This is a genomic window from Erwinia typographi (assembly GCF_000773975.1).
Classification (GTDB): domain Bacteria; phylum Pseudomonadota; class Gammaproteobacteria; order Enterobacterales; family Enterobacteriaceae; genus Erwinia; species Erwinia typographi.
In genome coordinates this window covers 1-57,671 of record NZ_JRUQ01000041.1, presented here as the reverse complement: position 1 = coordinate 57,671, position 57,671 = coordinate 1, and the positions used below count along the sequence as shown (strand labels likewise).

53 protein-coding genes and 1 pseudogene (1 of these 54 running past the window's edge) are annotated in these 57,671 nt (G+C 54.6%); 22 read left to right on the top strand and 32 right to left on the bottom strand.

What is annotated here, in order from left to right:
- The 10 genes from NG99_RS14530 to NG99_RS14490 form a co-directional block, all read right to left on the bottom strand.
- Positions 1-752, bottom strand: the 5' portion of a protein-coding gene (locus NG99_RS14530) for an ABC transporter permease (RefSeq protein WP_034894233.1). Its footprint begins 286 nt before the window's first position; the window shows 752 of its 1,038 coding nt (coding positions 1-752); it begins with the start codon at positions 750-752; the stop codon falls past the left edge of the window.
- Positions 749-1,762, bottom strand: a complete 1,014-nt coding sequence (locus tag NG99_RS14525; RefSeq protein WP_034894230.1) for an ABC transporter permease — start codon at positions 1,760-1,762, stop codon at positions 749-751. Before NG99_RS14525 ends, NG99_RS14530 begins: the two co-directional genes overlap by 4 nt.
- A 68-nt stretch (positions 1,763-1,830) precedes the next feature.
- The gene (locus NG99_RS14520; RefSeq protein ID WP_232298306.1) at positions 1,831-2,874 is read right to left on the bottom strand and encodes a HoxN/HupN/NixA family nickel/cobalt transporter; all 1,044 of its coding nucleotides are present in this window, start codon (positions 2,872-2,874) and stop codon (positions 1,831-1,833) included.
- 66 nt (positions 2,875-2,940) lie between these two features.
- Positions 2,941-3,417: a nitrile hydratase accessory protein gene (locus NG99_RS14515; RefSeq protein ID WP_052130714.1), complete on the bottom strand. Its 477-nt coding sequence runs from the start codon at positions 3,415-3,417 to the stop codon at positions 2,941-2,943.
- A gap of 10 nt (positions 3,418-3,427) precedes the next feature.
- On the bottom strand, positions 3,428-3,781 hold the full coding sequence (locus NG99_RS30220; RefSeq protein ID WP_269745683.1) for an SH3-like domain-containing protein: 354 nt from the start codon (positions 3,779-3,781) through the stop codon (positions 3,428-3,430).
- On the bottom strand, positions 3,778-4,095 hold the full coding sequence (locus tag NG99_RS30215) for an SH3-like domain-containing protein (protein WP_269745682.1): 318 nt from the start codon (positions 4,093-4,095) through the stop codon (positions 3,778-3,780). The genes NG99_RS30220 and NG99_RS30215 overlap by 4 nt, the downstream gene beginning before the upstream one ends.
- Positions 4,096-4,106: 11 nt before the next feature.
- On the bottom strand, positions 4,107-4,715 hold the full coding sequence (gene nthA / locus NG99_RS14505; RefSeq protein WP_034894227.1) for a nitrile hydratase subunit alpha: 609 nt from the start codon (positions 4,713-4,715) through the stop codon (positions 4,107-4,109).
- Positions 4,716-5,139: 424 nt separating this feature from the next.
- Positions 5,140-5,733 carry an ANTAR domain-containing response regulator gene (locus NG99_RS14500; RefSeq protein ID WP_034894225.1) on the bottom strand — a complete coding sequence of 198 codons (594 nt, stop codon included), beginning with the start codon at positions 5,731-5,733 and terminating at the stop codon, positions 5,140-5,142.
- 25 nt (positions 5,734-5,758) lie between these two features.
- Positions 5,759-6,922 carry a transporter substrate-binding domain-containing protein gene (locus tag NG99_RS14495; protein WP_052130729.1) on the bottom strand — a complete coding sequence of 388 codons (1,164 nt, stop codon included), beginning with the start codon at positions 6,920-6,922 and terminating at the stop codon, positions 5,759-5,761.
- A gap of 18 nt (positions 6,923-6,940) precedes the next feature.
- A complete protein-coding gene (locus NG99_RS14490) occupies positions 6,941-8,653 on the bottom strand; it encodes a nitrilase-related carbon-nitrogen hydrolase (RefSeq protein ID WP_198138785.1) in 1,713 nt (570 codons plus the stop codon).
- A 428-nt stretch (positions 8,654-9,081) separates the two neighbouring features.
- Here NG99_RS14490 and hutC point away from each other — a divergent pair, with 428 nt between their 5' ends.
- From hutC to NG99_RS14460, 6 genes are all read left to right on the top strand, one after another.
- On the top strand, positions 9,082-9,900 hold the full coding sequence (hutC, locus tag NG99_RS14485) for a histidine utilization repressor (RefSeq protein WP_052130713.1): 819 nt from the start codon (positions 9,082-9,084) through the stop codon (positions 9,898-9,900).
- 272 nt (positions 9,901-10,172) lie between these two features.
- On the top strand, positions 10,173-11,012 hold the full coding sequence (locus NG99_RS14480) for an ABC transporter substrate-binding protein (RefSeq protein ID WP_198138784.1): 840 nt from the start codon (positions 10,173-10,175) through the stop codon (positions 11,010-11,012).
- A 32-nt stretch (positions 11,013-11,044) separates the two neighbouring features.
- Positions 11,045-11,842: an amino acid ABC transporter permease gene (locus NG99_RS14475; RefSeq protein WP_198138783.1), complete on the top strand. Its 798-nt coding sequence runs from the start codon at positions 11,045-11,047 to the stop codon at positions 11,840-11,842.
- On the top strand, positions 11,832-12,626 hold the full coding sequence (locus NG99_RS14470; RefSeq protein WP_052130712.1) for an amino acid ABC transporter ATP-binding protein: 795 nt from the start codon (positions 11,832-11,834) through the stop codon (positions 12,624-12,626). The genes NG99_RS14475 and NG99_RS14470 overlap by 11 nt, the downstream gene beginning before the upstream one ends.
- Before the next feature lie 54 nt (positions 12,627-12,680).
- A complete protein-coding gene (locus NG99_RS14465) occupies positions 12,681-13,640 on the top strand; it encodes a cucumopine synthase-related protein (RefSeq protein WP_034894222.1) in 960 nt (319 codons plus the stop codon).
- Positions 13,641-13,852: 212 nt separating this feature from the next.
- Positions 13,853-14,659 (top strand): phytanoyl-CoA dioxygenase family protein, encoded by an 807-nt coding sequence (locus NG99_RS14460; RefSeq protein WP_034894219.1) that lies wholly within the window; start codon positions 13,853-13,855, stop codon positions 14,657-14,659.
- A 269-nt stretch (positions 14,660-14,928) separates the two neighbouring features.
- On the opposite strand, the gene NG99_RS14455 is transcribed toward NG99_RS14460, so the two are convergent.
- Positions 14,929-16,077 carry a uroporphyrinogen decarboxylase/cobalamine-independent methonine synthase family protein gene (locus NG99_RS14455; protein WP_084110542.1) on the bottom strand — a complete coding sequence of 383 codons (1,149 nt, stop codon included), beginning with the start codon at positions 16,075-16,077 and terminating at the stop codon, positions 14,929-14,931.
- A gap of 269 nt (positions 16,078-16,346) precedes the next feature.
- On the opposite strand from NG99_RS14455, the gene NG99_RS14450 reads away from it, so the two are divergent.
- The 3 genes from NG99_RS14450 to NG99_RS14440 all read left to right on the top strand — a co-directional run bounded on the left by NG99_RS14450 (position 16,347) and on the right by NG99_RS14440 (position 20,361).
- On the top strand, positions 16,347-17,732 hold the full coding sequence (locus tag NG99_RS14450; protein WP_034894216.1) for an aminotransferase class I/II-fold pyridoxal phosphate-dependent enzyme: 1,386 nt from the start codon (positions 16,347-16,349) through the stop codon (positions 17,730-17,732).
- 35 nt (positions 17,733-17,767) lie between these two features.
- The gene (locus NG99_RS14445) at positions 17,768-19,270 is read left to right on the top strand and encodes a class I adenylate-forming enzyme family protein (RefSeq protein ID WP_034894214.1); all 1,503 of its coding nucleotides are present in this window, start codon (positions 17,768-17,770) and stop codon (positions 19,268-19,270) included.
- A 125-nt stretch (positions 19,271-19,395) separates the two neighbouring features.
- Positions 19,396-20,361: a DMT family transporter gene (locus tag NG99_RS14440; protein WP_034894211.1), complete on the top strand. Its 966-nt coding sequence runs from the start codon at positions 19,396-19,398 to the stop codon at positions 20,359-20,361.
- 42 nt (positions 20,362-20,403) lie between these two features.
- Here NG99_RS14440 and NG99_RS14435 read toward each other — a convergent pair whose 3' ends face one another.
- Together NG99_RS14435 and NG99_RS14430 are read right to left on the bottom strand one after the other, a co-directional pair.
- Positions 20,404-21,282, bottom strand: a complete 879-nt coding sequence (locus tag NG99_RS14435; protein WP_034894209.1) for a LysR family transcriptional regulator — start codon at positions 21,280-21,282, stop codon at positions 20,404-20,406.
- Between the two features lie 605 nt (positions 21,283-21,887).
- A complete protein-coding gene (locus tag NG99_RS14430; RefSeq protein ID WP_034894206.1) occupies positions 21,888-22,424 on the bottom strand; it encodes a single-stranded DNA-binding protein in 537 nt (178 codons plus the stop codon).
- Between the two features lie 303 nt (positions 22,425-22,727).
- Here NG99_RS14430 and uvrA point away from each other — a divergent pair, with 303 nt between their 5' ends.
- Both uvrA and NG99_RS14420 read left to right on the top strand, forming a co-directional pair.
- The gene (gene uvrA, locus NG99_RS14425) at positions 22,728-25,559 is read left to right on the top strand and encodes an excinuclease ABC subunit UvrA (protein WP_034894202.1); all 2,832 of its coding nucleotides are present in this window, start codon (positions 22,728-22,730) and stop codon (positions 25,557-25,559) included.
- A 303-nt stretch (positions 25,560-25,862) separates the two neighbouring features.
- Complete coding sequence (locus NG99_RS14420) at positions 25,863-26,921, top strand: NAD(P)-dependent alcohol dehydrogenase (protein WP_034894199.1); 1,059 nt, start codon at positions 25,863-25,865, stop codon at positions 26,919-26,921.
- Positions 26,922-27,007: 86 nt separating this feature from the next.
- Here NG99_RS14420 and NG99_RS14415 read toward each other — a convergent pair whose 3' ends face one another.
- Positions 27,008-27,652 (bottom strand): TenA family protein, encoded by a 645-nt coding sequence (locus NG99_RS14415; protein ID WP_034894196.1) that lies wholly within the window; start codon positions 27,650-27,652, stop codon positions 27,008-27,010.
- Positions 27,653-28,498 (bottom strand): BtpA/SgcQ family protein, encoded by an 846-nt coding sequence (locus NG99_RS14410; RefSeq protein ID WP_034894192.1) that lies wholly within the window; start codon positions 28,496-28,498, stop codon positions 27,653-27,655.
- Positions 28,499-28,525: 27 nt separating this feature from the next.
- On the opposite strand from NG99_RS14410, the gene NG99_RS14405 reads away from it, so the two are divergent.
- Positions 28,526-29,386 (top strand): ribokinase, encoded by an 861-nt coding sequence (locus NG99_RS14405; protein ID WP_034894189.1) that lies wholly within the window; start codon positions 28,526-28,528, stop codon positions 29,384-29,386.
- 36 nt (positions 29,387-29,422) lie between these two features.
- Here NG99_RS14405 and NG99_RS14400 read toward each other — a convergent pair whose 3' ends face one another.
- Positions 29,423-30,376 carry an ABC transporter substrate-binding protein gene (locus NG99_RS14400; protein ID WP_034894186.1) on the bottom strand — a complete coding sequence of 318 codons (954 nt, stop codon included), beginning with the start codon at positions 30,374-30,376 and terminating at the stop codon, positions 29,423-29,425.
- Between the two features lie 363 nt (positions 30,377-30,739).
- Between NG99_RS14400 and NG99_RS14395 the strand changes: the two genes are divergently transcribed.
- From NG99_RS14395 to NG99_RS14370, 6 genes are all read left to right on the top strand, one after another.
- Positions 30,740-31,753, top strand: a complete 1,014-nt coding sequence (locus tag NG99_RS14395; RefSeq protein WP_408606408.1) for a LacI family DNA-binding transcriptional regulator — start codon at positions 30,740-30,742, stop codon at positions 31,751-31,753.
- Positions 31,754-32,129: 376 nt separating this feature from the next.
- On the top strand, positions 32,130-32,876 hold the full coding sequence (locus NG99_RS14390) for an ATP-binding cassette domain-containing protein (RefSeq protein WP_198138789.1): 747 nt from the start codon (positions 32,130-32,132) through the stop codon (positions 32,874-32,876).
- A 19-nt stretch (positions 32,877-32,895) separates the two neighbouring features.
- Entirely contained in the window at positions 32,896-33,897 is a 1,002-nt protein-coding gene (locus tag NG99_RS14385; RefSeq protein ID WP_198138790.1) for an ABC transporter permease, read from the top strand.
- A gap of 3 nt (positions 33,898-33,900) precedes the next feature.
- A complete protein-coding gene (locus tag NG99_RS14380) occupies positions 33,901-34,980 on the top strand; it encodes a phosphotriesterase family protein (protein ID WP_034894175.1) in 1,080 nt (359 codons plus the stop codon).
- A gap of 12 nt (positions 34,981-34,992) precedes the next feature.
- Positions 34,993-35,748, top strand: coding sequence for a glutamine amidotransferase (locus NG99_RS14375; protein ID WP_034894171.1), 756 nt, complete (start codon positions 34,993-34,995; stop codon positions 35,746-35,748).
- A gap of 88 nt (positions 35,749-35,836) precedes the next feature.
- Positions 35,837-36,979, top strand: coding sequence for a M20 family metallopeptidase (locus NG99_RS14370; RefSeq protein WP_034894169.1), 1,143 nt, complete (start codon positions 35,837-35,839; stop codon positions 36,977-36,979).
- On the opposite strand, the gene NG99_RS14365 is transcribed toward NG99_RS14370, so the two are convergent.
- Positions 36,944-37,276: an MmcQ/YjbR family DNA-binding protein gene (locus tag NG99_RS14365; RefSeq protein ID WP_034894166.1), complete on the bottom strand. Its 333-nt coding sequence runs from the start codon at positions 37,274-37,276 to the stop codon at positions 36,944-36,946. The two genes, NG99_RS14370 and NG99_RS14365, sit on opposite strands and share 36 nt — an antisense overlap.
- A 230-nt stretch (positions 37,277-37,506) precedes the next feature.
- Between NG99_RS14365 and NG99_RS14360 the strand changes: the two genes are divergently transcribed.
- Positions 37,507-38,313, top strand: a complete 807-nt coding sequence (locus tag NG99_RS14360; protein WP_052130728.1) for a sugar phosphate isomerase/epimerase family protein — start codon at positions 37,507-37,509, stop codon at positions 38,311-38,313.
- Positions 38,314-38,320: 7 nt separating this feature from the next.
- Here the strand turns inward: NG99_RS14360 and NG99_RS14355 are convergent, their stop codons facing one another.
- From NG99_RS14355 to dnaB, 8 genes and pseudogenes are all read right to left on the bottom strand, one after another.
- Entirely contained in the window at positions 38,321-39,301 is a 981-nt protein-coding gene (locus NG99_RS14355; protein WP_034894160.1) for a LacI family DNA-binding transcriptional regulator, read from the bottom strand.
- Positions 39,302-39,387: 86 nt separating this feature from the next.
- Positions 39,388-40,539: pseudogene (locus NG99_RS14350) on the bottom strand (Gfo/Idh/MocA family protein).
- 1 nt (position 40,540) lies between these two features.
- On the bottom strand, positions 40,541-41,605 hold the full coding sequence (locus NG99_RS14345) for a sugar phosphate isomerase/epimerase family protein (RefSeq protein ID WP_034894157.1): 1,065 nt from the start codon (positions 41,603-41,605) through the stop codon (positions 40,541-40,543).
- A gap of 16 nt (positions 41,606-41,621) precedes the next feature.
- Positions 41,622-42,860: an MFS transporter gene (locus NG99_RS14340; protein WP_034894153.1), complete on the bottom strand. Its 1,239-nt coding sequence runs from the start codon at positions 42,858-42,860 to the stop codon at positions 41,622-41,624.
- A 214-nt stretch (positions 42,861-43,074) separates the two neighbouring features.
- Positions 43,075-43,491 carry a secondary thiamine-phosphate synthase enzyme YjbQ gene (locus tag NG99_RS14335; RefSeq protein WP_034894150.1) on the bottom strand — a complete coding sequence of 139 codons (417 nt, stop codon included), beginning with the start codon at positions 43,489-43,491 and terminating at the stop codon, positions 43,075-43,077.
- A gap of 23 nt (positions 43,492-43,514) precedes the next feature.
- On the bottom strand, positions 43,515-44,708 hold the full coding sequence (locus tag NG99_RS14330; RefSeq protein WP_198138782.1) for an amino acid aminotransferase: 1,194 nt from the start codon (positions 44,706-44,708) through the stop codon (positions 43,515-43,517).
- 170 nt (positions 44,709-44,878) lie between these two features.
- Positions 44,879-45,343 carry an Lrp/AsnC family transcriptional regulator gene (locus tag NG99_RS14325; RefSeq protein WP_034894144.1) on the bottom strand — a complete coding sequence of 155 codons (465 nt, stop codon included), beginning with the start codon at positions 45,341-45,343 and terminating at the stop codon, positions 44,879-44,881.
- Positions 45,344-45,476: 133 nt separating this feature from the next.
- The gene (dnaB, locus tag NG99_RS14320) at positions 45,477-46,892 is read right to left on the bottom strand and encodes a replicative DNA helicase (RefSeq protein WP_034894141.1); all 1,416 of its coding nucleotides are present in this window, start codon (positions 46,890-46,892) and stop codon (positions 45,477-45,479) included.
- Between the two features lie 99 nt (positions 46,893-46,991).
- On the opposite strand from dnaB, the gene NG99_RS14315 reads away from it, so the two are divergent.
- A complete protein-coding gene (locus NG99_RS14315) occupies positions 46,992-47,972 on the top strand; it encodes a quinone oxidoreductase (protein WP_034894137.1) in 981 nt (326 codons plus the stop codon).
- Positions 47,973-48,199: 227 nt separating this feature from the next.
- On the opposite strand, the gene pspG is transcribed toward NG99_RS14315, so the two are convergent.
- The 6 genes from pspG to NG99_RS14285 all read right to left on the bottom strand — a co-directional run bounded on the left by pspG (position 48,200) and on the right by NG99_RS14285 (position 53,897).
- On the bottom strand, positions 48,200-48,430 hold the full coding sequence (gene pspG / locus NG99_RS14310) for an envelope stress response protein PspG (protein ID WP_198138781.1): 231 nt from the start codon (positions 48,428-48,430) through the stop codon (positions 48,200-48,202).
- A 184-nt stretch (positions 48,431-48,614) separates the two neighbouring features.
- Positions 48,615-49,610: a tRNA dihydrouridine(20/20a) synthase DusA gene (gene dusA / locus NG99_RS14305; RefSeq protein WP_034894132.1), complete on the bottom strand. Its 996-nt coding sequence runs from the start codon at positions 49,608-49,610 to the stop codon at positions 48,615-48,617.
- A gap of 164 nt (positions 49,611-49,774) precedes the next feature.
- Positions 49,775-51,103, bottom strand: a complete 1,329-nt coding sequence (locus tag NG99_RS14300; RefSeq protein ID WP_084110532.1) for an MFS transporter — start codon at positions 51,101-51,103, stop codon at positions 49,775-49,777.
- Positions 51,104-51,152: 49 nt separating this feature from the next.
- Positions 51,153-52,007 (bottom strand): NAD(P)-dependent oxidoreductase, encoded by an 855-nt coding sequence (locus NG99_RS14295; protein WP_034894129.1) that lies wholly within the window; start codon positions 52,005-52,007, stop codon positions 51,153-51,155.
- 28 nt (positions 52,008-52,035) lie between these two features.
- Complete coding sequence (locus NG99_RS14290; protein ID WP_034894125.1) at positions 52,036-53,037, bottom strand: transketolase family protein; 1,002 nt, start codon at positions 53,035-53,037, stop codon at positions 52,036-52,038.
- Complete coding sequence (locus NG99_RS14285; protein WP_034894122.1) at positions 53,034-53,897, bottom strand: transketolase; 864 nt, start codon at positions 53,895-53,897, stop codon at positions 53,034-53,036. The genes NG99_RS14290 and NG99_RS14285 overlap by 4 nt, the downstream gene beginning before the upstream one ends.
- 220 nt (positions 53,898-54,117) lie before the next feature.
- Between NG99_RS14285 and NG99_RS14280 the strand changes: the two genes are divergently transcribed.
- On the top strand, positions 54,118-55,020 hold the full coding sequence (locus NG99_RS14280) for a LysR substrate-binding domain-containing protein (protein ID WP_084110530.1): 903 nt from the start codon (positions 54,118-54,120) through the stop codon (positions 55,018-55,020).
- A gap of 206 nt (positions 55,021-55,226) precedes the next feature.
- On the opposite strand, the gene NG99_RS14275 is transcribed toward NG99_RS14280, so the two are convergent.
- A complete protein-coding gene (locus NG99_RS14275) occupies positions 55,227-56,468 on the bottom strand; it encodes a conjugal transfer protein TraF (RefSeq protein WP_034894119.1) in 1,242 nt (413 codons plus the stop codon).
- Positions 56,469-56,962: 494 nt separating this feature from the next.
- Between NG99_RS14275 and zur the strand changes: the two genes are divergently transcribed.
- Entirely contained in the window at positions 56,963-57,478 is a 516-nt protein-coding gene (gene zur, locus NG99_RS14270) for a zinc uptake transcriptional repressor Zur (RefSeq protein WP_034894116.1), read from the top strand.
- Positions 57,479-57,671: the final 193 nt, after the last annotated feature.

Below are 57,671 nucleotides of genomic sequence, written 5' to 3'. Positions count from 1 at the left end.
CCATCCGAGTAGCCGGTCAGCAGCGCGCCGCCCAGCGCGGCGCACAGGCCGCTGAGCGCATAGGCGACAATCGTTATCTTACTTACCGGAATGCCGCTAATCCCTGCTGCCCGAGCGTTACCGCCAAGCGCGTACAGATAGCGCCCAAACAGGGTCCGCCCCTGGATTAACAGTGCAATCAGGCTAAAAACGATAAAAAACAGCAGAATACAGGGAACACCAAGCCAGCTGCCCTTCACCAGCGTTGACAGCATCGGCGGTGAGGAACCCAGCGTGCTGCCGGACGTTGCCCCCAGAGCCAGTGACCCGACGATGATGCCGGACCCCATCGTCATGATGAAGGGAGGAATACGCAGGAAGGTAATGCCGATGCCGCTCACAGCGCCAATCCCTGCGGCGGACAGCAGAATAAAGGGAAACATCCACAGCGTGTTTTCCCCGCTGCTGCCGATCATTCCGGCCGTCATCACTCCGCCGTACATAAAGAGTGAGGCAACGGACAGATCCATCCCGCCAGACAGGATGACCAACCCCTGACCAAATGCCACCACCAGCAAAAAGGAAGCGAGGGTAAAAATCATCATCACCTGAGACCAGGAACCTAATGCCGGACTTATCAGCCCTGATGCGAGGATCATCGCTACCGTGAGAACCAGCAGCAATACCGGGGCAATCAGATCGGCGTCCAGCCGGCTCCCGCTTCGCCGATCCGGTCTGGCGATATCACCGTTGGTCAGAATGGATTTGTTCATGATGACGATCCTTTCACGGCAGTGCCTTTATTAAGCAGGCGACTACAGATAATTGAGACGATCAGCAGCACGCCCTGGAAAAAGCCGATATAGAAAGAGGACACGCCGAGTGCAAACAACATTTTTTGCATCAGGAGTAGCACCGCTGCCCCGACCATTGAGCCAAAGGCTCCACCGCGCCCGCCACTGAGACTGGTGCCGCCTAACGCCACCGCAGCGAATGAGAGGAGCAGGAACGGCTGGCCTGAATTTGGATCGCCTGTTGAGGTTTGCGCGCTGAGCATAAAACCCGCCGCGCCATAGAAACATCCCGCCAAAATAAAAGCCTTACAGCGCGTCCAGCGCACCGGTATCCCCGACAGCGCCGCAGCCGTTTCATCCGCACCGATAGCATAGATAGCCGTGCCGGTATCCGTACGCTTTATGACCAGCCAGATGAGTGCGAATACCGTCAGAAACAGGCCTGAAATCGGCAGGACCTGCCACAGTGAATCGGTGAGCGTATCGCTGATAAACTCCGACACGCTGCCGCCCGGAACCGGCAGCAATAACAGTGCGATGCCCTGGCTAACAATCATGGTGCCAAGCGTCGCAGCAATGCTCTGAATGCCATGCCAGGCAATCAGATAACCATTTATCAGCCCAATCAGCGCCCCCACGCCAATGCACATCCCCAGACTCAGACAGGCGCCGAGCGGTCCCTCGAACGGGAAAACCGCCGTCAGCACGTTGGCTATCGAAATAACCCCAACCAGCGATAAGTCGAAGCCTTTTGACAGCACAACTAAGGTCTGCCCCGCCGCCGCCAGCGCCAGGGGAGCCGCATTATTCATCAGGTTAGTCACTGAATAAGCGCTGAATGCGTCCGGCTCTGACCAGCCGTACAGAAAATACATCAGCAGATAAACTATTACGGCCAGCACAGCGCCGTTGAGGGCGAAAAAACCTCTTTTTTCAGGCCGAAGGGAGCCCATGGTCTTGTGACCAAGACTCTGCGATAGAGAATTCATAACCGAGCATCCTTTAAATAAGGGAGAACGCGGAGCTACCCGTTATCTGATGGGCTGCCTCGCGGCAGCTATTCAAATTTTATGTCAATCTCGTCGTAACCTTGCAGACGATAAATGACGGCGGAAATACCCCAACAGAGCAGGAAGAGCGCAATGATGACGTAACCCAGCGTATTAAAGTGTTCCGTAAGCGCCTGGATGTCTTGCCAGAAAGTCCCGGTAAAGGACATTTTTTCCGACAGCAAACTAAGCACTTCGATTCCTCCAATAAAGAACGCTACGACAACGGACATCAGGGTAATTGAGAGGTTGTAATACAGTTTTCGGATCGGCCGCACGAATGCCCAGCGATAGACTCTTACCATTAAAATCCCGTCCAGCGTATCGACTAATAACATCCCGGCGGTAAAAAGCGCGGGCATTACCATGATGCTGGAGAAGGAAATACCGCCAACCGCTTGTGCTGAGGACAAACCAAATAACGCGATCTCGGTTGCGGTATCAAAACCAATTCCGAAGAGAAAACCGATGGGAAATAAGTGCCAGCTGCGTGAAACTAACCGGAACAAGGGGCGGAATAACCGGGCCAGAATGCCGCGTTTATTCATTAATATATCCAGGTCTTCTGAAATGAGGGTGCCGCTCTTTTTGGCCTGGCGGAATGTTTTCCATACTGAAACCAGGATGGCCAGGTTGGCGAACGCCAGGATCAGCATAAATCCTGCTGACACCATCGTACTGATCAGTCCGCCGATTTCCTTCGCGTCGCCCAGCGCCTTATCCAGTGCGCTGGCGGTTAAGGCGACAAACAGGCAGCTGATGATGACGACCGAGGCATGCCCAAGGGAGAAGAAAGCGCCAGCGCATTCAGCCGATTGGTTCTCCTGCAACAGTTTACGGGTGGCATTATCAATGGCAGCGATATGATCGGCGTCCACGGCATGGCGTAAGCCGAACATATAGGCCAGTAACGCGGTCCCCATCAACGCAGGCTGGGAGCCGAATTCAAAATATGCCCAGCACCAGGCCAGAAGGTTTATCGTGACAATACCGAAACACAGCCCTTTCATGCGACCGGAATAAGGTACCGCGGGGGGATTGATTATATTCATCTGCTTCACCTGCATCAAAAGTTAACGACACGGCCGTTGAGCCGCCGTCCATAGCGGCATCGAACGTCATTGAATCCCGGCATCCACGGCTATCGGCACCGGCGACAGGCCATGATGGTGATGATGATGGTGGTGAGGATGAGCCTCCTCCACCCCTTTCAGAGCCATGCAGGGATCGACAATGTGCGCGACCCGCTGCAACAACACCGGTTGTCCATGCGGCGTGTTCAGGTAAGCCAGATGCCAGAGCGCCTGCCGTGCCTCCACATCCTGCTCATCCAATAGCGCTTTTTCCTTCAGCACGATTTCCAGCGCAGTGAGCCACTGTCGGTAATAGGCGTCCCCGATGCTTTCATCCCTACGCTGCGGCTGTTCACTAATCACGCCAGAAAATGTGTTGACCCACTCGCTCCAGGTAAACGCGCCGTTCTGCGACAGCTGCAAAGTCGTGGCAAAGGCTTCCGCTTGCCAGGGTTCGCCAAACGCCATTTCAGGCTCTTCAAGCGCCACACCCGGCAGCAGCTTCATTGAGATAGTTGTCATCGCATGCTCCTCAGACCAAAGGCTCAATGTAGTCATCCCAAAGGTCGAGATAGACCGCCGAGTTTTCGACGGCCGCCTCTCCCCACAGCTCACTCGATTCAAACCTCACGCTGTACAGATGCTGAGGTTTTTCGCCGTTACCGTGGGCGTAAGTGTCCGGGAACACGAAGGAGCCGTGATACTGCACGACGGTGCCGATGCGGCCGCGCACGTAACGCGGCAGCCGGGTGTGGCCAGTCGGGTTAATATTTTTTGCGAGGACGCGATCGCCAGGGGCAAAACGCACCGGCAGGCCGGTTGGGCGGACATACACCGGGTTAGTTTTTACCGCGGTATAAACCCGATCTTTTTCTAAAATGTTCATACCTGTGCCTCCTGTTCCGCTAACTGTTTTACTTTGGCTTCCAGTTCATCCAGGGTGAAAAGCCCGTTGTTAATGCCAAGCGTCTCCATCGCGTGGAACCAGTGAACGTAGTAAGGCGTGCTGAGATATTCCGCAGGATCCATTACCTCAATAGCGTGTCGAAACTCATCAATGGGACAGAGCCCACCGGCAAAATAAAGACCAATGGTAGAAAAGACCTGTTTTTCCCATTCCGCTTTAAAAACCGGCTCGTTGAGATCGATTTGAACAGGGCCCAGGTTATGCATACCACCAACATCATGAATAGAATTCATCAGGCGACTCCTCAGGATTGCACGGCAGGTAAAATATCTGTACCAATCATGGCATTACGGGTGACCAGCTCAGCCAGTTCCTCTGCGTTCAGGTGTTCGCTCCCCGCCGGGCGCAGCGGCAGCACCATATAGCGAATTTCGGCGTTACTGTCCCAGACGCGAATTTCAACATTGGCGGGAAGCATGACGTTAAACTCTGCTAATACTTTTCGCGGTTCGATAACCGCGCGTGAGCGATACTGGGGGGCTTTATACCAGGTCGGCGGCAGACCTAGCGTTGGCCACGGGTAGCATGAGCACAAGGTGCAGACAACCATGTTGTGCACACTTTCTGTATTTTCCGTTACGAACATATGGGCGCCTTCCAGACCGCTGAACCCCAGTTCAGCAATAGCGGCCGTTGCATCGCTTAACAGTCGGGCTTTATAGGCCGGATCGGTCCAGGCTTTGGCGACAACTTTAGCGCCATTTTTGGGTCCAAAACGGTGCTCGAAAATATCAATAATTTCATCAATCGCATCGGCTTTGATGTAACCTTTTTCCATTAACAAAGACTGGATCGCTTTAATCCGCAGTGTCGGAATATTCGGCGGTGTCGTAGGTTCGGTGATATCACTCATAATATTTCCTCATCAATGATTGGCGACTGTATTTCTGCATAATTCAGCAACATCAGGCAGCCCTTGATTGTTTAACGCAAAAAAAAAGCCCCTTAACTCATTTCGAGTTACAGGGGCATCGTTGCCAGTGCTATGTTGTCAATGCAGTATTAAGGATATTCACTTGCTGGAAAGCGCTATCTGTAAAACAGGCAACCGGCAGCATCCCATTAATAAAGCAATATGTATGCCACATTCATATTGAAATTAAATCACTTTTATCGGTTGAAAAACAACGCGTTAGTAACAAGCCTGTTTAAATCATTAAAAAAACACCTGTCGGGGTACATAAATGCTTTTATTTAGTGCATCCCCATCCCTTTTTTGGTGCGAACGATCGACTTAAATCTGACCAAAACGCGAAAAAAACTGCCTTTAATTACAGTCATTTAATATATTTTCGCCATTTCTCCGGGTTTGATAAAAACGTCACGCAGAATTCCTCCACTGATTTTTGCTGATTGGTTGCCAGTCGACGGAGTAATTCATAAGAATCATTCTCGCTATAATCAAATTCTCTAATTAATAACATCTGTGCGGATAACAAAAAACGCCTGAGCTGATGTCGCCGCTGGTGTTGCTCAAGCTTATCATTTAATTCTGTCTGGCTTCTGAAATGATGGCGTGCCAGAATCACGGTGGATAAAATCCCTTCTGCTTTAACCGGCTTTCGCAGAAAGGCATTCACCCCCTGTTCAATTACCCAGGCTATACGCGAAGGCGTTTCCATTCCCATTAGCGCTATTTTAGATAAAGTGGGCCATGTGTTATGCGTTTTGACATTAATAAGATCGCGATTATCCGAATCGAAAATCATACAATCATAAGGCACATCAAAGATTGCCGTTTCATAGTCGCTAAAGCTATCGCCGTGAATACCCAAACGCTGAAACTGTAGCAAAAGCGCTTTCTCATCCCGGGGTGCGCAGCCAATTAACGCAATACGTAATCCTTTGACCATTAGCAGTTGTTTATGCATTTGACCCTCCCCTTTCAACCATGAGCTAGCGTGACAAATCGGACCAGGTTAACCAGGGATCTGGTGATACCGGAGAGGGAGCCTGCCATAAGAGATGGAACTTACCATCGGCCCCGATGCGAGCCAAACGCGGCGTCAGGCTGGCATGATTGTTCTCACGATTAATTCGGGTTTTCCCATTCGGCGCGTCCAGCTCAATACCGTAAACCGCTTCGCGCACCAAAGGCGGATCGTCGCTACCGCTTGCCTGAATGCCTTTAGCCAGAAATTGTCCGCTCATCCAGGCGGCTTCCGCATCAACAGTGGGAACAGCGTGCTCACCAAAACGCTGGCGGTAGCATGATGCAAACTTCTGGTTCTGCACATTATCGATGCTGTGGAAGTAAACGGCCGACACCAGACAACCTTCAACCGCCTCCGCGCCAATCATCGCCACTTCCTGCTCGCACAGCGTTAAGCTGAGGCGCGTTGGCGCGGCTTCACGCAGGAAAGCGTATTCGACTGACATCGCCTTCCATACCTGATAAAAACGATAGGCCGAGATGCCCACAAGGGTGATCAAAATGACCGGTGGCCGACGCGCTAAAATATCAAGAATAATTGGCGTTACGTCCGTTTCCCCCAATCCCATAAAGCGACTGGCGACCATTTTTCCCTCGTGCATATCCAGCATGTCACGGGTGATACGGTCAATTTCCTCAGACCAGATGTAGTTGGAACCAACATGATAAACTTCCGGCCGCTCGTGCTTCAGTACGTAATCCAGCATCGGCAAAACATGCTGATTAGGAACGGCCCCCATGTAAATCACATGATCGCTGCTCTCATATCCCTCATAGCGCGCGGTGTGCCATAACATGGCATTGGTCCCTTCAATAAGGGGAAGGATCACTTTCCTTGATGCCGAGGTGTAACACCCCACAATGTGCTTAACGCCATGACGATAAAGCAGCTCGCGGCAGTAGCGATAGTAGTTTTCCAACTGGCAGCCAGGATCGTAAATAACCGGAGCCAGAGTAAAATCCATCGCCTCATTCGCGTTAACTTCTTCGATAGCCAACATAATACCGTTGAGCATTTCCCGGCCGATGCCACCGTACTGCTCGGATACGGAATAGAGGATGCCAACGGGAATAGTTTGTTTGCAACGTCGCTCGGGCGGCGTGAAAGATGGCTCTTTTGCTAACATACGCTTGCGCTCCTCCATTCAGTCACTATCCGCCGTTTTAATCAGCAACGAGTAATAGTGCGGTTGACGCATAGCGACCAAATCTTTACGCCGTACAACGTTCGTCGGGTAACCGCAATCAAGATTGCTGGTATCTATATCGAGTTGCGCCAGTGCCTGTGTGTCGGTAATCAGCGTTTCCACCCGCGGCCAGGCGAAGGTTTCCGGACCAAAGATCCCGCTAAGACCGCTGGAATGCGCGTTGGCATAGCAAAGATAAACGTTGTTTTCCCCTGCCCGCACCCGTGGCAGAAGCCAGTGGTATTGTGAGGCCGCAGTGGAAATGGGGTAGTTATGGGGGATTTTGGTGCCGGGATGCGACATCGAAGCCGGTAACTGTAGCGTGGATGGACAGACGATAATATCGCAGCCTTGCATCGCCAGCACCCGCCCAGCTTCGGGGAACAACAAATCCTCACCCAGCAGTAGCCCGACTCGCCCGCATGGCAAATCGAAGATTTTCCAGCTATCTCCCGCACTGGCCCACAGGCGGCTATCGGCGCTGAGATGCGTCTGCCGATAGTGGCCGACGACCCCATCAGGGCCTACCAGCAGCGCAGTATTGTATAACTCACCGGCCGCCGTTTTTTCTACCATTCCGACTACCAGATACAATCGCAGGCGGGCGGTCAGCGCCATCAGCGTGCTGATGGATTTGTGCTGCTGGCTGATAGCAGATTCGGCCGAGCGGTAAGGCCCCGTCAGACTAAATTCGGGCAAAGTCAGCAGTTCGACCCCGTTTTTAGCGGCGGCCTCCGCCCAATGAGTAATATGCCTCACATTAGTGCTGAGGTCGGTCGAGGGTTCGAATTGCGCAACGGCAAGGCGTGAACGTTTGCCTGGTGGCAGCGGAGATTTACTGTAAAGACCAAAGAAATCAAGAGGATTCCACATAAAGGTCTGCGTCATCAGGCTTTTGTACAGATCCGGCCGTCGCGTGGTTAATTGCGAACGCAGTACGGCCTTTGGCTGTAGCGATCCATAAACAATACCGTCGCCACTGTCTCGCCAGGCTTGCACCTCGCCATCCGGATTAATAATGCAGCTGCCACCACTAAACTGAACGCCCCGCTCTTCCCCCCAGCGATTGCTTTCAATTAAGTAGCAGCCGTTTTCGTAAGCACGGTTGATCCAGTAAGGCGCAGGGGTCCGCTCCGCCAGCCAATTGCTGATGTGGCAAATGACGTCCGCCTCTTGCACACAGGCCAGACGGGCAGTTTCAATAAAATGAATATCCATACATATCAACAGTGCAATATTGCCAATGGGCGTGGTAAAAACCTGATGGCCCAGTTCACCATTGGCGGCCCATTTAGGCTCAGAAATATACGGATGCGTTTTACGATGTTTGCCAATCACTCCTTCCGGGCCGATAAGCACAGCAGTGTTGTAATAAAGGCCGCTGACCATATCGACTTCTGGCATGCCCAGCACAAAATAGCAATCATGGCTGGCAGCCATTTCGGTGAAGCGTTCCGTGGTGTGTCCCGGCACTGATTCGACATAAGGGGCTATTTCCTCTCTGTCCAACCAGCAATAACCTGTAGTGCCCATCTCGGGCATTACGATGAGTTTAGCGCCATGGTGAGCGGCATCCTGCGCCAGAGTCAGCAAGCGTTGGATATTTTCCTTTTTACGAAACTGCTCTGGTTCAAACTGAATGGCGGCTACGGATAAAGGGCTTGTTATCATTGTCTTGCTCCATGGAAAAAAAAAGCCCCATCGCCGGTTAGGGTCAATGGGGCATCTTTGCCTGAAAAATGTTGTCATCTCAGCTGTTGCCTGCTCGATAAATTATCCAGCATGAGAATTCATTATCAGGCAATATCCACGCCAACTTTATCTTTTAAGCGCCAGCGCTCACTTTTAATATTTAAATCATACAGTTAAAATTCACCTGTAATCTCAATAAAAGAAAGTTATCCCTTTTTATGCATTAATGGTGCATTCACCGGAGCGAGCGCACCATTAGGGGGCGAAAGCCGATACCGTTGTTAGCGTAAAATTGCAGCCAGTTTTCCCTGCCAACCATAGTCCATTCGTATATTTACAACAGTACCCAGCATTCCATGATAGATTTGTATAGACTTATTGGGTGAACGATTACTAAAAGGGACAAGATGAAACACGATAACTCCCCGGTCAACACTACGCCTCAGCCGGACTCGAAAAGCGATATTGTCAAACGATCCAGAGTCAAAGGTATGCCCATTCATCAGGAAATACAGAGTGATATCAAAAATAAAATTCTGAGCAATGAGTGGAATCCCGGCGCTCGCGTCCCCACAGAACAAGAGCTGATGGAGATCTATCAATGCTCCCGTATGACGGTGAACAAGGCCCTTTCGACCCTGGTAGCATCGGGTATGGTTGTACGTAAGCGGCGCAAAGGGACATTTGTGGCGATGCCCAGAGCTGACGAGCCGCTGCTGGCGATTCAGGATATTCGTGCCGAAGTTCTTGCCACCGACAGCATGTACAGTTTTACCCTGCTATATCGCGACATTCGGACCATCACCGATACGGTCGAGGCTTCCCATATTGGCGTTCCAGTCAATGCCAAAATGTTATGCCTTGACGTAATGCACTACGCCGACAATCTGCCCTTTGCCCTCGAATCGCGCCAGATTAATTTGGCCGTGGTGCCTGACGTAGCCAATGAGGAATTTACCGATATCCCGCCCGGAAGCTGGCTGTTAAACAACGTCCCCTGGTCCGAAGGAGAACATTCGTTACGGGCCATCACCGCCGATGACGTGCTGGCCAAACAGCTGTCAGTCTCGCCCGGCACAGCCTGTATCTCTATTGCGCGGCGCACCTGGCTTTCCGGTGAACTGATCACCTTCGTCCGCTTGATTTATCCTGGTGAACGACACCGTTTTCTGGTGCGCTTCGGGCCTGGACCCGCCGCAGGCCAGTGGGCTCCTCCCAAACGATAACCTCTCCTTTCCCCCACTTCCCCCTCTCCCTATAAAAGCCCGAACCGGGCATTTACCTCTATTCGAAATCAAATCAACATCTTATAAAAAAGCACATCAACCTGAACAAACTTTGACCATACAATAAACTTATTTGTATATACATATATTGACGAGTGAACAGACGGGTTGTATCTTGCAGTTGTGAGTAAGTGACGGAAGTGTTAACGGCCAGGATGCCTGGCTCATGGAAAAGGGGTTATTGATACGAATCAATTTGTCAGGAGAACAGGGTGGATAAAAAGCACATCGTTAAGAGCGCAATGTTAAGCATCTCACTGGCTCTTATTTCACAATTTGCATTTTCTGACGTCACTGCGCCCGCCGGGATCAAGAGCAAAGGGCAATTAACTTTTTGTTCCGATCTGGAAAATCCACCAGCGGAAGGCATCGCGGATGACGGCAAAACCCCCAGCGGCGTTGCGGTTGACGTTATGAACGCGCTCGGCCCGCTGATGGGCGTTAAAACCCGCATCGATAATTATCAGTTTTCAGGCATTTTTGCCGCGTTGGATACCGGTAAGTGCGATGCCGTAGTGGCGAGCGTTGCCAAAACACCGGAGCGCAGCGAGCGTTACGGGTTAATTGATTACTGGAGCGTTAAATCAGGGTTGCTGGTAGTCAAAGGTAATCCTCTGCATCTGGATAAATTCGAGGATCTCTCCGGACGCCGTGTCGCCGCCCTGTTAGGCAGTAGCAATGAGGCAAGGGTTAAACAGATCGGTAATAAACTGGTCAGCGAGGGTAAAGCTGGCATTACCCTTGTGTCGCTGAACTCCTATGTCGCTGCCTTCCACGATCTCTTACTGGGAAGAGCGGATGCCATGGTCGGTGACTCCGTCGTCTTAAATTATTATATGTCGAAAGCGCCAAATAAATTCCAGACTGCGGATATGCACGTCCCGCCAAAAACCTGGGTTATCGTCACGCTTAAAAATAATAACGAGGTGCGGCAGGCTCTACAGAGTGCTCTGGATGAATTAAATACCTCTGGAGAAATGAAAAAGATCGTCAGTAAATGGGGAATTGAAAAGGGTGTGGAGCTGTGTAGCAGCAGCGCCCAGTGTGGCTAGACGTCTACTATTTCCCTGAAGAGGATAACAACGTGCTTACACATATCCAGTTGCAATTCAATACGGAGTTTTTCCTTAACTTTGTTTTTCATCCCCAACCCTTTTTGTTACAAGGTTTAGGTCTGACTATTATTGCCGCATTGTTATCGCAGATCATAGGCACCGTATTGGGAATACTGCTGGCGATGGCCGGAATGAGCCGATATCTTTTATTAAGATCAATTAATCAAGTTTATCTTTGGCTTTTTCGCGGCACGCCGGTATTAGTCCAACTGGTTTTAATTTATTTCGGGCTTCCCTATTTACTGGGGTTTGATCTTTTTCCGTCGGAAATGACGGCAGGCCCGCTATCTGTTCCAGGCGCGCTGGTTGCCGGAATTATTTCCTTCGGCCTCCATGAGGCCGCCTATATGAGTGAGATCACCCGTTCTGGTATTCTTGCCATTGATTATGGTCAAACCGAGGCGGCAAAAGCGTTAGGAATGCCACCCCGTCTGTTAATGCGCCGGATTATTCTTCCGCAAACCATACCCGTTATATTTCCGGCGTTGGGAAATCAGTTCAATAATATGCTGAAGACCACGGCGCTGCTCAGTATCATCGGCGTTTCGGAAATGTTCCGGGTTGCAGAGCAATTACAGGCCGCGACTTTTATGACCTTTGAAGTCTACATGGGCGTGTCGATATATTATCTGCTGTTAACGGCCGGATGGACGCTTATCCAGATGCTGCTGGAAAGAAAGCTGGGACGCCATTTATCGGGCAGAAGCGTAAAAAGCAGTAAACAGACCTCGCTGAATCAAATGACGGAGCTGGCCGATGAATCTTAATGAATCCGCTTCGCGCCCCGATGCAGTGACTTGCCTGGATGTCACCAAATCTTATGGTGATACGCCAGTACTGCGTAACGTGTCGCTGACCGTTAAAACCGGTGAAACGCTGGTCATTATCGGCCCATCAGGGTCCGGAAAAACCACGCTGATCCGCTGCATCAATCATTTGGAAAAGATCCAGCAAGGTTCCATTCACGTCGGCGGTACGCTGGTCGGCTACCATCTGAAGAATGGTCGCCTGATTGAAGACAGCGAGAAAAACATTGCGCTGGTACGTCGCCGGATTGGCATGGTATTTCAACGCTTTAATCTATTTGCTCATATGACCGCCCTGGAAAATGTCATGGAAGCCCCGATCAGCGTGCTACATCATGATAAGGCTTCCGCGAAGCGCCGGGCAGAGGAGCTGCTGGAGCGAGTCGGGCTGAAAACCAAGCTGACCTATTACCCATCGCAATTGTCCGGCGGACAGCAGCAGCGGGTCGCTATTGCCCGCGCGCTGGCGATGGAGCCAGAAGTCATGTTATTCGACGAACCCACCAGTGCATTGGACCCGGAGATGGTGGGGGAAGTCCTGAGCGTCATGCAGGGCCTGGCGTCTCAGGGAATGACCATGATTGTCGTAACGCATGAAATGGAATTCGCCCGTAATGTAGCCGATACGGTGGTGATTATGGATAGCGGGCAAATTATTGAAAAAGGGCCGCCGCATAAAATATTCACCGCGCCAGAAAATCCGCGTACGCGAGTATTTTTGAATAAAGTTCTGCACAAAATCTAACTGTGTCTGAAACATTGTAATAAGACAATGTTGTCAAAGTGATGAGGAATGAAAATGGGACGTTTGATTGATATTAGCTGGCCAGGTCTTGGTGTCACCGTGGTTGCCGAATTGAATGATGAAAGGAACCCTGAGCTTTGTGAAGAGTTCTGGCAGCATCTGCCCTTCAAGATATTACAGGCTCATCCGGTTGTATCCGGTGCGTCAATGTACGCCTGGACGCCAATTGTAAGCAGTGCCCCGGTCCACCACCGCGAAATGATCACCGATTGCCCGGTAGGCCGCCTGCGTTATTCACAATCTACCGGCAATAAGATGTCCATCCAATATGGCGTGGGACTGGAACCGCTGGCACAGCCCGTGCTGGGACAGGTATTAGAAGAATACTGTCATTTATTGCCCGACGTAGGCAAAGCGGTATGGAACAACCTGTTCTGGCAAAAAGACCTGATTTTTGTCGAAGTTTCTGCTCATGACAAAGCCGCGCCGGCCGGTGAACTGAAGAAAGTAAAAGCTACGACTGACACAGCACAGTGCTTCCTGGACGCTGCTGAACGCTTTCTGCTGACCGAGCCGGAGGATTTACGTAATATTCGCCTGGGTCGGGTGGAATCAACTGGCACCTACGGGCAATATTTTACCGCCTGGGATTTCGCTAACGGTATGCTGCGCGATTATATTATGTATACCCTGTATCCGCTGCTAACGCTGAGCAAAACATTGTCCGTCAGTGATTTCTCCAAAACGCTGAATGAATTTGATGTGCCCTATTCCAGTTATCTTGGCGTAAGCGGTCTGTATCAACTGGAAGAATATGCGGGAATGTTACGTACTGCTATTGCAGCCGCAGAAACAAAAGAAGAGATCCAGGAATTATTACGGGCGTTTATTAAATATGGCAACCGCTTGTGCGCCTGGTCTTATCAATATTTCCCCTGGTATCTTGGCATGTTTTACAATCGCCAACTAGGTGGGCAGGAGTTCCCGGGGCGCTGGAATGCTGAAAAAGTCTGAAGATGAATAAATAAATCACAGATGATGAATTATCTTTTTTTTAAAGCATTTCAGCATTTATTCTGACGGCACAAACTCTACTCCGCCTGTAATGACGGAGGACTATCTTATCTTTGTGAACAGGCAGAATGTAACTTGCTGCGGGCCCTGATACCCTGACGCCGGTAGGATGGCCCGCAGCTAATAACAGCCAAAATCCTTAAGGAGAAACTATGTTTGAAATTTCCCAGCAGGACAGAGAGGAATTTGAGCGCGATGGTGTAGTCATTATTCGTGGGGCATTCTCAGGTGAATGGCTCGAAAAAGTTAAACAGGGCATTATGTTTAATGTTAATGCGCCAAGCGATCACGGTCGCTTTATGGACCCAGAAACAAGAACCTTTTTCCAGGACAGTGACAACTGGCGGCGAATTGACACTTTCCAGGATTTTGTTTTTAATTCACCGGCAAAAGAAATTGCCGCAGCCCTGATGGGCTCCCGCAAAGTTAATTTTCTGCACGACCACGTTTTATCTAAATCAGCCGGAGCCTCTCAGCGTACGCTGTGGCATCAGGATCAACCCTACAGCCCGGTAGATGGCAACGACTATTGTACGATGTGGATGCCTGTCGATCCCGTGAATAAAAATACCGCGCTGGAGTTTGTCGCCGGGTCTCATCGCTGGGGAAAATGGTTCCGGCCCCAGATGTTCTCTACTGGCGAACTACGCGCAGGGGATGATGAAAAATGGGCGATCCTGCCTGATATCGAGGCAGACCGCGCGCGGTATCCCATTATCAACTGGCAGTTGGAGCCTGGCGACTGCGTGGTTTTCCACGGACTGACGCTTCACGGTGCACCCGGTAACGCTAGCGCCTCGCCCCGAAGGGTATTGTCTACCCGCTGGACCGGCGATGACGCCATTTTCCGCCGTCGTAGCGGAAAAACCTCTCCGCCAGAACCCGCTTCCGGCGGCCCGGAAAATGGCTGTCCACTCGACAGCACCGCCTTCCCGGTAGTCTGGCGAGCGCAAGAGTGAGCCGGCAAAGGCTTACAGGCCACGCCGCTCGACATTCAGGTCAGCGACACCACGGAGGCTCAACACGTTGTTTATGCGTGAGGCCAGGGCCGAAAGTGAAGCGCGTCCGCGTGCGCTGCCGGTCGATATCAAAGCCGGCGAAACGGGTTCAATCCGCGTGCTGTAAGATCAGCTGCTGCGCATTATCGCCATGGGCGAAGGCGCGGCGGCCTCACTGTTCGGCTTTAGTCTGGCCGATCCTGCCGTGTGGTAGCAGGATAAGGACAGTTTTAGCCCCAGAGTTTCTTGCTGGCGATATCAGCCCCGGCGCGCATAGCGCGGAACTTCTCACGTACCACGGTGGGATGCACTTCCGGTTTGTAAGTTGCCTGTGAGGAGAAACCACAGTCAGCACCCGCGATGACATTTTCTTTACCCACGCGATCGGCGAAGCGAATTAAACGTTCGGCAATCAGCTCCGGATGTTCAACGGTGTTGCTGGCGTGACAAATAACGCCGGGAATCAATCTCTTGCCTTGCGGTAATTTAACTTCTTCCCAGATGTGATATTCATGCTCATGGCGCACGTTTCCGGCCTCAAATGAATAATCAGACACGTTAATGCTCAACATGTAGCGCACAAATTCAATGAAGGGTACATCGTGGATACGCGGACCTTCGTTGATGCTGTAACAGGTGTGATAGCGGATTTTCTCAGCGGGAATACCACGAAGCGCATGATTGAGAATATCAATATATTCATTGGCTTTGGCAATGATTTGCCCGTTATTCAGCTGCGGATCGGCAAAAAGGTCAGGCAGGAAAGGATCGTCGATTTGCAGACCAAACCCGGCATCAACGATCGCCTTATATTCCACACGTAACGCCTCGGCCACAGCCGAGATGTAATCCCCTTCGCGCTCATAAAATTCATTTGTGCCAACGCCTGTCGGCGCCACAGAGGGCACAAATGCGCCGAAAGCATTGGCGGCTTTAGCGGCGTCACTCAGGTTCGTCAGATCACGTTGCAGCTGTGCCACACCATGATAGGCAATCGGGCTGGTGCAGGCGACGGGCACAAAAGGAACCAGGTTGCCGCCGAGCATCGCTTCGCCAAAATAGTGTTTGTAGTACTCAGGGAAGGCATTCACCTCGGCATCAAAGGCGCTATAGCCCTGTCCCGGCCGAGGTTCAAAACCCGCGATTCTGTCGCGAACATAAGCGAAAAAGCCGATTTTTGACATTTCACCATCTGCGACAATATCTATGCCATCGGCAACCTGCTGTTGCACGGATTCAAATACCGCGCCGCGTATCTCACTTTCCAGCTCGGCATGATTATCAGCGCCCTGGATATTGGCTTTCATTACGTCAAGAAGTTTGACCGGGCGGGCCAGGCTGCCTACGTGAGTGGTTAAGATTCGATTTTCAGCGGACACGGCGTTCTCCATGAAAAATGTGGGTTTACAAATGGAGCCGTTAGCATAAGGCATCCATCCTTCGTTTTGGTCACCCTACCTGAATACAAAATGGGAAACATGTCAAGGCAGGCCGGGAAAAGCATAAGGAATAATCGTTTCACAGCCTACCTTCAGCTGTCAGAGGCATCATCATCAACGCTGATAGCTTAATCAGAAAATACAAATATTCATTAAGGAAGGACGGAGGCATATTTCATCCACACACAGCATGATGCAGAGGAATAATAATGAACGCCAGAGTTATTAATTTGACCGGGGCTACGCCCGTTCTGAGCAAGCTGAAAGACCTCAGTGATAAAAATATTTTTTCATTTCACGCGCTCCCGATATCAAGTTATGGTAAAAGCGATGTTGTTGGTGACCCACGAGCCGCAATATCAGAATGCCATGAAGGTTCGGCCACTGGTGAACTTTTTGACAATTTTTTTTTCGCATCCGGCGTTATTTCAGAATCGCAGAAACTTACGGCCGGACTTTATAATGCTGGTGCGTCCTTCTATATTACCAGCGGAACCAGTACGGCTAACCAGATCGCCATTTCAGCCCTCTATGAAAAGGGGCTGCGCATTCTGGTTGACCGGAATTGCCACCAGTCGGTGCATTTTCACACGCAGGCCATCGGTGCAGAGGTTCACTATCTCTGCCCGGACCTCCGCACGAAGGACGGTGAAATCAGCGCATGGTCATATGATCACCTTGAACAGACCCTTCTGAACCTGCAGAGGAGCGGAAAAGCCTGCGATATGGTTATTCTCACAGCTCAGTCCTATGAAGGAATTATTTATGATATTCCCGGAGTTCTGGAGAGACTTCTGGCGAACGGCATCAACACACGTCGGTTCTTTATTGATGAAGCTTGGGGCAGCCTGAATTATTTCAGTGAAGACACCCAGCCCCTGACGGCAATGAATCTCAGTCCATTGCTGGATAAGTATCCAGATCTGGACGTTGTCTGCACCCATTCAGCTCATAAATCCCTTTTCTGCCTCCGGCAGGCTTCAATTATCCACTGCCGCGGAACCAGCACCTTGGCAGACAGAATTGAAACAGCAAAATACCGCATTCATACCACCTCACCAAGTTATCCCATCGTCGCCTCGCTCGACGCCGCGCAGGCGATGATGACCGGACACGGAAAAGCCCTTGCTGCACACTCCCGCAGACTAGTGAGTGAATTCATTACCGGTATTTCTTCGCTAAAAAGTCTGGGCGGGGAGGCGGTCTGCCGGGGAATTTTCAGCTCACACTGGCACATTCATTGCGACCCAACAAAAGTGATGCTTGACGTGTCGCCACTCGGGACAGGCGCACAGATTAAACAGCTCCTCTGCAATGAGAACATTTACGTGAAAAGATTCATTAATGACGTGCTTCTCTTTAACTTTCACATCGGTATAAATGGCCAGGCAGTTTCCACACTCCTTTATGCGCTGAATAAAATCAGTCAGGAAAAACACGGCCACATTGGTTCGAAAACGGAGGTCTCGGATAAATTCATTATTCCCTATCCTCCCGGAGTTCCACTTGTTTTTCCGGGTGAAATTATTGATAACGAAATAAGAAATAAAATTCATGAATACCGTAAAAACGGTTTTCTGATTATCGCTGCCTGAATTTACATCCCTTTTATACTCACAGGATATTTATCATGATTACGCTCAGCAGACTGAATGAGATTGCCGCCTTACACGGCAATCAGATTTGCATTACCGATGATAACAGAAAGTACACCTGGAATGAGATTGTCCGCGAGACAGAATCCCGCGTGGTATTCCTCCATCGCGCCTTCAACGAGGAGCATTTGCGCTCAGCCTGCTACCTGTCAAAAAACAGCGCAGAACTCGTCTGCTGGCTGGCGGCATTCGCCACGCTGGGCATCTCGGCCAGCGGACTGGACTACTCGCTGCCGGTAGGAACTCTCAGCGCACTAATCGGCCGGATAAGGCCCGGGCTGCTGCTTATTTCCTACAGCCTGTTTACACCCGATGAGCTCAGCAACCTGAATACCAGCGGAACCAGCATGCTGCCCATAGATTCCCCCACAGATCCAGTGATCCGCGATATCGGGGAACTGCACCTCCCCGAGCTAGACAACCTACTGTCCACGCGCACCACCCCTCCCCCCCCGTTCCGTGCAGTTTCCCTGACGTCGGGGACCAGTTCTGTACCCAAAATTGCCCTACGCTACCGCTCTTTTGATGCCCGTCGTTTCGCCTGGTTTACTCGACGATTCGGCTTCAGCGACGCGGATGGTTTCATGCTGATCCTGCCTCTTTACCATGCAGCTGGCAACAGCTGGGCACGAATGTTTATGGGACTGGGGGCCCCCTTGTATCTGGTGGATCAGGACGACGAGTCGGCCCTTGAGCGCACGCTTGCCACGGACAACGTCCGCGCCACGGTGATGACGCCAAATCTGGTTGTCAGGATGACGGGCCTTGCCAGCCGGAAAGCCTTCTGCCATCACCTGCGGTGGGTGCTCGTTGGTGGCAGTTATTTCCCGATGAAAAACAAGCTAGTCGCCCGCGCCGCCTTCGGGGATATTTTCTATGAATACTACGGCTGTACGGAAACTGGAGTAAACGTACTGTCAGAGCCGACAGACCTGCTGGCCTGCCCTGCGAGCGTGGGCCGCCCCTTTGATGGTAACCGGGTGATGATCCTTGATGAGGGCAATAGACCGCTCGGAACCGGAGCAAAAGGCAGGGTGGCAATCTCCAGCTATATGCTCATGGATGAGTACGGTGACGGAAGCAGACCGTTCATCACGATCGGGGATGAACGCTACTTCCTGATGGCCGATTACGGTTATCTTGATGACAGTGGCAGACTGTTCCTGATGAACCGCAACGGTGAAATCCGTGACACCCATGATGTTTACCGCATTGAGGAAAATATCCGCTCACTGCCCTGTATCACGGACGTGGCCCTGGTCACCGTACAACTTCAGGGAGAAAATCACGTCCGATGTATATTTAGCACCGACCAATACAGCAAAGAGAAATTCATCCGATTGATTGAAAAAATAAATGAGCAGGTCGCAAAAAATGGCGTCATTCATTTCTCCGCTCACAGGGTGGATAAAATACCCTACAGCCCGAGCGGAAAAGTCCGCTTCGGTGAAATCATCCGTATTCTGGAGGCGGCATAAATAGCCGGTATCAATATTCCTGATACCGAAATAAAAACCTATGAATAGTTATTCTGTTCCCCCTGTGAAAATATAAATACACAATATCTGCAATGATTTTCTGACTATAAAAGGAAGGCGACTCAATGAATATTTATCTGAAAGGGCTGCTCTGCTGCCTGCTGGCGACGGTGTCATGGGGTGCCATGTTTCCCGTTATGACATCCGCCCTTACCCGGATCGATCCATTTAATTTTACGACGCTTCGTTACGGTATTGCTGGCATCGCTTTCGCACTGCTACTGCTGTTTCGCGAGGGGCTCCCAGCCTTCCGATTGCAGGGAGAACGTTGGGGACTGGCCTGGGTATTTGGGACACTGGGGTTCGCCGGGTTTGGTTTCCTGGTGTTCCTCGGTCAGCATCTTGCCGGGCCGGGCGGAGCACTGACCGCATCCATCATGATGGCTACCATGCCGATGCTGGGCCTCCTCACTATTTGGGCGCTGAAAAAGGTCCGCCCGCGGGCCAGCACCTTCGGGTTTATCCTGCTGTCCTTTAGCGGCGTAGTGCTGGTCATCACCAACGGTAACATAGCGGCAGTGCTGCACTCTCCGGTCAGTCTGACAGCCAACCTGCTGCTGATTGCTGGCGCACTCTGCTGGGTTTTGTATACCATCGGCGGAAGCTATTTCCCGGACTGGAGCCCGCTACGCTACACCACGCTGACCACGCTGCTGGGTATGATAAGCGTGGCCGCCACGGATCTGCTGCTGCTGGCAACAGGCATCATTGCAGTCCCGAATATCGCCACGATCACATCAGTGATTCCGCACCTGCTTTATATGGCACTGGTTGCCGGACTGATGGCGGTACTGTGTTGGAACATCGGTAATCGTATCGTCACACCCACCAACGGCGTGCTCTTTATGGACGTTGTTCCCGTGACAGCCTTTATTGTCTCGGCACTGAACGGCGTGGTGCCGACACAGGTACAGATTGCTGGTGCCGCAATCACTGCCACGGCGCTGGTGCTCAACAACCTCAGCCAGCGTAAGCTGACCCGGCAGGCCATACAGGCCGCGGTACTGAAAACCGCTATCGCCCGCAAGTGAGCCCCGTCCGGCCCTCTCCATGAAGGGGGGCTGTAAAAAGTCTCAGCCGGGAACCTGCCAGATATCCCTCACTGTATCGATCAGCGCGGCCACGACGGGAGAAGTTTCTTTCTCACGATCCCAGAGAAAACAGAGCTGGCTTACCGTTTTATCCCCAGGCCAGATATACAGCTCTTCATTATCCTGAAGGACCTGGGCAATATCCTCGCGCATGAGAGTGATACCGGCCTCCAGGGCGACCAGTTCAGCCAGCGTTTTTTCCTGATCGGCGACGATGGCTGGCTGTACACTCACTCCGTGACTCTTCAAAAAATCCCGCGTGATGGTGCTGAAAGAACACTTTTCCGGCGTAACAATCCAGGGGAACTCCTGAAGTTGCCCCCATCCGGCAGCCTCAAGCCGTGTCTTCCAGGCCCAGGGACCGACTATGCACAGGGTGATTGGTGAGATCGTAATCGCGCCCAGCCGGGCTTCATTCACCTCCCCGATGATGAAGCCCGCATCCAGCTCTCCGGCGAGCAAACTGTCAATGATATGACCGGAAATATTCTGCCTGATCGTCAGACTGACGTTTTGGTGCCGCTGACGCAGCTGGGAGAGCACCAGCGGCAGGTTGAGGATCACGGGGACGGAGATGGTTCCGAGCGCGCAGGTCCCGGACGCGTGAAGCGAACGGGCCCGACTCACAAATTTGCTGGCGGCGTCAAGCGCGAGACTAGCTTCGTCCCGCATGATCAGACCGGATGAGGTAAGCTCCATGCCGCGCGGCGTACGCCTGAAAAGCCTGACATTGAATTCCGTCTCAAGCGACTTGATATGGGCGCTCACCGCTGGCTGGCTAAGAAAAAGAAGGCGGGCCGCTCGGGTCAGGCTCGCCGTTTCTGCGACGGTAACAAATGTTCTAAGCTGGTTTAGATCCATTGAGTTTCCTGCCTCATTCGGTTGAAAAATGCATAAGCCATTTTCACCAGGCTGTACTTACATTAATCATTATTCTCTTACGTTTCTATGCACGATGCATAAATCCTTCACTGTGACCGAAGGACCGAACCCGAAACATACACACGGCACACGCACCCAGATCCGGATCGTCCTTTTTCTGGATAGCCGGGTTTTAACAAATGAAGTGGACGCTATACAGGAGTCGTTGTCAAAATGAAATATATAAACGCAGGATTTTTGCTTTTGATCAATATTGCTTGACCTGCCGCCAGTATTAGATACAACCGTCAGTTAGTAATATCGGTTTATTGTCTGATGCAATATGAGAAGTCTAACGGCATGCAGTAACAGCGAGGGTTATCTATTAGTCCGGTATCTCATTATCGTCGACAAACATGGGGGGCTCTCTCCACCAGAAAAATTGAATGGTTAACCTTGCCCATTACCGACGCCAGACATAATTAATAAAATTGTTATGTAATCGAGCCAGGATAATTCAGAAGTCCTACTCAACATCTGAAAAAAACCTCCGATAAATCGGAGGTTTATAATGGAATAATTGACGATTTTATCTTAGGTCGACTTTAGAACGGAATATCGTCGTCGAAGTCCATTGGCGGCTCGTTGTTCGCCGGTGCGCTGTTCTGCTGAGGCTGTGCCTGCGGACGAGACTGCTGTCCGCCGCTGAACTGGCTGCCGCCGCCCTGCGGCTGCTGCGGCTGGCCCCAACCGTTGTTGTTGCCCTGCCCGCCGCCTGCCTGCGCGCCGCCCTGACGGCCACCCAGCATCTGCATGGTGCCGCCAATGTTGACCACTACTTCGGTCGTGTATTTCTCAACGCCAGCCTGATCGGTCCATTTACGGGTTTGCAGCGCGCCTTCAATATACACCTGAGAGCCTTTACGCAAGTATTCGGCCGCGACTTCCGCCAGTTTGCCAAACAGCACTACGCGGTGCCATTCGGTTTTTTCTTTGGTTTCGCCGGTCTGCTTGTCACGCCAGCTTTCGGACGTGGCCAGGGTGATGTTGGCAACGGCGCCGCCATTTGGCATGTAGCGAACTTCCGGGTCTTGACCCAGGTTGCCCACCAGGATCACTTTGTTTACGCCTCTGCTGGCCATGTTCGTGTCTCCGATAATTGTTCTGCTTTAAGTCTAAGCTGGAAATTCTAGCATGACACACCCTTAGATCCTACTTTCAGATCGGCCTCGCAAAGGGTTTATCTGGCTTACAGCGTTGCGGCTCGCGGCCTGAGAAGGATCGAGAATTTTTACGCTCGGCAACCGGACCGGCTCCTTAGCCTGCCGTGCTATTGCGGCAAAACACTGTATATCCATTCAGGTTATTTTGTGCCATAATAACAGGCTTCATTCTGACCATGCCGGGCAGGTATGGTGAGGTCTGTGTTAATCCGGGAAATGTGAATGGATAAGATCGAAGTACGGGGTGCCCGCACCCATAATTTGAAAAATATCAGCCTGATCATCCCTCGCGACAAACTGATCGTTGTCACCGGCCTGTCAGGTTCCGGTAAGTCTTCGCTGGCGTTTGACACACTCTACGCCGAAGGGCAGCGCCGCTATGTGGAGTCTCTCTCCGCCTATGCGCGCCAGTTTCTCTCCCTGATGGAGAAGCCGGACGTCGATCATATAGAAGGGTTGTCGCCCGCTATCTCGATCGAGCAGAAATCAACTTCACACAACCCGCGCTCCACCGTGGGCACCATCACCGAGATTCACGACTACCTGCGCCTGCTGTTTGCCCGCGTGGGTGAGCCTCGCTGCCCGGATCACGACGTGCCGCTGGCCGCGCAGACCGTCAGCCAGATGGTGGATAACGTGCTGGCGCAGCCAGAGGGCCGCAGGCTGATGCTGCTGGCGCCGATCGTCAAAGAGCGTAAGGGCGAACACACCAAAACGCTGGAGAACCTGGCCTCGCAGGGCTATATCCGCGCCCGTATCGATGGCGAAGTGTGCGATCTGTCGGATCCGCCGAAGCTGGAGCTACAAAAGAAGCACACCATTGAAGTGGTGGTCGATCGTTTCAAAGTCCGGGAAGATCTCCAGCAGAGGCTGGCCGAATCGTTTGAAACGGCGCTGGAGCTCTCCGGCGGAACGGCCGTCGTGGCGGATATGGATGATGAAGCGGCGGAAGAGCTGCTGTTCTCCGCTAACTTTGCCTGCCCAATCTGCGGCTACAGCATGAGCGAGCTGGAACCGCGCCTGTTCTCGTTTAACAATCCGGCAGGTGCCTGTCCAACCTGCGACGGCCTCGGCGTGCAGCAGTATTTCGACCCCGACCGCGTGGTGCAAAACCCCGAGCTGTCGCTGGCGGGCGGCGCTATTCGCGGCTGGGATCGCCGCAACTTCTACTATTTCCAGATGCTGCGCTCACTGTCAGAGCACCTGAAATTTGATATTGAAGCGCCGTTTGACTCGCTGAATGAACACACGCGTCAGGTGATCCTGTACGGCTCCGGCAAAGAAAACATTGAATTTAAGTACATTAACGATCGCGGCGATACGTCCGTTCGCCGCCATCCGTTCGAAGGCGTGCTGCACAATATGGAGCGCCGCTATAAGGAAACCGAATCTTCCGCCGTGCGCGAAGATCTGGCGAAATTTATCAGCAACCGTTCGTGCACCAGCTGCCACGGCACGCGCCTGAAGCGCGAAGCGCGCCATGTGTTTGTGGAAAACACCACGCTGCCGACCATTGCGGATATGAGCATCGGCCATGCGCTGGAATTTTTCCATAACATGAAGCTGAGCGGCCAGCGGGCGCAGATCGCCGAGAAAGTGCTGAAAGAGATTGGCGACCGCCTGAGGTTCCTGGTCAACGTCGGCCTGAACTACCTTTCGATGTCCCGATCCGCAGACACCCTGTCCGGCGGGGAAGCGCAGCGCATTCGTCTGGCAAGCCAGATCGGCGCCGGACTGGTCGGCGTAATGTACGTGCTGGACGAACCGTCGATTGGCCTGCATCAGCGCGATAACGAACGCCTGCTGGAAACGCTGATCCACCTGCGTAACCTTGGCAACACGGTAATCGTGGTCGAACACGATGAGGATGCGATCCGGGCCGCCGACCATGTGATCGATATTGGTCCCGGTGCCGGCGTGCACGGCGGTCAGGTAGTGGCCGAAGGCACCGTTGACGATATCATGGCGGTGGAAGAGTCCCTTACCGGCCAGTTTCTCAGCGGCAAACGCGGCATTGCTATTCCGAAAGAGCGCGTAAAGGCCGATCCGGGCAAAGTGCTGAAGCTGTCGGGCGCGAAGGGTAACAACCTGAAGGATGTCACGCTGACGCTGCCGGTTGGGTTGTTCAGCTGCATTACCGGCGTGTCCGGCTCGGGTAAATCAACGCTGATAAACGATACGCTGTTCCCGATTGCCCAGCGCCAGCTTAACGGCGCGACCATTGCCGAAGCCGCGCCCTATCGCGAAATCACCGGTATGGAACACTTCGATAAAGTGATCGATATCGACCAGAGCCCAATTGGCCGCACGCCGCGATCTAACCCGGCGACCTACACCGGCATCTTCACCCCGGTGCGCGAGCTGTTTGCTGGCGTTCCCGAATCGCGCGCGCGGGGCTATACCCCGGGCCGCTTCAGCTTTAACGTGCGTGGCGGCCGCTGCGAGGCCTGCCAGGGCGACGGCGTGATCAAGGTTGAGATGCACTTCCTGCCCGATATCTACGTGCCCTGCGATCAGTGCAAGGGCAAGCGCTATAACCGCGAAACGCTGGAAGTGAAGTACAAAGGTAAAAGCATCCATGAAGTGCTGGAAATGACTATTGAAGAAGCGCGTGAGTTCTTCGATGCCGTTCCGGCGCTGGCGCGTAAGCTGCAAACGCTGATGGAAGTCGGCCTTTCGTACATTCGTTTGGGCCAGGCGGCGACCACGCTTTCCGGCGGCGAGGCCCAGCGCGTGAAGCTGGCGCGCGAGCTGTCCAAACGCGGCACGGGCCAGACGCTGTATATTCTGGATGAACCGACGACCGGCCTGCATTTCGCGGATATTCAGCAACTGCTGCAAGTGCTGCATCAACTGCGCGACCAGGGCAACACCATCGTGGTGATTGAGCACAACCTTGATGTGATCAAAACCGCCGACTGGATTGTTGATCTGGGGCCGGAAGGGGGCAGCGGCGGCGGTCAAATCCTCGTATCAGGTACGCCAGAAACGGTGGCGATGTGCAAAGAGTCGCATACTGCACGTTTCCTGAAACCGTTGCTGAATCTCGACTAAGATTAATGGGCGGAGACATCCGCCCTTTTTATTACGCGTCTGAAGAGCGCGGTATCGTGCGCTTCAGGTAACCTGATAAAGTCCTTTCGCTTCAACAAATCACCTTGTTTTTCCCGTTCTTTTTGTCGCTTCAGAGAAATTTATGCAGGATCAGGCAAGATTTAAACAGGTTCCGGCATACCCGCTTTGCGTTTAGCTAACTATCCTTAGTGTTCTCTGATGCTACTCAGATTCTGTCGGCTTGCTCCGGCAGAACATCCCCAAAGCATTACGTTCAAGACATTTTCAATGACTGGAGATACCATGAATATTACCCATGCCTATGCCGCACAGGACGCAAAATCAAAGCTGGCCCCGTTTGAGTACCAGCCGCGCGAACTGCGTGAACACGATGTCCAGATTGAAGTGATGTACTGCGGCGTTTGCCACTCTGACCTTCACCAGGCCCGCAACGAGTGGAAAAATACCGTTTTTCCTGTCGTCCCTGGCCATGAAATTGTTGGCCGCGTAACCGCCGTTGGCGGTCATACCCATAAATATAAAGTTGGCGATATCGTTGGCGTTGGCTGTCTGGTTGACTCCTGCCGCGAGTGTGACAGCTGTAAAGAAGATCTTGAGCAGTACTGTGAGAACGGTTTTACCGGCACTTATAACGGCCAGGATCGCGTTACTGGCGAGATCACCTACGGCGGCTACTCAACCCAGGTCATCGTTAACGAAGACTTCGTGCTGCGTATCCCGGAAAATCTGGACCCGGCAGGCGCCGCACCGCTGCTGTGTGCCGGTATCACCACCTTCTCTCCGCTGCACCACTGGAAAGTTGGTCCTGGCAAGAAAGTTGGCATCGTCGGTCTGGGCGGTCTGGGTCATATGGGCGTGAAAATCGCGCACGCAATGGGCGCGCACGTCGTGCTGTTCACCACCTCGCCTTCCAAGATTGAAGATGGCAAGCGTCTGGGTGCCGATGAAGTGGTGATTTCCAAAGATGCTGAGCAGATGGCGCAGCATACCAACACCTTCGACTTCATTCTGAACACCGTTGCGGCTCAGCACGATCTCGATCAGTTCATCACCCTGCTGCGTCGCGATGGCACCATGACGCTGGTTGGCGTTCCTGAACATTCCCATCCGTCACCGCAGGTGTTTAACCTGATCTTTAAGCGCCGTAGCATTGCCGGTTCCCTGATCGGCGGCATCAAAGAAACCCAGGAAATGCTGGATTTCTGCGGCAAGCATAATCTCACCTCCGATATTGAGATGATCAAAATGGATGAGATCAACGAAGCCTATGAACGTATGCTGAAAAGCGACGTGAAATACCGCTTTGTCATCGACATCGACACGCTGCGCGCGGCTGGTTAAGACCTTCAGGGTTACCTGATGCTTCTCAGGTAGCGCAGTCACGACCCTCAGGGCGGAAACTCTTTTCCGCCCTTTTTTCTGCACGGTTATTCAGGATAGGCCGCGCTATGGAAATCAATTTCCCACTTCAGCACCTTGCCATAAAGCGCTGAGAGAGTAAGCTTCTGCTCTGAGCTCAAGGCTGACGCACAGCGATCCAACTCGGTCTTTAGCCAGCTGGCCTGCTGATAAAACTCCTCTTCGGCATGAAGCTCCACCCAGCGGCGCAGATCCTCATCACTCTGAGTATTAAGGCTGACGCGTTTGCACCAGTGGTAATACATCCATTCTGCGCCAAACATCAGCGTGACGATCTCCTCATAGCTGCCGCTCTGCGCCACGTTTAACATCCCGTCACGAAAGCGCCTGACGCCCGGCAGATCGTCCGGATAGTCGACAGAATCTATCCCACGTTTAGCCAGCACCGTTTCAAACCAGGCGATTTGCGTATCTACCAGCGCATTGAGCACGCCAATCAGCCAGCGCTGCTGGCGGATATCGGGCGCTTTGCTAACGCCAAGCGCAAATATAGCAATGGCGGTGGCAACAAAATTACCTTCGAACACCAGGTAGCGGTTGAATACCTCCTGCGGCAAGACGTCCTGCTCAATCTCGCAGACGAAACGGTGCTGCTGCATCGCCTGCCAGGCACCCTGATGCTCGCGCAGCAGACGATCGCTGAAAGCTTCCATCTATTCAGCCTCCAGCGCGGAACGGGCCGCCGCCATAAAATGCTGCACGCGGGCGAGTTCAACCTCATTCCACCAGACGCCATCAACTTTCAGCGCGCTGGCGACAATCACCCCCTGAGTCCGCGACAGGATCTGCCCAACGTTGTCCGGCGTCACGCCCGATCCCACCAGCAGCGGCAGCTCGGTTGCGCCACGAATTTCATCAATCTCACCCAGCGTTGCGCTATCACCGGTGCGCTGCCCGGTGGCGATCACCGCGTCGGCTTCAAAAAAATCCACGTCGCGCGTCAGTTCCTGAATCGACCGGTCGGCGACAATCGCATGGCTGCCGTGCTTTACATGGCTGTCGGCAAAAACCCGGATGTGATCGGCGCGCAGCTGGTTGCGGTAGCGCAGCGCCTTAGCCGCCGCCCCTTCGATAAAACCTTCATTGGCGATGTAGGCATTGGCCCACTGGTTAACCCGCACAAAATCCGCGCCGCCTGCCAGCGCGGTAGCCAGAGCAGGAATAGCGGCATTCGCCAGCACGTTAATCCCCAGCGGCACGTTAAACCGGGTGCGGACTTTATCAGTAATCACCGCCATCAGCGCCGCTGTTTCAGGGCCGATATCTTCAGGTTTAGAAAAGGGAATATCGCCATGATTTTCAATTATCAAACCATGAACGCCGCCAGAAATATAATTATCCGCATCACGAATCGCCCGTTCAATTATATCCCCCACCGATCTACCACGGTATTTTGGCGAGCCGGGAAACGGGTCACAATGAATAACGCCAATAACTGCCTTCTTACGTGAAAAAATAGCTTGTATTGCGTCTGTTTTTTCTGCTGATATAGAAACCATCTTATTCATCCTGTTCAAGGAAACACTATGCGTGTTTATGTCACCGGTAATATCGCCGTCGATGAAACCTGGGCGATACCCGATATTCCCACGAAAGGCTCATCCATTCATGGCAATAAAACGTCACAAGATATCGGTGGCAAAGGAGCCAATCAGGCAATTTTACTTTCCCGCTGCGGCGTAGAGACGGTGCTCATCGCCGCGGTCGGAAATGACAGTAATGGCCGCTGGATCAGAGAGAAAATGCGTGCTGAACCGCTGCGGCTGTTGCCGGATTTTTTATTCCCCTGTCACAGTGATACCTCAATTATTTTCAATAGCGCGGACGGTGATAATGCCATTATCACCACCACCGTTGCCGCTGATTCTCTGGGACTGCCTGATATTACTCAGGCCCTGACCGACGCGGCGCCCGGCGATGTCTTATTGCAGCAGGGGAATTTCTCGCTGGAAAAGACCCGCAGCCTGTTCGAACTGGCCAAATCTCGCGGAATGACCACTGTTTTTAACCCCTCGCCGGTGAAATCTGGCTTTGCTCAGCTCTGGCCTCTGGTGGATATTGCCATTCTGAACCAGCATGAAGCGGCGCTGCTCAGGCCCGCTGGCGTAAAAATGTTAGTGGTTACTCACGGTGCTCAGGGTGCCTGGCTGAATACCCTTGATACTCAACGCTTTTGCCCAGCAACATCCGCCGCCGTGGTCGACACCACTGGCGCGGGAGATACCTTTCTCGCCGTGATGCTCGCCTCCGCCCTGCTACGCGAAACTCAGATAGACGAGTTAGCACTTACTCACGCCAGCAAGGCCGCTGCTATTACCGTCAGCCGACCGGGCACCTTCAGCGCCTTTCCAAAAGCAGCGGAGCTCAGCGCGTTACTGCACGGCTAAACAGAGCGGCCCACCCATTTGGGCGGGCCGTCGCGGTTATTTAAACAGCGGACGATAAGGGTCAACGTTCTCCTTAGTGACCACGGTAGCAGGCACCAGAATTCTCTTCGCTACGGTTTTTCCTGCGGTAATGTCATTAAGCGCTTTTAACGCTTCTTCACCCATTTTTTCGGGGTCCTGTTGCAGTACTGCCGCCACGAAGCCGCCGTCGATTCCGCTAATCGCTTTTGCCGTCAGATCCCAGCCAAAGACTTTAATATCTTTCTGCCGCCCCTGATTTTCCACCGCCGCGATAGCCCCCAGCAACGCTGGCTCGCCGGTGGCGTAAATAGCCGTTAAGTCAGGGTTGCCGGTGATCAGGTTTTCCGCCGCCGTCATGGCGTTATCCTGAATATTACGGCCATCCACTACGTCGGCGACGGTGATCTGCTTATTGGTTTTTATCGTCTCTTCAAACCCTTTCTGACGATCGTTCTGGATAGCCGAGTTCAGCGCGCCGACAATGCCAACGCGGGCCTTGCCGTCACTATTTTTCTTAACGTAATCAAGGAAGTATTTACCAAGAATTTTACCGCCTTCAATGTTGTCCACGCCAACCTGCGCCGCCTGCGGCCCGTCAGGCAGCACCGCATCAATAGCGATAACCGGGATCTTCGCCTTAGCCGCTTCGGCAATGGCCGGCATGATGCCGTTGACGTCAATCGCATCAACCAGAATGCCTTTCACGCCCTGCTGAATATAGTTTTCAATGGCGTCATTCTGCGCTACCGGATTATCCGTAGCGTTAAAGACCACCAGATCTTTACCGCTGGCCTTCGCGGCGTCCTGCGCCCCTTTATTCATCAGGTTAAAAAACAGCGCCTGCTGGTTAATCTGCACTAAAGCATAAGTGGGGGCCGCAGCAACGGCCGACGCTATATAGCTGCCTGAAGCCAGTAATGCCGTTGCCAGCGCGACAATACGCAATTTCCCGGTGTTAAATAACATCATCAGAGTCCTCAGTGGGATTGAGTGATAACCAGCGTAGCCATAGCGTAAAATACGCCTGGCGGAGTTATTGTTGGCGGGGCAAATAGTCGCGTGGTGATAACGCTCTGCGAAAATAAGCAGAGGGGTCAATCGATGCCGGGAAAAAACATTTTTGCAGCCGGTCCGTTTCGGCGCGTTGATAAAATGCTCTTTAGCGGTTGGGAATCTGTTCCCGGATAATGCAGGTAAACTGCCTATTACAATTCTCCGTTGGCGTTTTTTTGTCAAGCGCTATTTTTCAGCCGACTAAACGGTATAAAAAAGTGGTATAACAGCGGCGCTTAACTATGTTACAGATACCTCTCTTTCTCTGATGTGGCCCGCATGATGATAAAAAAACGCGTTCTGCTCTCCGATGTGGCAACCCTGGCTGGTCTGTCCAAAGCGACGGTTTCCCGCTACATGAATAACAGCATCGTGCTGCCGCAGGAGACCATCACGCGTATCGAAACCGCCATTGCCCAACTGGATTATCGCGGCAACAGCCTGGCTCGTCGGTTGAGCAAGGGCGGCAGCGAAACGCTGGGGCTGGTGCTGCCGGATATCACCAACCCCTTTTTTGCCGAGCTGGCCGATGCCGCAGAAGAAGCCGCCTTCGAACATGGCTATAGCCTGGTGCTGTGTATCACCCGCAATAATCCGGAGAAAGAGAGCCAGTTTATTCGCTGGCTGGATACCTGTCAGGTGGACGGCCTGCTTTTCACCACCAACCGGCCCGATAACGGCCTGTTACGTAAAGAGATTCAGCGCCACCAGCGCATCGTACTGCTGGATGAAGATATTCCCGGCAGCCAGGCGCCGAAGGTTTTTGCCGATAACGTTCAGGGCGGCATGATGGCGACTCAGCAACTGATTGCGGCCGGACATCGGCACATCGCCTTTATCGGCGGCCCGGACGAACTGATGAGCGTGCGTGAGCGCTATCAGGGATTTTGCACCGCGCTGGCGCAGGCCGGATTGCACTGTCCTGCGGAATGGGTGATGTATGGAGACTATCAGCGCGAGTTTGGTCAGCAGGCCCTGCGCCAGCTGTTCAGCCACGATCGGCGGCCAACGGCGGTGTTTGCCGCCAGCGATTTTCTGGTCCTCGGGCTGCTGGATGGCCTGCGCGAGCTGGGGCTGCACGCCCCGCAGGATCTCTCGCTGGTAGGGTTTGATGATGCCAGCTACGCCAATTTCACCCAGCCCCGCATCTCGACTATCCGCCAGCCCGCGCGGGAACTGGGCAGAACCGCCGTCAGCCTGATGCTGCGCCTGCTGAGCGGCGAGGAAAATGTCCCTGCTGAAATCCGCCTGCCGGTGACCTGGATCGGCAGAGATTCCATTCAGTCTCGCTAAGCCCCCCAAAATGGCGCAGTAATCGCACAATAATGGCGCAAAAAAGAGTCAACCGCTAAGTCTGGCGGCCCGATAAGTAAACCGGTTTACCGATACATTTAAAATGATCATCTGCAATAACAGTCAGTTAGAAATCTCTGCTCCCCTCTCATTGCCTGCCTGGCATGGAAGCTGCTTTATCGGTAGCGGCGAACAAATAAGTTAGCGTTTTGTCCCGATGTGCACTGGAGACGGTTCCCCTGTTCAGGTAAACCGGTTTACAAGATGTGAACCGCAAACGGGGGAACATTTTTCTGCCATCACCGTCCTCACAGCCGATGTCTGGCGATGGGAGTCTACGATGCAACAGCCACAGCCCGGCACAGCACGGGTAGAAATGGTCAATATCACCAAGACTTACGGCTCGATCCGCTCGCTGCGCGGGGTCAGTCTCAAGCTGGCGCCTGGCGAAGTACTGGGTCTGGTTGGCGATAACGGCGCGGGCAAATCCACGCTGACCAAAGTCCTTTCCGGTGCCGTAGTACCCAGCAGCGGCGCAATCCGTATTGATGGCGAAGAGCAGCATTTTACCAATCCGGCGGATGCCCGCCGCTGCCATATCGAGATGGTTTATCAGGATCTTTCGCTGTGCGACACCGTGGACGTGGCGGGAAACCTGTTTATGGGCCGTGAACCAATGAAACACCTCCTCGGCATCCCCTTTCTCGACCAGGCAAAAATGCATGCCGATGCCCGAGAGATGTTAAAGGGCCTGGGAATTTCGATTCCAGATACCCGCCTGCTGGTGCGTAACCTGTCGGGCGGCCAGCGGCAGGCCATTGCCATTGCCCGTGCCGCCGCCTTTGCGCCGAAGGTGCTGATTATGGATGAACCCACCGCCGCGCTGGCCGTGGCGGAGGTGGAAGCCGTGCTGGAGCTGATACGGCGCGTTAGCGCTCGCGGCGTCAGCGTCATCCTGATCACCCATCGCCTACAGGATCTGTTCCTGGTCTGCGACCGCATTATGGTGATGTACGAAGGCACCAACGTGGCGGACCGTCTGGTGGCCGAAACCAGCCTTGGCGATATCGTCAACCTGATTGTCGGTGAGAAATTCACCGCACGCTCCGCCGCCGCGCACTGAGGTAAACGGGATGAGTATGATCAATTTAAGCGGTTCACGCGTTATCCAGCATTCGCTACCGCGCCGTCTGCTGCACAACCACTCCGGCGTGGTCAGCATTGCGCTGTTTTTTATCTTCTGCTGCGTGGTGTTCTCGTTTATCACCAATAATTTTCTCAGCAGTACCAACTGGCTGAATATCATTCGTCAGAGCGCTCCGCTGCTGATTGTCGCCACCGCTATGACGCTGGTGATCACGACCGGAGGCATCGATCTGTCGGTAGGCTCGACGCTGGCGCTGGTCGGCGCGCTTTCGGCCATCGCGCTTAACTACTGGGGGCTGCCGTGGCCGGTAGTGCTGATTGGCGGCCTGCTGCTGGGCGGTCTGGTCGGCGCCATCAACGGTTTCTTCATCGCTTTTGAAGGTATTCCGGCCTTTATCGTCACCCTGGCGACGCTGGCCGTGGTGCGCGGCGTGGCGCTGCTGATCACTCAAGGCTATTCCATTCCCGTCCCTGCCGACAGTCCGTTTAGCTTTATGGGGCGCGCATGGATGCTGGGCGTTCCGATGCCCGCGCTGATCGGGATTGTGGTACTGATTGTTGGTCATATCGTCCTGAATCATATGCGTTTTGGCCGCTATGTGACCGCCATCGGCGCCAATGCCGAAGGCGCGCGCCGCAGCGGTATCAATACCAAAACGGTGACGATGCGCGTTTATATCATCAGCGGGATGGCCGCCGCGCTGGCGGGGATGATCATCACCGCCCGGCTGGGCAGCGGCTCCTCGAATCAGGGCGAAGGCTTTGAGCTTCAGGTGATTGCCGCCGTCGTGCTCGGCAGCACCAGTCTGTTCGGAGGCTTTGGCACCATCATCGGTACGCTGCTGGGCGCAATGTCGATCGCCATTATTCAGAACGGCCTGATCCTCTCCCACATTTCGCCGTTCTATACGCAGATTGCCACCGGCACCATCATTCTGCTGGCGATCTGGCTGAACACCCGCATTCTCAACCCGGCAAGAACGCCGTCGAAAGGATAGATGATGAAAGGATCTATTTTTCGCCACGCCGAGCCTTTACCGGTTGGCGTCAGCAGCGGCCACCTGATGACCGTTCTTGGGCCGATGCCGCTGGCTGAGATGGGCGTCACGCTGATGCACGAACATATTTTGCTGGATGCCTCCGGCAAGTGGGTTGCGCCCTGCTGCTGTAGCGACCGACACATCGCCGAAATGCCGGTACGCATCGAAAACCTTGGCGAGCTGTCGCTTAACCCGCTGATGAGCCGTGATAACTGCCAGCTGTTTGACGTCGATGTCGCCATTGAGGAACTGATCAAATTCCGCGCGCTGGGCGGCGAAACGGTTATCGATCCGACCAATATCGGCATCGGGCGCGATCCCAAAGCCCTCCAGCGCATCTCGCGCCTGACCGGGCTGAATATTGTGATGGGCACCGGCCTTTATCTCGAACCCTCGCATCCGGACTGGGTAAAAACCATCACCGTTGAGCAACTGACCGAAAAGCTGGTGTATGACGTGGGGGGCGCAGAAGAGAAGCCGGAGGTCATTGCCGGTCTGATCGGTGAGATTGGCATATCCAGCCGCTTTACCGCCGACGAGGAGAAATCCCTGCGGGCGGCTGGCCGGGCCAGCGCGGCAACCGGCGTGCCGATTGAGGTTCATCTGCCCGGTTGGGAAAGGTTGGGCCACAAAGTGCTCGATATCCTTGAGCAGGAGGGCGCCGATCTGCGCCATACGGTGCTGTGCCATATGAACCCCAGCTTTGCCGACAAGCGCTACCAGCGCGAGCTGGCCCAGCGCGGCGCGTTTCTGGAATACGACATGATCGGCATGAGCTACTACTACGCGGATGAGTCCGCCCAGTCGCCTTCCGATGAAGAGAATGCCAGGGCGATCCGCGAGCTGATCGATGACGGGTTTATTCAGCAGATCCTGCTGTCCCAGGACGTGTTCCTGAAAACCATGCTCACCCGCTACGGCGGCCACGGTTACGGCTACATTCTTAAACATTTTGTTCCCCGTCTGCGTCGCCACGGCGTTAGCGGCGAGCAGCTTGAAACATTAATGATTGCTAACCCGCAGCGCGTGTTTGGCGGGTAAAGGGAGAGAGTTATGCCGAAGAAAATTCTGCTGGTCGGTGAATCCTGGACCAGCACCTCGACACACGTTAAGGGTTTCGATCAGTTCGCCACCGCCACCTGGCACAATGGCGCGACGGACTTCCTCGCGGCGCTGGCCGACAGCGATTATGCCATCACCCACCTGCCAGCTCATGAAGCGCCGGTGAATTTCCCGCTAACGCTGGAGGCATTGCAGCAATGGGACGCGATCGTGCTTTCGGATATCGGCGCTAATACGCTGCTGCTCCATCCCGATACCTGGCTGAAGAGCCAGAGAACGCCGAACCGCCTGGCGCTTATTCATGATTACGTGGCCGCTGGCGGCAGCCTGATGATGATCGGCGGCTATTACAGCTTCCAGGGCATCAACGGCGGCGCGCGCTATCGCCATACGGCGGTGGAAAAAGTGCTGCCGGTACGCTGCCTGGCCTGGGATGACCGCGTTGAATCGCCGGAGGGGATTTATCCTGAAATCGTCGAGTCCCATGCGGTTTTCAACGACATCGGCAGCGACTGGCCGTGGCTGCTGGGCTACAACGAAGTGGAGATGCAGCCCGAAGGGACATTGCTGGCGACCGTTGCCGGTACGCAGCACCCGCTGGTCGCCGTCCGCGAGTACCAGAAAGGGCGCTCGCTGGTGTGGACCAGCGATATGTCGGCCCACTGGCTGCCGAACGAGTTTGCCGCCTGGCCTGGCTATCGCCAGCTGTGGATCAACTGCCTGAACTGGCTGACCAGCCGGGCATAATGCCGGATCGCAAGCCGATCGCACGGCTTTAGCGGCAGCGGCAGCTAACGCTCGCCGTCCCGAAGCCGACATCGGAGGAACTGAGCGAATGACAGAGCAAACCCTTGAGCTGACCCAGCGCCTGCTGGAGTTTGACACCATTAATCCGCCCGGCGATGAGGCGGCCTGCATGGCGTTTTTTGCCGGGTGGCTGCGTAAACACGGTTTTGAGGTGACACTCAGCCCTTTCGGCGAGAAGCGCGTTAACCTGATCGCGCGGATCGCCGGGGCGACCGAAGGCGATCCGCTGGCTTTTACCGGCCATCTGGACACCGTGCCGCTGGGAAATCAGCGCTGGGAACACGATCCTTTTGGTTCGACGATCGTGGGAGATCGCCTGTACGGACGAGGTTCCAGCGATATGAAAGCGGCAGTGGCCGCTTTTGCCGTCGCCTGCGTGACGCATCAGGATGCAATCCGAAAAGGAACCGGCGTAGTGCTACTGATTACCGGCGGAGAGGAAACGGGCTGCGACGGGGCGAAAGCGTTAATTGCCGAAGGGAAACTTCCGGCAATTGCTGCGCTGATCGTCGGCGAACCCACGGCGAACTATCCGGTTATTGGCCACAAAGGCGCTTTGTGGCTGCGCTGTGAAACGAGAGGAAAAACGGCACACGGCGCGATGCCAGAGCTGGGCATCAACGCCATTTATCTGGCGGCGGAAGCGCTGGGTAAAATTCAGCATTTCGAGCCGGGCGCGCCGCATCCGCTAATGAAGAAACCGACGATAAACGTTGGCCGTATTGAGGGCGGGCTGAACATCAATTCCGTGCCGGACCGCACGCAGTTTGATGTCGATATCCGCACCTCTCCTGATTTACAGCACGCTACTATCCGGCAAAATCTCACCACCGCGCTGGGCGAAAAAGTTAGCGTGTCGACGCTGGTCGATCTGCCTGCGGTGCTCAGCGAAGAGCAGAACGCGTGGATTACCGCCGTATATCGGCGCTGCCAGCCGCTGCACGACCAGCCGATCGTGGCGAAAATCGTGCCCTACTTCACCGACGCCTCGCTGCTGCTGCCGGCGGTGGGCAATCCGCCCTGCGTTATCTTAGGCCCCGGCGAACCCGGCATGGCGCATCAGACCGATGAATATTGCCTGCTGAGCCGCCTTGCTGAAGCGGAAAAACTGTATGGTCAGCTGATTACCGACTGGCTAATGGGGGCTGCGGGTAGCCAGCACCTGCTGTAGCGAGGCATCCACCAGGTAATAGATCTGTGAATCTTTCAGGGTGCCGTCCAGCAGTACGGTACTCCAGTACGACTTGTTCAGATGTTCGCTGGGTTGCACATCTTTATGCTCTTCACGCAGTAAATCCGCCAGCGCGGACGTGGCCTTGAGCGCCACGGCCGGGCGACCGTTTACTTCATGCACCAGCGCAAACATCACGTCATCCACTTTGATCTGCGTGGCTTTCCAGTCGCTGTGCACGCTCTGCTCCGCGCCGGGCTTGTCCATGCAGTAAGACAAAAGATCCGATATGTTCATAGGTTTATTCCCCTTGCCGCGTGGCAACCGTGTCGGTGATGCCGTAGCTTTGGTAAATCAGTATAGGTGATTCACCGCCACAGTTGATGCGAGTCACAATCAGGAGCAAAAAAAACACGTCTTAATGTAATCGATTACTTTATGGTGCTATTTTTGTAATCGATTACTTTTACTCAAGGAGACTGCCTGTGTTTAGCAAACGACTGATCCCATCCTGCCTGCTGGCCGTGATGGCCCTGACCTCATTTTCCTCTGCGGCGACAGAAGTAGAAAATGAAATCGCCCTGCAAATGTACACCTTACGCAACGTAGGATCGGCGAAAGACCAGTTCGAAATGGCGCATAAGGCCGGGTTCAAAAATATTGAGATCGTCGGGACACACGATCTCAGCGCCGGGAAGATGAAAGCATTGTTGACCAGCAACGACCTGCACATCACCTCCGCTCACGTCCAGCTTTCGGCGTTAGAAAATCAGTATCAGCAGACGGTCGACTTCAATAAGGCCGTTGGCAATAACACCCTTATTGTTCCGTGGATTAAGCCGGAAGACCGCCCGGATAATCAGCAGGGATGGATTAAGTACGCTCAGCGTCTGAACGCGCTGGGCGCCAGGCTGCGCAAGGACGGTATGCAGCTCGGCTATCATAATCACAATTTTGAAATGAAGAAGTACGACGGCGTGACCGCGCTGGAAATCATCATGGATCACTCCAGTAAAGACAACCTGAAGCTGGAGATGGATGCGGCCTGGGTGTCACGCGGTGGTCAGGACCCGGTTCGGTTCCTCAAGCAATATTCCGGCAGGATTTACGCTATCCATGCTAAGGACAATGCGGGGATTGGCGTTCGCGATGACGAAATGAATTTTGCGCCGCTTGGTGAAGGGTTGCTGGACTGGAACAGCATCCTTCCTGCCGCTAAAGCGAGCGGCGTGAAGTGGTTTATTATTGAACATGATGCGCCGAAAGATCCGTGGCAAATTATTACCACCTCCCATAACAATCTGCGCGCCGATCTGACGAAGCTGGCGCGCTAGCGGCACGTCAGGTACTGGCACGCTCAATCAGGTGCCAGTCCATATTGATGCGTTCGGCTGGCGAGTCAGGGTTAGCAATTTTTTGCAGAACCAGTTCGCAGGCCTTGCGGCCGATGGCGCGCGAGGGCTGCGCAAGCGTGGTTAGCGGAGGTGACACCATCTCCGCCAGTTCAGTGCCATCAAAACCCGCTACGGCAATATTTTGCGGCACCTTTAGCCCGGCGTCCTGAATGGCTGACATCGCCCCAGCCGCCAGCACATCCGACACGGCAAAGACGGCATCGGGGATCTCTCCATCTGCAAGCAGCGCATTCATGGCGTTTTTACCGGCGCTGAAGCTCAGTTCATTGGCATAGCCGATCGCCTGCCACGTCAGGTGATGACGCCTGAGCTCATGCAGATACCCCTGCTCGCGCAGCTGAGCATATTTGTAGCTCAGGTCATGATTGATCAGCGCAATACGCTGATGGCCCTTTTCGACCAGCAAACGAACCAGCTGTTGAGAGGCCTCGTGGTCGTCGATACCGACGCAGGAGATCTCTCCGGCATCGGCATATTCCGCACACTGCACCCAGGGCGTTGCGCCAATCAGCTGCGTCAGCTCTGGCAGCTTGCTGAAGGCGTCCATAGTAATGATGCCATCCACAATCTTGCCCGCGAGCAGTTGCAGGCTTGAGCGCGAACGCTCAATGTCCGACCCCGAGTTACACAGCAGGATACGGAAGCCGTTCCGTTCGGCCTCCTCCTCAATCCCTTTCACCACTTCGGCGCAAAACGGGTTAGAAATGTCCGACACCATAACCAGAATCATTGAGCTACGCGAAGTTCGCAGCTGGCGCGCCAGCAGGTTGGGCTGATAGTTACTCTCCCTGATAACTTGCAGCACCTTCTCGCGGTTTTTGTCTTTTACCGTTTCACTGTTATTCAGTACGCGTGAAACCGTTGCGACAGAAACGCCCGCAAGGCGGGCGATTTTTTGAATGGACATGGTGTCAGCTCTTGCTCAATCCGATGAGATGCAGGCTACCATAAATTCGCGGGAGACAATAAGTTAGCCGCGCCGGGCATTAATCCTCAGCGCCCAACGCTTATCCAACGCCGCTGCTTATGGCTTTGCAGAATGGCGTCCACTATCGACATGACCTGCGCCCCCTCGTGGAAGGTGGCGAAAGAGGCCTTCCCGCGCAAGGGGGGACGCCCTTCTGCCACCGCAAGGTAAAACTGCTGCATCATATTGCGAAACGCATCGTGCCAGCCTTCGATATGCCCTCCGGGAAAATGGGCAAATCCAGCCACCTGCCGGTGCATAAGAGAGGGATCGTCTGACAGAATCTGGTTGGGCTGATGACGATGTCAAATCCACAGCTGCTGGGGGATTTCCTGATCCCAGGCGAGCGAAGACGCACTGCCATTCACTTCCAGGCTTAGCCTGTTCTTGCGCCCTGCGGAGACCTGCGACACGTTAAAACAGCCTTTGCTGCCGTCATCAAAGCGGAACAGCACAAATCCCATATCCTCGGTGGTCACCTCCTGCGATTGATAGCGCACTGCCTCACTTTGCGCGCTGAACGTCGCGTTACCCTGCACGCTGGCTTTACGCGTTGGCCAGACGATGGACAGATCGGCCATCACCTCAACAATTTTCCTGCCGGTAACGAACTGAATGGTGTCGCACCAGTGCGAGCCAATATCGGCTACCGCACGAGACTCGCCGCCCTTCCCGGCGACCACTCGCCAGTTAAAATCCGTCTCTTCCAGCATCCAGTCCTGCAAATAGCTGCCCTGAGCTGAAAATAGTCTTCCCAGCTCATTTTGTTTAACCATGCTGGCCGCCTGCTGCACCATAGCGAACTGGCGGTAAACAAAGCTGACGCCGTGTACCACCCCGGCTTTTTCAGCCAGTTGCTCCAGCTCGCGGGCTTCATCCATCGTCATACATAGCGGCTTTTCTGAGAAAACGTGTTTGCCAGCGCGCAAAATCTGCCGGTTAATCTCAGCATGAAGATGGTTAGGGGTACAGTTGTGAACGGCGTCAAGCCCCTTATGTTGCAGGAATGAGGGCAGATCGCCGTACGCAGACGCCACATTCAGCGCCGCAGCCCGTTCATCCGCAACCTGCTGGCTGGATTCACAAATCGCCACGACAGTGATGTTCCCCAGGCGACGCAGCGCTTCAATATGCGCCGGGCCGATAAACCCGCTGCCAATAATGCCTACGTTGATCATCCTACTCCCCCTTTTCCAGGCCTAACTGCTTACGGATGCTGGTCTGCGGTGGGTGCTGAGCGGCAAAGTCATCAAAGGCGCGATCGGCTACCGGAATAATGTGGCGCTGAATGAATTCGGCGCCTTCACGCGCCCCGGTTTCGCTGTCTTTCAGGCAGCATTCCCACTCCAGTACCGCCCAGCCCGCATAATCATACTGCGCAAGCTTGCTAAAAATTCCTTTAAAATCAATTTGACCGTCGCCCGGCGAGCGGAAGCGCCCGGCGCGATCGATCCAGCTCTGGTAGCCGCCGTAAACACCGCTGCGGCCGTTGGGCAGATACTCCGCATCCTTAACGTGGAAGGCTTTAATGCGGGGGTGATAAATATCTATAAACTGCAAATAATCAATATGTTGTAGATAAAGATGGCTCGGATCGAACAGAATATTGCAACGCGGGTGGTTGTTCACCGAGGCCAGGAAGCGCTCAAAGGTCACGCCATCATGCAGGTCCTCCCCGGGATGAATTTCGTAGCAGACGTCCACGCCATGACCATCGAATTCGTCAAGAATGGGCTTCCAGCGCCGGGCCAGCTCGGCGAAGGCTTCGCTGAACAGCTGCGCATTGTGCGGTGGCCAGGGGTATAAATAGGGCCATGCCAGCGAGCCGGAAAAGGTCGCGTGCGCGCTAAGCCCCAGATTTGCCGAAGCCCTGGCCGCCCGTTTCAGCGTTTCGATCGCCCATGCCGTACGTTTGCCAGCGTTGCCGCGCACCGCGGGCGGAGCAAAACCATCAAACCCGCTATCGTGCGCCGGATGTACCGCGATCAGCTGACCTTCCAGATGCGTCGACAGCTCGCTGACGGCCAGGCCGTAGTTCGCCAGCAGCCCCGTCACATCGTCACAGTAGCTCTGGCTGGTCGACGCTTGCTCCAGATCGAAAATCGCCGGATGGTTGCAGGGGATCTGCACCGCTTTATAACCCAGCGCCGAAGCCCACTGCGCCAGCCCCTCAAGCGAGTTGAACGGTGCCTGCCGATCGATAAACTGCGACAGAAAAATAGCTGGTCCTTTCAACGTTTTCACGCCTACCTCCGATTAATCAAACCGCTTCATCCCGATACCTGAAGGAGAAGAGGAAAACAAGGGCAATCACCGCCGCCGCGGCAGCAGGTATCCACCAGAAGAGCGCCCAGTGCTGTGCAGAAGTCTGGCCTGCGACCAGCTGGTTGTAGAGCGCGCCGGAAATTTGCGACCCCAGCAACATGCCGATGCCGTAGGTAAACATGACGATCATGCTCTGGGCCTGCCCTTTCACCTTTTCACCGGCAATACGGTCGGTGTAAATAAACCCCACCACGAAAAAGAAGTCGTAACAGACGCCGTGCAGCAGGATGCCGAGATAAATCAGCGCCCGCCCTTCTTCCCCCATCCCCAGCGCAAACAGGGCATAACGCACGAACCAGGCACACATACCGGCCAGCAGCATGTATTTAACGCCGAGACGACGAAACAGCAGGGGGATCACCAGCATGAAAAATATTTCAGACATCTGCCCGAACGACATCACGGTACTGACGTTGTCAAACCCGGCATCGGCCAGCCAGGAGGCGGTGTAGGCGTAATAGGTGCCAAGCGGGATCGAAATCAGCATCGCGCACAGTGAAAAAATAAAGAAATGGCGAATTTTGAGCAGCGCAAACGCATCGGCGCAGAACAGGTCACGCATTTTAAACGGCAGCCCTTTGGCGGGCGCGGGAGTATGCGGCAGCGTGAGGCTGTAGATCGCCAGCACGACTGAGCAGAGGGCCGCCAGCGAAAAGATAGTGGTGCTGGACGAGATGCCGCTGACGCCAATGAAGATCCCCGCCGCGATCCAGCCGATGGTGCCGAACACGCGCACGATCGGAAAACTTTTATCGCTGCTGGCGAGGCTGTGAAAAGCGATGTTATTCGCCAGCGCCAGCGTCGGCATAAAGCAGAGGGTGTAGCCAAACAGCAGCGCTATCAGCAGGCTGCCGTTTTCAGCCACCAGCGCGCCGGGCACAAACCATAGAATGACCGCCCCGGCCAGGTTCATCACCGCCATCACTTTTTGGGACGAAAAGAAGCGGTCGACCAGCATTCCCAGCACAAAGGGCGACAGAATGGAGGCAATCGGCCCGGCTGAGAACGCATCCCCAATCAGTAGCGACATGTTATGTTGCGTCATCACCAGTCCCAACGTAACCGACCAGCTTCCCCAGATAAAAAACTGCATAAACATCATCAGGGAGAGTCGTGGGACCAGCAACCACGGCTGAATAGTCGTTCTTTCAGAGCCTTGCGTTAAGGGTACCATAATAACCTCAATTAAAAGTAATCGATTACATTAAAAGGATAGATAAAGTAATCGATTACAATTTAATATTCTTTCGGGGAGATCACATTTTATGCACGGCAGGAGATGGCGGGATCGGACCTTGAGAAAGTGAAAACACCGCGTGAAGGAAAGCAGATGGCAGGGAAGAGAGAATGACGGCAGCGGGTCTTGTCGCTGCCGCCGCTTTGGCGGGCTATTCCCCTTGCAGGGTGGCAACAATCTTACGGGAGCCGCCCTGAAGTCGATGCTCTCCCAGCCAGATACCCTGCCAGGTCCCCAGCAGCAGACGCCCGCGGTTGACCGGCAGCACCAGCGAAGCCCCTAACATCGACGACTTAATGTGGGCGGGCATATCATCCGCACCCTCATAGTCGTGTTCGTAGTGCGCCTTTTCCGGCACCGCCCGCAGGAAGTGCTGTTCCATATCGCTACGCACCGTGGCATCGCAATTTTCATTTAGCGTCAGTGAAGCCGAAGTATGCTGCAACAGCAAATGCAGCAGCCCAACCTGCACGTCGCCTAAGCGGCGCAGTTCCCCGACGATTTCATCCGTTACCAGATGAAATCCGCGTGATTTAGGGCTTAGCGTAATGGTCTGCTGATACCACATGGTCCTGCTCCTGAAGCGAATGATTACATGACGGCAGCAAAGGCTTCCGCCACCTGATGCACGTTACTGCTGTTCAGTCCGGCCACGCACATGCGGCCGCTGGCGATCAGGTAGACGCCGAACTCGTTACGCAGGCGATCGACCTGTTCCGCGCTCAGCCCGGTATAGCTGAACATTCCGCGCTGTTTCAGCAGGTAGTCAAAGTTTTTGCCCGGTATGGCCGCCGTCAGCACCTCCACCAGCGCCTGACGCATGGTAAGGATACGCAGACGCATCTCTTCCACTTCCGCCAGCCAGCTCGCCTTCAGCTCCGCGTCGTTCAGCACGCAGGAAACCACCTGCGCCCCGAAGTTCGGCGGGCTGGAATAGTTGCGGCGGACGGTCGCCTTCAGCTGACCCAACACGCGCGAGGCCTCTTCCGCATCGTCACAAACCACCGACAGGCCGCCGATGCGCTCACCGTACAGCGAGAAGATTTTCGAGAAGGAGTTGCTGACCAGCGCTGGCAGGCCCGCCGCCGCAACGGCGCGAATGGCATAGGCATCCTCTTCCATTCCGGCGCCAAAGCCCTGATAGGCGATGTCGAGGAACGGGATCAGATTACGGGTTTTCAGCACCTCGGTAACGCTATCCCACTGGGCGTTGGTCAGGTCGGCACCGGTAGGGTTATGGCAGCAAGGGTGCAACAACACGATGCTCTGCGCAGGCAGCGTGTTCAGTTTGGCGATCAGCTCGTCAAACTTCACGCCGTTGGTCACAGGGTCGTACCAGGGATAGGTGTTCACTTTGAAGCCAGCGCCAGCAAAGATAGCGACGTGGTTTTCCCAGGTCGGATCGCTGACGTAGACCTCAGAACCGGGGAAATAAGCTTTCAGGAAATCAGCGCCGACCTTCAGCGCGCCGGAGCCGCCAACGGTTTGAATGGTAGCAATGCGGCCCGCTTTCAGCGCCGGATGATCCTGACCAAACAGCAGCGGAGCAATCGCGCTGCGATAAGGCGCGAGGCCGTCCATCGGCAGATACACTGAGGCAGCCTGCTCCTGCGCCGTCAGACGGGCTTCCGCTTCGGTAACGGCCTTCAGCTGCGGGATCACTCCCTGTCCGTCATAATACAGCCCGATGCTCAGATTCACCTTTTGCGGTCGCCTGTCCTGTTTGAACGTCTCCATCAGGGAGAGAATTGGGTCGCCGGCGTAGGCATCAACGTTTTGAAACACGGTGAAAATCTCCATTTATTGGTAGGGGTCAGAGGTTAAAGCGACCAGGGCGGTGGTTTATGGCGATGATAAGGTTGAGGATCGGCGCACCCGGAACGAATACCGTACCGATCCTGTCGCGATAACGCCAGTACCGGATGCGCAACAAGACAAATTTGTAGGCGGAAAAGTCAGACTGGCATCATTACGCCATTCTCTTTTAAACGGGTGAGCACCACGGAAGTTTTCACATGCGATACGCTTTGATGTCCGGCAACAAGCTGGCTGATTAAAGCGCTAAGCCCTGCCAAATCCTTTACCGCCACCTTCAATAGATAGTCGGCATCGCCGGTCGTTTTGTAAGCATCCACAATTGCCGGCTGCTCGGCGACCATGCGGTGAAAGCTCTCAACATAGTCTGAAGTGTGGTTAATCAGGCTCACCTCAATCAGCCCAATCATTCCCAGCCCCACGGCATCAGGCGAGAGCCGCGCGTGGTATCCAAGGATTAGCCCCACCTGCTCAAGGTTAATACGGCGGCGCGAGCATTGTGAGGCGGAAAGGCCGACTAAATCACTCAGTTCCTGATTGGTCAGACGGCCATTAGTTTCAAGTAAAGTCAGTATCTTAAGGTCGAAATCGTCAATCTGGGTCATTATCGATCCGGGTGGTTAGTCAGGGGCGCGATCCCGACAGATAACCGCATTTTTCGCCCTGTTGTCCAACACTATTTTCTTGATGGATCGCGCGGATTATTTAAACAATCGATAATCCACCGGCCACGCCAGACTATTCGTCGTCGTACTGTGGGCCAGCATAGTTATCAAACCGCGACCATTGACCGTTAAAGGTCAGACGCACGGTGCCGATTGGCCCGTTACGCTGCTTTCCGAGGATGATTTCGGCAATGCCTTTCAGATCGCTGTTTTCGTGATACACCTCGTCACGGTAGATAAACATGATTAAGTCGGCATCCTGCTCAATGGAGCCGGACTCACGCAGGTCGGAGTTGACCGGGCGTTTATCCGCGCGCTGCTCCAGCGAGCGGTTAAGCTGCGACAGCGCCACTACCGGCACCTGAAGCTCTTTCGCCAGCGCCTTCAACGAGCGGGAGATCTCGGCAATTTCAAGCGTTCGGTTGTCGGACAGCGAAGGCACGCGCATCAGCTGGAGGTAGTCGATCATGATCAGGCTCAGGCCCCCATGTTCGCGGAAGATACGCCGCGCGCGGGACCGCACTTCCGTCGGCGTCAGGCCCGAGGAGTCATCGATAAACATGTTCTTTTTCTCCAGCAGGATCCCCATCGTGCTGGAAATACGCGCCCAGTCTTCATCATCAAGCTGGCCGGTACGGATACGGGTCTGATCCACGCGCGACAGCGAGGCCAGCATACGCATCATGATCTGCTCGCCGGGCATCTCCAGACTGAAAATCAGCACCGGTTTTTCCTGGAGCATGGCGGCGTTTTCGCACAGGTTCATGGCGAAGGTCGTTTTACCCATCGACGGACGCGCCGCAACGATGATCAAATCCGATCGCTGCAGCCCGGCCGTTTTCTTATTCAGATCGTGATAGCCGGTATCCACGCCGGTTACGCCGTCGTGCGGGGTCTGGTAGAGAGATTCGATCCTTGAGATCGTCGCTTCGAGGATCTGGTCGACGCTTTTCGGCCCTTCATCTTTATTGGCGCGATTTTCGGCGATCTGAAACACGCGGGATTCCGCCAGATCGAGCAGATCCTCGCTGGTGCGCCCCTGAGGATCGTAACCCGCATCGGCTATCTCGTTAGCCACGGAGATCATCTCTCTGACCACCGCACGTTCGCGTACGATGTCGGCATAAGCACCGATATTCGCCGCGCTGGGGGTATTTTTCGATAATTCAGCCAGGTAGGCAAAGCCCCCCACCAGGTTCAGCTCGTTCCTGGTTTCCAGCGATTCAGAGAGCGTAATCAGGTCGATGGGCTTGCCCAGCTCCAGCAGGCGCTGCATCTCGCTGAAGATCATCCGGTGCGGGCGACTGAAGAAATCCTGCGCAACCACGCGTTCGGAGACGTTGTCCCAGCGTTCGTTATCCAGCATTAACCCGCCCAACACGGACTGCTCCGCTTCCAGAGAGTGAGGAGGCAATTTCAGCCCTTCCATCTGCCGATCGCGCGGTTCACGATTATCACCGGATTTGTTGGTGGGTTTATTTCCTGCCATAGTGATGCAATACCGAAAAAAGAGAGTGGGGACGGGCAAGTATACCCGTTTGGCGTGCCGTCGTCCTCCCTCAATGACGCGGAATCAATGGGAGTGAACATGGCAAAACGTATACAAATCAGCCAGCATGGCGGGCCGGAAGTGATGCAGCTGATCGATGTCGCAATCCCTGAGCCGGCGGCCGGGGAAGTGGTGGTTGAGAACAAAGCGATCGGGATTAACTATATCGATACCTACGTGCGCAGCGGGCTGTACCCGGCTTCTCTGCCCTCAGGCCTCGGCACCGAAGCGGCTGGCGTGGTGAAAAGCGTGGGCGAAGGCGTTACCGCACTTAAGGTCGGCGACCGCGTGGTCTACGCCCAGTCGGCGCTGGGTTCGTATAGCGAATATCATGCGGTACATGTGGATAAGCTGGCGCTGCTGCCGGACAACATTTCCTTCGAGCAGGCTGCGGCTTCCTTCCTTAAGGGGCTGACGGTGCACTATTTATTGCGTCAGACCTATGTTGTGCAGCCGGATGAAATCTTCCTGTTTCACGCCGCCGCTGGCGGCGTCGGCCTGATTGCCTGCCAGTGGGCAAAAGCTTTAGGCGCGCATCTGATCGGCACGGTTGGATCGGCTGATAAAGCGCAGCGCGCGAAACAAGCGGGTGCCTGGGCCACGATCAATTACCGGGAAGAAGATCTCGCCAGCCGCGTGGGCGAACTGACCGATGGGAAGAAAGTGCGGGTGGTTTACGATTCGGTGGGCAAAGATACCTGGGAAGCCTCGCTGGACTGCCTGCAGCGGCGCGGACTGATGGTGAGCTTCGGCAACTCTTCAGGCCCGGTAAGCGGGGTGAACCTGGCAATTCTTAATCAGAAAGGGTCTTTATACGTTACCCGCCCTTCGCTAAACGGTTATGTCACTACCCGTGATGCGCTGACCAGCGCCAGCAACGAACTGTTTTCGCTGATTGGCAGCGGTGCGATTAAGGTAGAGGTGCCGCCGCAGCAGAAATTTGCGCTGAAAGATGCGCAGCAGGCGCATAAAACGCTGGAGAGCCGGGCAACCCAGGGATCGAGCCTGCTGATTCCCTGATCGTCAGAGACAAACAGGGCTTCCCGAAGGAAGCCCTTTTTTTCTTTTTTTTATCGTTCGCGCTGCTTGTAGGGTCAGAGCGATGAATTCGTGTCGATTCAATAGAACGCATCCTGGCAGAATTCATAAGTAAATAATATGTTTAATTGCAATTTAATCTATGCAATATGTCAGGTTGTGATCCAGGGCGCATTACTGGCGACACGAATCTAGCCAAGGTATTGATATTAACGTGATATCCAGCGATCGCTTTTCGACTGCGGCTTTCTGCAAGCCCGATAGATCCACACCGCCACCACCGCCAAAACCAACCACGGTAACATTTTTATAACAATAGCCAGCATTCCACCAAACAACATCACAAAGGTCGCGACGACCAGCGCGGCGATAATTCCAAGTAGAGAGATGCCGGTCAGCAGCAGCATCAGGAAAAAACCAAGGACAAATAAGATTTCCATCAGGGTACGCTCCAGAAAATGAGTCTTGAGGGACTATTACAAGAAGCGTGCCAGGGTTGAAGATGAGATAACCTGTTGAATTCACGGCAAAGACTCACGCCAGCGCGATACTGGCGTGGTGAATTTCATCACTTAATGGTGAGAGTTTAACGAAACCCTGTTGCGCGCGTTCAGCATAAGGGCTTTATACCGCCGCCGGGATCTTATCTGCGACCAGCGCCAGCGCCTGCTCAACCGTTTCGATATTGGCACCGGGTTTGTGCGCATTTTCGCTGAGATGACGACGCCACTGGCGGGCGCCGGGAATGCCCTGGAACAGGCCCAGCATATGGCGGGTGATATGGCCCAGCCAGGTGCCCTTCGCCAACTCCGCTTCGATATACGGATACATTGCGCGGACCACGGCAACCGGATCGGCAGCCGGTAGGCTGCTGCCGAACAGCTCGCGGTCAACCTGCGCCAGAATGCCGGGATTCTGGTACGCTTCGCGGCCCATCATCACGCCGTCCACATGCTGCAAATGCACTTTGGCCTCTTCCAGCGACTTTATGCCGCCGTTAATGGACAGCGTCAGATGCGGAAAGTCACGCTTCAGCTGATAGACACGTTGATAGTCCAGCGGCGGGATCTCGCGATTTTCCTTCGGGCTAAGTCCAGACAGCCAGGCTTTACGCGCGTGGATGATAAACATCTCGCAGCCCCCCTGCTCCGATACCTGGCGGATAAAATCACAGAGGAATTCGTAGCTATCCTGCTCATCAATGCCGATGCGGGTTTTAACCGTAACCGGGATCGACACCCGATCGCGCATCGCCTTGATGCCATCCGCCACCAGCGCCGCTTCGCCCATCAGGCAGGCACCAAAGCGCCCGTTCTGCACGCGGTCAGACGGGCAGCCGACGTTCAGGTTGATTTCATTATAGCCACGCGCCTGCGCCTGGCTGGCACACTCGGCCAGCGCGGCGGCGTCATAGCCGCCCAGCTGTAAAGCCACGGGCTGCTCCAGCTGATTCCACGCCAGATAGTCTCCTTTGCCATGAATAATGGCACCCGTGGTGACCATTTCGGTGTAGAGCAGAGCATGGCGCGTCAGCTGGCGCAGGAAATAGCGACAGTGGCGATCGGTCCAGTCGAGCATCGGGGCAACGGAAAAGCGGTGTGCGGGTAACATCTGGGTCATAAAGCGTGCGAACTCGGTGTGATTAACAAATGACGATAATGTGCGCAATGATACCACGCCCGACGGCGGCAAGCATTAGCGGCAGCTTCAGAACGCTTCAGCCGGCCCCTGAGCCGGTGGTTGCCGTAAAAAGCCGGGCTTCAGCCCGGCAGGCAAAGCTTCACTCAAACCGTTCTGGCGCGGGAGGGCGCGTGGCTGGGTCTTACTTTCGCGACTATCGCCGGAGCCGTTTCCCTGGTGCGAACAGCGCACAGAGTGGAAATGACGCCTAACAGCGAGAACATCACCGCTGGCCCAATCCAGCCCACCATGCCGTAAACGCCGGTGGCGATAAACGGCAGCAGCCCCGCGACAACCGATGCCCCGTTGTAACCCAGCGAAATACCGGAAGACCGAACGTGAGCCGGGAACTGTTCGGAGAACCAGCTCGATTCCACCGCAAAGATCGGATCGTGGCTGAACAGCAGCGACAGTGAGACGGCCACCACTACCATCAGCACCGCGCCGGTATTGATCATCATAAACATCGGAATGCCGAACAGAATGGTGAAGATCGCGCCGATCAGGAAGATCGGACGGCGGCCCACTTTGTCACTGAGCGCACCGTAAACCAGGTGGCTAATCAGGCCGATCGCCGAGCCAATCAGCGTTCCCCACAGCACATGCTCTTTGGTGGTGATGCTCGCCAACACCACATAGGAGAGCATAAAACTGGTGGTGAGATAATACCCGCCGGTTTCCGCGAGGCGCAGACCCATGATGCGCATAATGATCCGCCAGTCGCTGCGGATGACTTCCAGCGCAGGCTGCCTGACGATCTTGTTATCGGCCCTGGCTTTTTCGAATTCGGGCGACTCGTTCACGCTCATACGAATAAAGATCCCGATCGCCACCATGACAAACGAAAGCAGGAACGGCATACGCCACACCCAGTCCCCCTCAAACAGGGAGGACGAGAGCAGAAACGCGCCGTTCGCCAGCAGCAGCCCCAGTGGGATACCCAGCTGCGGTACTGCGCCGTAGAAGCCGCGCTTTTTCGCTGGCGCGTGTTCGAAGGCCATCAGCACCGCGCCGCCCCATTCCGCTCCGAAGCCAATGCCCTGGACCATTCGCAGCAGGATCAGCATGATCGGCGCCCAGACACCTGCCTGCTCGTAGCCAGGCAGCGCGCCAATCAGCACCGTTGCCAGTCCCATCGCCAGCAGCGACCAGAACAATACGGCTTTACGGCCATAGCGATCGCCGAAATGTCCCGCCAGATAGCCGCCCAGCGGACGCATGAGGAATCCGACGGCCAGCGTGGCGAACGCCGCCAGAATGCCGATTAAAGGCTCTTTGGTATGAAAGAAAATCGGCCCGAAGAACCCGGCGGCAGCGGTGCCGTAGATAAAGAAGTCATAGCTTTCCACCGCCGATCCGATCATCGAGGCAAAGGAAACCTTAACCGGGTTGTCCTGCATAGTCGTTGTAGGTTGTACAGGTGTCGTGCTCATGTCTTACCCCTGATTATTGTAGTTGAGGTAGCAATCTTTCTGCGTTGCTTCAGGATTGATGGGCCCAGGTCTCGATCACCCGGCTGTCATCCCGCAGGCCCAGACCCGCTTCGGCTGCCGCCAGATAGCGTTGATGCGCCACCTGTAGCAACGGCACCTCCGCCGCGCAGGCTTGTGCCGATTCGGCCACCAGCCCGCTGTCTTTTACAAAAATGTTGATCGAGCTGGAGACATCTACGTCCGTGCCTTCCAGCATCCGCGGGCCACGGTCCGAAAGCATCCAGGAGCCGGCCGCCCCTTTTTCCACCAGCGACAGTACCGCCGCCCGATCCAGACCCAGCGACTGCGCCAGGCTTAACGCCTCAGCCGCCGCAACAATATGGATCGAACACAGATGCTGATTGATCACTTTGATCCCCTGGCCCTCTCCCAACGCCGTGCCGACAATACGCACGCAGCCCATCGCCCGCAGCACGGGCTGAACCGCCTCCAGCTCGTCGCGCGTACCGGCGGCAAAAATAACCAGCTCCCCGGTTTTCGCTCTGGCCGTGCCGCCCGTCACCGGCGCGTCCACCACGCTGGCTCCGGCCAGGCGCAGACGCTCCCCCTGCTCGCGCACCGCATCAGGCCCGACGGTCGACATAACGACCCAGCGTTGCCCTGCCACCTTGTCCTGCGCCTGAGTCACCAGATCCGCCAGCTGCTGCGGCGTGGCGACCATGACCACCACCACATCAGCAGGAGGCGCGTCGGCAAAGCGGCTAACCACTTCAATATCCTGCTCCAGCGCCTTCAGCCGCGAGGTTTCAGACAGGTCCACGCCAACAACGGCATGGCCCGCCAGCTTGATGCGTGCGGCCATCGGCAAGCCGATGGCGCCTACGCCGACAAAAATAACCTTCATCGTGATTCTCCCCTTCAGGGCCGCGAACTCAGCGCAGCCAGGATTTAAGTGAAGCCACCATCGCCTCGGTAGAAATGCCGTAGCGATCGTGCAGGGTCGGCAGCGCGCCAGCGTCCAGATAGCTGTCCGGCAGGGCGATCTGTTTAAACGGCGTAACCACCTGCGCGCGCATCAGCGTGGTGGCAACGGCCTCGCCAAGGCCGCCAATGGTGCTGTGGTTTTCCACCACCACGACCAGCCGTCCCGGACGGCTGCACTGGGCGATAATAGTGGCCTCGTCCAGCGGCTTGATGGTCGGTACGTGCAGCACGGCGACGTTAACGTTATCGGCCGCCAGCGCTTTGGCCGTTTCCAGCGAGCGCATGGTCATGATCCCGGAAGAGATCAGCAGCACCTCATTGCCCTCGCGCAGCAGGCTGGCTTTGCCAATCTCAAACTGATAGTCGTACTCGTCCAGCACCAGCGGAACCTTGCCGCGCAGCAGGCGCATATAAACCGGCCCCTGATGAGCAGCCACCGCGGCAACGGCCTGTTCGGTGTCCAGCGCGTCGCAAGGGTCGATAATGGTCATGCCGGGTATGCCGCGCATCAGCGCAATATCTTCGGTTGCCTGGTGGCTGGGACCGTAACCAGTGGTCAGGCCCGGCAGCGCGGCGGCAATCTTCACGTTAAGATGCTCTTCCGCAATCACCTGATGAATAAAATCATAGGCGCGACGGGTGGCAAAAACGGCGTAGGTGGTAGCGAAGGGCATAAACCCTTCCTTCGCCATGCCGCCGGCGGCCCCCATCAGCAGTTGCTCCGCCATCCCCATCTGGAAATGGCGATTCGGATACGCATTGGCAAAAATATGCAGATCGGTATATTTCGACAGATCGGCGGTCATGCCGACGATTTCCGGCCTTTTCGCCGCCTCTTTCACCAGAGCATGACCAAACGGGGCCGGGACGGTGCGCTGGCCTTCTGAAGCAATTGAGGCAATCATCGCCGAGGTTGTCAGGCGCGGTTTTTGTGGCGTGGTTGTCCTCATGCTTTCGCTCCCCGGTCCAGAATGGCAATCGCCTGCTGCCACTCTTCCGCCTCAACGCGGATAAAATGATTCTTTTCGCGCTGTTCAAGAAACGGCACCCCTTTGCCCATCAGCGTGTCCAACAGGATCACCCGGGGAACCGGCTCAGGATGATGACGAGCCAGGTCGAAGGCCTGCTTCACTGCGGCAATGTCGTTGCCATCAACGCGCTGAACGTACCAGCCGAAGGACCGCCATTTATCCTGCAAAGGTTCAAAGCCGAGGATTTTCTGGGAAGGGCCATCCGCCTGCTGCTGGTTGATATCAACCAGCACAATCAGATTGCTCAGCTGATGATGAGCGGCAGACATCGCCGCTTCCCATGTCGCGCCTTCATCCAGCTCGCCGTCCGACATCGAGTTATAAACGAAAGCCGGGTTGTTTTTCTGCCGCAGCCCTAACGCCATGCCCACCGCGATGCTCATCCCCTGGCCGAGCGAACCGCCGGAGATCTCCATGCCTGGCGTATAGCTCGCCATGCCGGACATCGGCAGGCGACTGTCGTCGGAACCGTAAGTTTCCAGCTCCTCCTCAGCGATAATCCCGGCCTCGATCAGCGCAGCATAGAGAGCAATGGCGTAATGCCCGTGGGAGAGCAGGAATCGGTCGCGACCTTCCCACTCCGGCTCGTCGGGTCGATAGTTGATGGCGTGACACCAGGCCACAGCCAGCGCGTCGGCCAGACCCAGCGCCTGCCCGATATAGCCCTGGCCCTGCACTTCCCCCATTCGCAGCGCAAAGCGGCGGATATGGTATGCATGGTGAGCCAGGCGAGTTAGCGGGTTGCTGACGGCCAGCCCGGGTTCTGCAACAGTACTCATAGTCGGATTCCTGATAGTGGCGGAGAGAACAACGTCATCGGCGGCAAAAGAGGCTACATTGATCGCACTATGTTAATTAAGTGATATTATTCACGCGTACAGTTCATCTGTATCCACTTCCGGCGTCGCGCCAATGCGTCTAACCTTGCTTAAGATTACGGAGCATTACGCCTGCGCGACAAAAGCATATTTTGCATCCCATGATGAATGAGATTCACGAATGAGCCTGACAGCCAAAGCCCCCCTCCCTTTCTTACGCGCTTTCGAAGCCGCAGGCAGAACCGGCTCTTTTGCGGCAGCGGCCCAGGAGCTGGATCTTTCGCCCAGCGCCATCAGCCACGCCATCCGCAAGCTGGAGGAGATCATGGCGCTGAGATTGTTCCAGCGTACTACGCGTGAAATTCAGCTAACCCGTGACGGCGCGGTGCTGCTGGAGCATATTCAACGGGCCTTCGATGAAATCCAGCTTGGTTTGTCGCTGGTCAGTAGCCAGCAGGCCCGTCCGCTGCGCCTGCACACTGCCCCCAGCTTCGCCAATCAGTGGCTGCTGCCGCGCCTTGCCGCCTTTGTGAAAAAATATCCTCATATCGATCTGAGGCTGTCCGCCAGTACCGAGTACGCCCGCTTTGAGCAGGATGATTTTGATCTGGATATTATTTATGGCGAGCCACGCCCATCGCCTTACGAGAAGGTGCCGCTGGCCGTAGAGGAGTTGACGCCACTTTGCAGCCCGGCGCTGGCTGAGCAGATCACCACGCCGCAGGATTTGTACCAGCAGACGCTGATCCAGTGTGACGTTCAGCTATATCAGTGGAAAGGCTGGTTTGAGGCCAACGATCTGGTTGCTCCGCGGCAGTATGGGCTGCGCTTTGACCGTAGCTTTATGGCGATCGCCGCCGCCGTGGATGGGCTTGGCGTGGTGCTGGAGTCCAAGCTGCTGGCGGAAAGAGAACTCAGGCGCGGCGCGCTGGTCTGCCCGCTGATCGACATCACCAAAGAGATCCATTACATCGGCCATTACCTGGTTTACCCGCGCAGCAAGCATCCACATCCGGCGTTTGACACCTTCAAAGCCTGGCTGCTGACCGAATTGGGGTTGGGCAAAAGTGACGCTGGACGGTGAGTTGGATCACGCTTTAACCGCATCGTTCAAAGCCTGTGGCAAAAAGAACCGGGCAGAAATGTGAGCCATTTCACCTGTAAGCGCAGGATGTCAGGGAGGGCGCTCACGGTGGATTTATCCGGCGCAGTGAGCGGAAAAATCACTAAAACAGGCTGACGCGGGAACGGGAAGATTTCGTTCCCGGCCAGACCACCAACTGAAAAGCCTCAGAAGGTAAAGTTCAGCTGGGCAACCGCCCCCCAGGTACGATCGTCACCTTTCATCCCAGCCAGATCCAGATGCACTTTATCAAACGGTGAAATCCCAAAACCAGCGGTAACCACGTTGGTATCGTTCGACTTCATATCAGCACGGTAACCGGCCCGCAGTTGCAGCCAGCTAAGCAGGCGATATTCGGCACCGACACCCGCGTACTGGCTCTCTTCCTGCGTTTTAAAGCGTTTGGTTGGGGTGACGTCGACATCCAGCGCGGCGGTCAGGCGCTCGGTATGAAAAGAGACGCCGGGCGTCACCACCGGGGAGATCTGATAGGTATCTTTGTAGCCGTTAACTTCTTTGGTATCAATGTCTCGCGAGATAAGGTTCTGCGCGCTCAGGCCCAGCGTCCAGCTGTCGGTAATATCGGTTGCCGCACCGGCATCAATGTTGAAACCGCTGTTGGTGCTTTTATAACGATCGTTGGTGAAATCCGACTTGTCGTAGTTATAAACCGACGCGCTGTAGTTATACAGGTAGGTTCGCTGTAACTTTGGCGTGATGCCAAACGAGACCGGGTGCCCGGCAACGGTAAACTCATGCGCCACGGCAATGCCATAATCATAAACGATCGCGCCGCGCCCCAGTCCGGTGGAGGTTAGCTTGTTCTGGTCACCGGGCAGCGGAATGACGGTACCATTCGCCACGCCCTGCAAATAATCGATATCGCTTTGGGTGACGTCGGCGGTAACGTGCGCCGTGCCGTAAGCCTTAGTCACAAACGCGAACGGCAGCGTGTCGTTGGGAACGGTGACCGCAAAAGCAGCGCCAGCCGTACCGGACGCCTGGTTGCCTCTGATATCACGCAGCCGATTGGCTAAATCGCCAGCGGCTGCCTGGACTTTTGGGTAATCGGCAAAGCTGGAAAGATTATTGGCAATGTCCCGGTAGCGATCTACGCTGTCGGTCAAATCGTCAACCTTATCGATCAGCTTATTTTTGTCGGTCACCTGCAAGCCAGCGGCTGGAAAAATAACGCTTACCGTATCATCAGGTTTAGCTTTGGTCATCAGCGCTGGGTTCGCCAGCACGGCTGTTCCGTATGTCGACGACGCAACGCCGGTTCCCCCCATCGCATCATTACGCGCATCGTAATAATTGCCAGCGGCCAGGACGCTAAGGGGAGCCAGTAACAAGACAGGAAAAACTACGGGACGGGTAAAACTTTTCACATTGCGGATTAATTTTGCCATTTTGCCTTGAGCCCATCGAAACAAAGAGAGGAAACGCTCAGGTGAGAGCGGGAAATTTTCTACTGCCTGAATAATGAACACAAAGGCAGCAATTCATTGCCGTGAAATGAAGAGTAATACCAGGGCTTTTCCGCTCATTGCCGGTTTGTTTATCTGTTATCAGACTTATCGATATGCCTGCCGATCGATAAGCCTGTCGATCCTTCCAAACCGACCAGGATTTTCCTTAGGCCCTTTAAAAAAGTAGTCATAGAATTTATGTGCTGCAAATCACATTAGCGATATTTCACTTAAATTTAATGACAGGTAAAAAAAATGACTCAATGAGTTAAGAACTCTTAACTCTTAACGAATCAGATCGGTACCGTTCTTTAGCAGACTTTATTCAGGTTGTTCAGCTGCCAGCCTGGCACCAGGGGAGGGTAATACGCGGCATTCGGCGATTTTCGGTGAACGTGATAATATAACAAACCGACCTGGCCTGAGGATAAGTTATGAATCTAAGCAATCCGGAAAAAATCCTGACCCAGGCAGAAGCCCTCTGCCTGCAGCGTAACGTCAGACTGACGCCTCAGCGTCTGGAAGTGCTGCGCCTGATGAGCCAGCATCACGGTGCAATCAGCGCTTATGACCTTTTGGATCTGCTAAGGGCCAGCGAACCGCAGGCTAAGCCGCCGACGGTGTATCGGGCGTTAGATTTTCTGCTTGAGCAGGGCTTCGTGCATCGGGTGGAGTCAACCAACAGCTACGTTGTTTGCCTTCATTTCGAGAAACCTTCCCATACTTCCGCCATGTTAATCTGCGATCGCTGTGGTTCAGTGGCGGAGCAGCAGGCGGAAGGCGTTGAAAGCATCCTGAAATCACTGGCCCTGAATTCCGGCTTTACGCTGGCTCACAGCGTTATAGAAGCTCATGGTTTATGCGGCGACTGTAGCGAGGTGGAGGCTTGTACCCATCAAGATGCGTGCCAACACGATCATAGCGTGGTAAGCAAAAAGCGCGGGCGCTAAATTCAGACAGGCGTGGTGAAACAGAGTATTAAGACGACGAACGTGGAATGAGAAGAACAGTGTAGAGGAACTTCTGTGAAGGCGGGTGGCACAGTCCCTGTGCCGACAGGAGCATCGTCATTAAACGCTGAAATCATGTCAGAGAACTATTAGCGGTCAGAAACGATGGTTGTTATGAGCCTGTACATAGATT

What these genes read in the sequence shown, in the direction of transcription:
- NG99_RS14430 (WP_034894206.1), bottom strand. Translation starts at nt 22,424, where the DNA reads ATGGCCAGCAGAGGCGTAAACAAAGTGATCCTGGTGGGCAACCTGGGT.
- NG99_RS14420 (WP_034894199.1), top strand. Translation starts at nt 25,863, where the DNA reads ATGAATATTACCCATGCCTATGCCGCACAGGACGCAAAATCAAAGCTG.
- dnaB (WP_034894141.1), bottom strand. Translation starts at nt 46,892, where the DNA reads ATGGCAGGAAATAAACCCACCAACAAATCCGGTGATAATCGTGAACCG.
- NG99_RS14380 (WP_034894175.1), top strand. Translation starts at nt 33,901, where the DNA reads ATGAAAGGATCTATTTTTCGCCACGCCGAGCCTTTACCGGTTGGCGTC.
- NG99_RS14295 (WP_034894129.1), bottom strand. Translation starts at nt 52,007, where the DNA reads ATGAAGGTTATTTTTGTCGGCGTAGGCGCCATCGGCTTGCCGATGGCC.
- NG99_RS14400 (WP_034894186.1), bottom strand. Translation starts at nt 30,376, where the DNA reads ATGATGTTATTTAACACCGGGAAATTGCGTATTGTCGCGCTGGCAACG.
- hutC (WP_052130713.1), top strand. Translation starts at nt 9,082, where the DNA reads ATGAAACACGATAACTCCCCGGTCAACACTACGCCTCAGCCGGACTCG.
- NG99_RS14275 (WP_034894119.1), bottom strand. Translation starts at nt 56,468, where the DNA reads ATGGCAAAATTAATCCGCAATGTGAAAAGTTTTACCCGTCCCGTAGTT.
- NG99_RS14280 (WP_084110530.1), top strand. Translation starts at nt 54,118, where the DNA reads ATGAGCCTGACAGCCAAAGCCCCCCTCCCTTTCTTACGCGCTTTCGAA.
- NG99_RS14290 (WP_034894125.1), bottom strand. Translation starts at nt 53,037, where the DNA reads ATGAGGACAACCACGCCACAAAAACCGCGCCTGACAACCTCGGCGATG.
- nthA (WP_034894227.1), bottom strand. Translation starts at nt 4,715, where the DNA reads ATGAGTGATATCACCGAACCTACGACACCGCCGAATATTCCGACACTG.
- NG99_RS14365 (WP_034894166.1), bottom strand. Translation starts at nt 37,276, where the DNA reads ATGAACATATCGGATCTTTTGTCTTACTGCATGGACAAGCCCGGCGCG.
- NG99_RS14405 (WP_034894189.1), top strand. Translation starts at nt 28,526, where the DNA reads ATGCGTGTTTATGTCACCGGTAATATCGCCGTCGATGAAACCTGGGCG.
- NG99_RS14360 (WP_052130728.1), top strand. Translation starts at nt 37,507, where the DNA reads ATGGCCCTGACCTCATTTTCCTCTGCGGCGACAGAAGTAGAAAATGAA.
- NG99_RS30215 (WP_269745682.1), bottom strand. Translation starts at nt 4,095, where the DNA reads ATGAATTCTATTCATGATGTTGGTGGTATGCATAACCTGGGCCCTGTT.
- NG99_RS14470 (WP_052130712.1), top strand. Translation starts at nt 11,832, where the DNA reads ATGAATCTTAATGAATCCGCTTCGCGCCCCGATGCAGTGACTTGCCTG.
- pspG (WP_198138781.1), bottom strand. Translation starts at nt 48,430, where the DNA reads ATGGAAATCTTATTTGTCCTTGGTTTTTTCCTGATGCTGCTGCTGACC.
- NG99_RS14490 (WP_198138785.1), bottom strand. Translation starts at nt 8,653, where the DNA reads ATGATAACAAGCCCTTTATCCGTAGCCGCCATTCAGTTTGAACCAGAG.
- NG99_RS14465 (WP_034894222.1), top strand. Translation starts at nt 12,681, where the DNA reads ATGGGACGTTTGATTGATATTAGCTGGCCAGGTCTTGGTGTCACCGTG.
- NG99_RS14355 (WP_034894160.1), bottom strand. Translation starts at nt 39,301, where the DNA reads ATGTCCATTCAAAAAATCGCCCGCCTTGCGGGCGTTTCTGTCGCAACG.
- uvrA (WP_034894202.1), top strand. Translation starts at nt 22,728, where the DNA reads ATGGATAAGATCGAAGTACGGGGTGCCCGCACCCATAATTTGAAAAAT.
- NG99_RS14435 (WP_034894209.1), bottom strand. Translation starts at nt 21,282, where the DNA reads ATGGATCTAAACCAGCTTAGAACATTTGTTACCGTCGCAGAAACGGCG.
- NG99_RS14395 (WP_408606408.1), top strand. Translation starts at nt 30,740, where the DNA reads ATGATGATAAAAAAACGCGTTCTGCTCTCCGATGTGGCAACCCTGGCT.
- NG99_RS30220 (WP_269745683.1), bottom strand. Translation starts at nt 3,781, where the DNA reads ATGAACATTTTAGAAAAAGATCGGGTTTATACCGCGGTAAAAACTAAC.
- NG99_RS14460 (WP_034894219.1), top strand. Translation starts at nt 13,853, where the DNA reads ATGTTTGAAATTTCCCAGCAGGACAGAGAGGAATTTGAGCGCGATGGT.
- zur (WP_034894116.1), top strand. Translation starts at nt 56,963, where the DNA reads ATGAATCTAAGCAATCCGGAAAAAATCCTGACCCAGGCAGAAGCCCTC.
- NG99_RS14315 (WP_034894137.1), top strand. Translation starts at nt 46,992, where the DNA reads ATGGCAAAACGTATACAAATCAGCCAGCATGGCGGGCCGGAAGTGATG.
- NG99_RS14495 (WP_052130729.1), bottom strand. Translation starts at nt 6,922, where the DNA reads ATGTTAGCAAAAGAGCCATCTTTCACGCCGCCCGAGCGACGTTGCAAA.
- NG99_RS14440 (WP_034894211.1), top strand. Translation starts at nt 19,396, where the DNA reads ATGAATATTTATCTGAAAGGGCTGCTCTGCTGCCTGCTGGCGACGGTG.
- NG99_RS14390 (WP_198138789.1), top strand. Translation starts at nt 32,130, where the DNA reads ATGGTCAATATCACCAAGACTTACGGCTCGATCCGCTCGCTGCGCGGG.
- dusA (WP_034894132.1), bottom strand. Translation starts at nt 49,610, where the DNA reads ATGACCCAGATGTTACCCGCACACCGCTTTTCCGTTGCCCCGATGCTC.
- NG99_RS14445 (WP_034894214.1), top strand. Translation starts at nt 17,768, where the DNA reads ATGATTACGCTCAGCAGACTGAATGAGATTGCCGCCTTACACGGCAAT.
- NG99_RS14515 (WP_052130714.1), bottom strand. Translation starts at nt 3,417, where the DNA reads ATGACAACTATCTCAATGAAGCTGCTGCCGGGTGTGGCGCTTGAAGAG.
- NG99_RS14370 (WP_034894169.1), top strand. Translation starts at nt 35,837, where the DNA reads ATGACAGAGCAAACCCTTGAGCTGACCCAGCGCCTGCTGGAGTTTGAC.
- NG99_RS14375 (WP_034894171.1), top strand. Translation starts at nt 34,993, where the DNA reads ATGCCGAAGAAAATTCTGCTGGTCGGTGAATCCTGGACCAGCACCTCG.
- NG99_RS14300 (WP_084110532.1), bottom strand. Translation starts at nt 51,103, where the DNA reads ATGAGCACGACACCTGTACAACCTACAACGACTATGCAGGACAACCCG.
- NG99_RS14415 (WP_034894196.1), bottom strand. Translation starts at nt 27,652, where the DNA reads ATGGAAGCTTTCAGCGATCGTCTGCTGCGCGAGCATCAGGGTGCCTGG.
- NG99_RS14500 (WP_034894225.1), bottom strand. Translation starts at nt 5,733, where the DNA reads ATGCATAAACAACTGCTAATGGTCAAAGGATTACGTATTGCGTTAATT.
- NG99_RS14450 (WP_034894216.1), top strand. Translation starts at nt 16,347, where the DNA reads ATGAACGCCAGAGTTATTAATTTGACCGGGGCTACGCCCGTTCTGAGC.
- NG99_RS14325 (WP_034894144.1), bottom strand. Translation starts at nt 45,343, where the DNA reads ATGACCCAGATTGACGATTTCGACCTTAAGATACTGACTTTACTTGAA.
- NG99_RS14340 (WP_034894153.1), bottom strand. Translation starts at nt 42,860, where the DNA reads ATGGTACCCTTAACGCAAGGCTCTGAAAGAACGACTATTCAGCCGTGG.
- NG99_RS14525 (WP_034894230.1), bottom strand. Translation starts at nt 1,762, where the DNA reads ATGAATTCTCTATCGCAGAGTCTTGGTCACAAGACCATGGGCTCCCTT.
- NG99_RS14335 (WP_034894150.1), bottom strand. Translation starts at nt 43,491, where the DNA reads ATGTGGTATCAGCAGACCATTACGCTAAGCCCTAAATCACGCGGATTT.
- NG99_RS14520 (WP_232298306.1), bottom strand. Translation starts at nt 2,874, where the DNA reads ATGAATATAATCAATCCCCCCGCGGTACCTTATTCCGGTCGCATGAAA.
- NG99_RS14285 (WP_034894122.1), bottom strand. Translation starts at nt 53,897, where the DNA reads ATGAGTACTGTTGCAGAACCCGGGCTGGCCGTCAGCAACCCGCTAACT.
- NG99_RS14410 (WP_034894192.1), bottom strand. Translation starts at nt 28,498, where the DNA reads ATGGTTTCTATATCAGCAGAAAAAACAGACGCAATACAAGCTATTTTT.